Annotated in this window: 51 protein-coding genes, 1 tRNA gene, 1 other RNA gene and 1 pseudogene (1 of these 54 running past the window's edge); 26 read left to right on the top strand and 28 right to left on the bottom strand. The window is 47.0% G+C overall.

Annotated elements, in window-relative coordinates:
- From QSV34_RS10765 to QSV34_RS15200, 5 genes and pseudogenes are all read left to right on the top strand, one after another.
- Positions 1 to 887, top strand: partial view of a type IV secretory system conjugative DNA transfer family protein gene (locus QSV34_RS10765; RefSeq protein ID WP_289154612.1) — the 3' portion only. The gene continues 730 nt to the left of window position 1, outside the view; the window shows 887 of its 1,617 coding nt (coding positions 731–1,617); the start codon falls outside the window, past its left edge; its stop codon occupies positions 885 to 887.
- A gap of 10 nt (positions 888 to 897) precedes the next feature.
- Positions 898 to 1,443 (top strand): hypothetical protein, encoded by a 546-nt coding sequence (locus QSV34_RS10760; RefSeq protein WP_289154610.1) that lies wholly within the window; start codon positions 898 to 900, stop codon positions 1,441 to 1,443.
- A 27-nt stretch (positions 1,444 to 1,470) separates the two neighbouring features.
- Positions 1,471 to 1,794: a hypothetical protein gene (locus QSV34_RS10755; RefSeq protein ID WP_289154608.1), complete on the top strand. Its 324-nt coding sequence runs from the start codon at positions 1,471 to 1,473 to the stop codon at positions 1,792 to 1,794.
- A gap of 135 nt (positions 1,795 to 1,929) precedes the next feature.
- Positions 1,930 to 2,277 carry a hypothetical protein gene (locus tag QSV34_RS10750; protein WP_289154606.1) on the top strand — a complete coding sequence of 116 codons (348 nt, stop codon included), beginning with the start codon at positions 1,930 to 1,932 and terminating at the stop codon, positions 2,275 to 2,277.
- Positions 2,240 to 3,289: pseudogene (locus QSV34_RS15200) on the top strand (recombinase family protein); the annotation flags it as partial. The gene QSV34_RS10750 and the pseudogene QSV34_RS15200, both read left to right, overlap by 38 nt.
- A 493-nt stretch (positions 3,290 to 3,782) precedes the next feature.
- Here QSV34_RS15200 and QSV34_RS10745 read toward each other — a convergent pair.
- The 5 genes from QSV34_RS10745 to QSV34_RS10725 form a co-directional block, all read right to left on the bottom strand.
- A tRNA-Phe gene (locus QSV34_RS10745) sits at positions 3,783 to 3,858 on the bottom strand.
- An 88-nt stretch (positions 3,859 to 3,946) separates the two neighbouring features.
- Positions 3,947 to 4,219, bottom strand: coding sequence for an oxidative damage protection protein (locus QSV34_RS10740; protein WP_289154604.1), 273 nt, complete (start codon positions 4,217 to 4,219; stop codon positions 3,947 to 3,949).
- Positions 4,216 to 5,268, bottom strand: a complete 1,053-nt coding sequence (gene mutY / locus QSV34_RS10735) for an A/G-specific adenine glycosylase (RefSeq protein ID WP_289154602.1) — start codon at positions 5,266 to 5,268, stop codon at positions 4,216 to 4,218. The genes QSV34_RS10740 and mutY overlap by 4 nt, the downstream gene beginning before the upstream one ends.
- 98 nt (positions 5,269 to 5,366) lie before the next feature.
- A complete protein-coding gene (locus QSV34_RS10730; protein ID WP_289154600.1) occupies positions 5,367 to 7,457 on the bottom strand; it encodes an AsmA family protein in 2,091 nt (696 codons plus the stop codon).
- A gap of 296 nt (positions 7,458 to 7,753) precedes the next feature.
- Positions 7,754 to 9,805, bottom strand: a complete 2,052-nt coding sequence (locus QSV34_RS10725) for a TonB-dependent receptor (RefSeq protein ID WP_289154598.1) — start codon at positions 9,803 to 9,805, stop codon at positions 7,754 to 7,756.
- A gap of 276 nt (positions 9,806 to 10,081) precedes the next feature.
- On the opposite strand from QSV34_RS10725, the gene QSV34_RS10720 reads away from it, so the two are divergent.
- Positions 10,082 to 10,225, top strand: a complete 144-nt coding sequence (locus tag QSV34_RS10720) for a hypothetical protein (protein ID WP_289154596.1) — start codon at positions 10,082 to 10,084, stop codon at positions 10,223 to 10,225.
- Positions 10,226 to 10,459: 234 nt separating this feature from the next.
- Here the strand turns inward: QSV34_RS10720 and QSV34_RS10715 are convergent, their stop codons facing one another.
- A complete protein-coding gene (locus tag QSV34_RS10715; protein ID WP_289154595.1) occupies positions 10,460 to 11,371 on the bottom strand; it encodes a radical SAM protein in 912 nt (303 codons plus the stop codon).
- Positions 11,372 to 11,519: 148 nt separating this feature from the next.
- Here QSV34_RS10715 and QSV34_RS10710 point away from each other — a divergent pair, with 148 nt between their 5' ends.
- Positions 11,520 to 11,975, top strand: a complete 456-nt coding sequence (locus QSV34_RS10710) for a GNAT family N-acetyltransferase (protein WP_289154594.1) — start codon at positions 11,520 to 11,522, stop codon at positions 11,973 to 11,975.
- 141 nt (positions 11,976 to 12,116) lie between these two features.
- Here the strand turns inward: QSV34_RS10710 and QSV34_RS10705 are convergent, their stop codons facing one another.
- Positions 12,117 to 12,908: a universal stress protein gene (locus QSV34_RS10705; protein WP_289154593.1), complete on the bottom strand. Its 792-nt coding sequence runs from the start codon at positions 12,906 to 12,908 to the stop codon at positions 12,117 to 12,119.
- Positions 12,909 to 13,028: 120 nt separating this feature from the next.
- Positions 13,029 to 14,573, bottom strand: coding sequence for an AbgT family transporter (locus tag QSV34_RS10700; protein WP_289154591.1), 1,545 nt, complete (start codon positions 14,571 to 14,573; stop codon positions 13,029 to 13,031).
- A 292-nt stretch (positions 14,574 to 14,865) separates the two neighbouring features.
- Between QSV34_RS10700 and ssrA the strand changes: the two genes are divergently transcribed.
- From ssrA to QSV34_RS10675, 5 genes are all read left to right on the top strand, one after another.
- Positions 14,866 to 15,219: a transfer-messenger RNA gene (ssrA, locus tag QSV34_RS10695) on the top strand.
- Positions 15,220 to 15,401: 182 nt separating this feature from the next.
- Positions 15,402 to 16,613, top strand: coding sequence for a tyrosine-type recombinase/integrase (locus QSV34_RS10690; RefSeq protein WP_289154589.1), 1,212 nt, complete (start codon positions 15,402 to 15,404; stop codon positions 16,611 to 16,613).
- 2 nt (positions 16,614 to 16,615) lie between these two features.
- Entirely contained in the window at positions 16,616 to 16,957 is a 342-nt protein-coding gene (locus QSV34_RS10685; RefSeq protein WP_289154587.1) for a hypothetical protein, read from the top strand.
- 189 nt (positions 16,958 to 17,146) lie between these two features.
- Complete coding sequence (locus tag QSV34_RS10680) at positions 17,147 to 17,326, top strand: helix-turn-helix transcriptional regulator (protein WP_289154585.1); 180 nt, start codon at positions 17,147 to 17,149, stop codon at positions 17,324 to 17,326.
- Between the two features lie 316 nt (positions 17,327 to 17,642).
- Entirely contained in the window at positions 17,643 to 18,131 is a 489-nt protein-coding gene (locus QSV34_RS10675) for a hypothetical protein (protein ID WP_289154583.1), read from the top strand.
- 12 nt (positions 18,132 to 18,143) lie between these two features.
- On the opposite strand, the gene QSV34_RS10670 is transcribed toward QSV34_RS10675, so the two are convergent.
- From QSV34_RS10670 to QSV34_RS10660, 3 genes are all read right to left on the bottom strand, one after another.
- Entirely contained in the window at positions 18,144 to 18,806 is a 663-nt protein-coding gene (locus QSV34_RS10670; protein ID WP_289154581.1) for a hypothetical protein, read from the bottom strand.
- A gap of 148 nt (positions 18,807 to 18,954) precedes the next feature.
- Positions 18,955 to 20,028, bottom strand: coding sequence for a hypothetical protein (locus QSV34_RS10665; RefSeq protein WP_289154579.1), 1,074 nt, complete (start codon positions 20,026 to 20,028; stop codon positions 18,955 to 18,957).
- Positions 20,029 to 20,103: 75 nt separating this feature from the next.
- Complete coding sequence (locus tag QSV34_RS10660; protein ID WP_289154577.1) at positions 20,104 to 20,397, bottom strand: hypothetical protein; 294 nt, start codon at positions 20,395 to 20,397, stop codon at positions 20,104 to 20,106.
- Positions 20,398 to 20,497: 100 nt separating this feature from the next.
- Here QSV34_RS10660 and QSV34_RS10655 point away from each other — a divergent pair, with 100 nt between their 5' ends.
- The 4 genes from QSV34_RS10655 to QSV34_RS10640 all read left to right on the top strand — a co-directional run bounded on the left by QSV34_RS10655 (position 20,498) and on the right by QSV34_RS10640 (position 25,086).
- A complete protein-coding gene (locus tag QSV34_RS10655; protein WP_289154575.1) occupies positions 20,498 to 20,752 on the top strand; it encodes a helix-turn-helix domain-containing protein in 255 nt (84 codons plus the stop codon).
- Positions 20,753 to 20,900: 148 nt separating this feature from the next.
- Entirely contained in the window at positions 20,901 to 21,923 is a 1,023-nt protein-coding gene (locus tag QSV34_RS10650; RefSeq protein WP_289154573.1) for an AAA family ATPase, read from the top strand.
- Positions 21,924 to 21,955: 32 nt separating this feature from the next.
- Complete coding sequence (locus QSV34_RS10645) at positions 21,956 to 24,259, top strand: S8 family peptidase (RefSeq protein ID WP_289154572.1); 2,304 nt, start codon at positions 21,956 to 21,958, stop codon at positions 24,257 to 24,259.
- A gap of 32 nt (positions 24,260 to 24,291) precedes the next feature.
- Positions 24,292 to 25,086, top strand: a complete 795-nt coding sequence (locus tag QSV34_RS10640) for a hypothetical protein (protein WP_289154570.1) — start codon at positions 24,292 to 24,294, stop codon at positions 25,084 to 25,086.
- 96 nt (positions 25,087 to 25,182) lie between these two features.
- On the opposite strand, the gene QSV34_RS10635 is transcribed toward QSV34_RS10640, so the two are convergent.
- From QSV34_RS10635 to QSV34_RS10605, 7 genes are all read right to left on the bottom strand, one after another.
- Positions 25,183 to 26,721: a recombinase family protein gene (locus QSV34_RS10635; RefSeq protein ID WP_289154569.1), complete on the bottom strand. Its 1,539-nt coding sequence runs from the start codon at positions 26,719 to 26,721 to the stop codon at positions 25,183 to 25,185.
- Positions 26,708 to 27,016 (bottom strand): hypothetical protein, encoded by a 309-nt coding sequence (locus tag QSV34_RS10630; RefSeq protein ID WP_289154567.1) that lies wholly within the window; start codon positions 27,014 to 27,016, stop codon positions 26,708 to 26,710. Before QSV34_RS10630 ends, QSV34_RS10635 begins: the two co-directional genes overlap by 14 nt.
- Positions 27,017 to 27,103: 87 nt before the next feature.
- Positions 27,104 to 27,343: a hypothetical protein gene (locus QSV34_RS10625; protein ID WP_289154565.1), complete on the bottom strand. Its 240-nt coding sequence runs from the start codon at positions 27,341 to 27,343 to the stop codon at positions 27,104 to 27,106.
- Positions 27,344 to 27,527: 184 nt separating this feature from the next.
- Positions 27,528 to 29,291, bottom strand: a complete 1,764-nt coding sequence (locus QSV34_RS10620; RefSeq protein ID WP_289154563.1) for a type IV secretory system conjugative DNA transfer family protein — start codon at positions 29,289 to 29,291, stop codon at positions 27,528 to 27,530.
- A gap of 3 nt (positions 29,292 to 29,294) precedes the next feature.
- Entirely contained in the window at positions 29,295 to 29,495 is a 201-nt protein-coding gene (locus QSV34_RS10615; protein ID WP_289154561.1) for a hypothetical protein, read from the bottom strand.
- 43 nt (positions 29,496 to 29,538) lie between these two features.
- Entirely contained in the window at positions 29,539 to 31,905 is a 2,367-nt protein-coding gene (locus tag QSV34_RS10610; RefSeq protein WP_289154559.1) for a hypothetical protein, read from the bottom strand.
- Positions 31,906 to 32,018: 113 nt separating this feature from the next.
- Positions 32,019 to 32,390: a hypothetical protein gene (locus QSV34_RS10605; protein WP_289154557.1), complete on the bottom strand. Its 372-nt coding sequence runs from the start codon at positions 32,388 to 32,390 to the stop codon at positions 32,019 to 32,021.
- A gap of 254 nt (positions 32,391 to 32,644) precedes the next feature.
- On the opposite strand from QSV34_RS10605, the gene QSV34_RS10600 reads away from it, so the two are divergent.
- The 4 genes from QSV34_RS10600 (at position 32,645) to QSV34_RS10585 (ending at position 40,969) form a co-directional block, all read left to right on the top strand.
- Complete coding sequence (locus QSV34_RS10600; RefSeq protein ID WP_289154554.1) at positions 32,645 to 32,956, top strand: hypothetical protein; 312 nt, start codon at positions 32,645 to 32,647, stop codon at positions 32,954 to 32,956.
- 59 nt (positions 32,957 to 33,015) lie between these two features.
- Complete coding sequence (locus QSV34_RS10595) at positions 33,016 to 36,072, top strand: tetratricopeptide repeat protein (RefSeq protein WP_289154551.1); 3,057 nt, start codon at positions 33,016 to 33,018, stop codon at positions 36,070 to 36,072.
- A gap of 555 nt (positions 36,073 to 36,627) precedes the next feature.
- On the top strand, positions 36,628 to 36,867 hold the full coding sequence (locus QSV34_RS10590) for a hypothetical protein (protein WP_289154548.1): 240 nt from the start codon (positions 36,628 to 36,630) through the stop codon (positions 36,865 to 36,867).
- Between the two features lie 7 nt (positions 36,868 to 36,874).
- On the top strand, positions 36,875 to 40,969 hold the full coding sequence (locus QSV34_RS10585) for a HigA family addiction module antitoxin (RefSeq protein ID WP_289154546.1): 4,095 nt from the start codon (positions 36,875 to 36,877) through the stop codon (positions 40,967 to 40,969).
- Between the two features lie 261 nt (positions 40,970 to 41,230).
- Here QSV34_RS10585 and QSV34_RS10580 read toward each other — a convergent pair whose 3' ends face one another.
- On the bottom strand, positions 41,231 to 43,807 hold the full coding sequence (locus QSV34_RS10580; RefSeq protein ID WP_289154543.1) for an AAA family ATPase: 2,577 nt from the start codon (positions 43,805 to 43,807) through the stop codon (positions 41,231 to 41,233).
- Positions 43,808 to 44,271: 464 nt separating this feature from the next.
- Here QSV34_RS10580 and QSV34_RS10575 point away from each other — a divergent pair, with 464 nt between their 5' ends.
- Entirely contained in the window at positions 44,272 to 45,147 is an 876-nt protein-coding gene (locus tag QSV34_RS10575) for an ArdC family protein (protein WP_289154541.1), read from the top strand.
- Positions 45,148 to 45,165: 18 nt separating this feature from the next.
- Here the strand turns inward: QSV34_RS10575 and QSV34_RS10570 are convergent, their stop codons facing one another.
- Positions 45,166 to 45,756 (bottom strand): recombinase family protein, encoded by a 591-nt coding sequence (locus QSV34_RS10570; protein WP_289154538.1) that lies wholly within the window; start codon positions 45,754 to 45,756, stop codon positions 45,166 to 45,168.
- A 267-nt stretch (positions 45,757 to 46,023) separates the two neighbouring features.
- Between QSV34_RS10570 and QSV34_RS10565 the strand changes: the two genes are divergently transcribed.
- Positions 46,024 to 46,473, top strand: coding sequence for a hypothetical protein (locus QSV34_RS10565; RefSeq protein ID WP_289154535.1), 450 nt, complete (start codon positions 46,024 to 46,026; stop codon positions 46,471 to 46,473).
- Between the two features lies 1 nt (position 46,474).
- On the opposite strand, the gene QSV34_RS10560 is transcribed toward QSV34_RS10565, so the two are convergent.
- A complete protein-coding gene (locus QSV34_RS10560; protein WP_289154532.1) occupies positions 46,475 to 47,086 on the bottom strand; it encodes a hypothetical protein in 612 nt (203 codons plus the stop codon).
- A gap of 331 nt (positions 47,087 to 47,417) precedes the next feature.
- On the opposite strand from QSV34_RS10560, the gene QSV34_RS10555 reads away from it, so the two are divergent.
- The 4 genes from QSV34_RS10555 (at position 47,418) to QSV34_RS10540 (ending at position 53,143) form a co-directional block, all read left to right on the top strand.
- Positions 47,418 to 49,517, top strand: coding sequence for a DUF6531 domain-containing protein (locus QSV34_RS10555; RefSeq protein ID WP_289154529.1), 2,100 nt, complete (start codon positions 47,418 to 47,420; stop codon positions 49,515 to 49,517).
- A gap of 65 nt (positions 49,518 to 49,582) precedes the next feature.
- Complete coding sequence (locus tag QSV34_RS10550; RefSeq protein WP_289154526.1) at positions 49,583 to 52,477, top strand: RHS repeat-associated core domain-containing protein; 2,895 nt, start codon at positions 49,583 to 49,585, stop codon at positions 52,475 to 52,477.
- Positions 52,474 to 52,740 carry a hypothetical protein gene (locus QSV34_RS10545; RefSeq protein WP_289154523.1) on the top strand — a complete coding sequence of 89 codons (267 nt, stop codon included), beginning with the start codon at positions 52,474 to 52,476 and terminating at the stop codon, positions 52,738 to 52,740. The genes QSV34_RS10550 and QSV34_RS10545 overlap by 4 nt, the downstream gene beginning before the upstream one ends.
- Positions 52,712 to 53,143: a hypothetical protein gene (locus QSV34_RS10540; protein WP_289154520.1), complete on the top strand. Its 432-nt coding sequence runs from the start codon at positions 52,712 to 52,714 to the stop codon at positions 53,141 to 53,143. The genes QSV34_RS10545 and QSV34_RS10540 overlap by 29 nt, the downstream gene beginning before the upstream one ends.
- Positions 53,144 to 53,158: 15 nt before the next feature.
- Here the strand turns inward: QSV34_RS10540 and QSV34_RS10535 are convergent, their stop codons facing one another.
- The 7 genes from QSV34_RS10535 to QSV34_RS10505 form a co-directional block, all read right to left on the bottom strand.
- Positions 53,159 to 53,566 carry a hypothetical protein gene (locus QSV34_RS10535; protein WP_289154518.1) on the bottom strand — a complete coding sequence of 136 codons (408 nt, stop codon included), beginning with the start codon at positions 53,564 to 53,566 and terminating at the stop codon, positions 53,159 to 53,161.
- Between the two features lie 49 nt (positions 53,567 to 53,615).
- On the bottom strand, positions 53,616 to 54,002 hold the full coding sequence (locus tag QSV34_RS10530) for a hypothetical protein (protein WP_289154516.1): 387 nt from the start codon (positions 54,000 to 54,002) through the stop codon (positions 53,616 to 53,618).
- A gap of 66 nt (positions 54,003 to 54,068) precedes the next feature.
- Positions 54,069 to 54,575: a hypothetical protein gene (locus QSV34_RS10525; protein ID WP_289154513.1), complete on the bottom strand. Its 507-nt coding sequence runs from the start codon at positions 54,573 to 54,575 to the stop codon at positions 54,069 to 54,071.
- The gene (locus tag QSV34_RS10520; RefSeq protein WP_289154511.1) at positions 54,575 to 54,991 is read right to left on the bottom strand and encodes a hypothetical protein; all 417 of its coding nucleotides are present in this window, start codon (positions 54,989 to 54,991) and stop codon (positions 54,575 to 54,577) included. Before QSV34_RS10520 ends, QSV34_RS10525 begins: the two co-directional genes overlap by 1 nt.
- A gap of 1 nt (position 54,992) precedes the next feature.
- Positions 54,993 to 55,535, bottom strand: a complete 543-nt coding sequence (locus QSV34_RS10515; protein ID WP_289154507.1) for a hypothetical protein — start codon at positions 55,533 to 55,535, stop codon at positions 54,993 to 54,995.
- 81 nt (positions 55,536 to 55,616) lie between these two features.
- The gene (locus QSV34_RS10510; protein WP_289154505.1) at positions 55,617 to 56,867 is read right to left on the bottom strand and encodes a relaxase/mobilization nuclease domain-containing protein; all 1,251 of its coding nucleotides are present in this window, start codon (positions 56,865 to 56,867) and stop codon (positions 55,617 to 55,619) included.
- Positions 56,868 to 56,872: 5 nt separating this feature from the next.
- Positions 56,873 to 57,289: a hypothetical protein gene (locus tag QSV34_RS10505; protein WP_289154502.1), complete on the bottom strand. Its 417-nt coding sequence runs from the start codon at positions 57,287 to 57,289 to the stop codon at positions 56,873 to 56,875.
- Positions 57,290 to 57,671: the final 382 nt, after the last annotated feature.

Below are 57,671 nucleotides of genomic sequence, written 5' to 3'. Positions count from 1 at the left end.
ACGACCCACGCCTGCAATGGACGTTCGGCGGCTCTGATTTTTCCCTGCAATGGCTTACAGACGCTAATCGCAAGATTGGCGTATTTGTGGTCTGGCCTATCGAGTTTATTCAAACCCAAGCCCCGGCCATTCGGCAGGTTATGGGGTCTGCTATCCAGAATAAATTGCGTTGCCCCGGAGGGACACCAGTCAGCGTTCTTTGGGACGAAGCAGGTCAGTGTGGAAATGTGCCCTCGCTGCGTGAGCTTTTTACCTACGGACGCGGGGCTGGGCTAATAAATAACGTAGCAGCATGGCAGGAGACGTCGCAGATACGGGCTGCATTTGGCCCCCAAGCCGACGAAATTATCGGCTCCGCGCAGTTTCGCGTTTTTAAAGGCGTAAGAACCGAATCCAGCGCAAATATGGTGTCTCGCATGTCGGGCACTATGTCTTTGGAATATGACGCGCTGAAAGAGCAATCCGATGCCCGCAGGCTTAAACAACATGCGGCGCAGCGTATCTTGAGCGGCGGTAATTTCTTTGAAGCAGCGGCTGATCTTCGTCATTACACAGAAGCCGAAACCCATCGCAGCAAGCAACCGCGCGAAGTCCTCAAACCTGACGAGGTTTTGAATTTGCCTCCTAGCGCCATGGTGGCCTTTGCCTCTGGTTTAGTGGAAGGCCCGATTATGGGCCATTGGATCAACCACTACGAGCGCTTCGACTTTGCAGGCTTGTATCTAAACAACCCCTATCACGATGCCGAGCATGTGAGCATCAAAACCCGCCTTGGCTCACGGCGGGCGCGTGTTATTGAAGAGCGTGTGCCTAGTGTGCTGGCGCACCTTCCACAATATCAAGGCGGTTTCTGGCGGTATATTGAAGGCTGCCGCCCTAATGTTTGAGGACGAACCCATGACCATTACCAAAGACCAGTTAGAGCTATTGGAGCGCCCGCTGCAAAAGAATGAAGAGCTGCGCTATACGATTGGCGGCCCTGTAGAAGCGGCGGTGCATTCAAACCTTGAGAACGAACGCACTGGCAAGCTGAACCAAGGCCACAAGGCCATGAACGGCGCAGCCCATAGCCTTGAACAAAACATGGCGTTTAAGGCCCGCGAGGGATTTGCCAAGGCGCAGTTTCAGCAAAAAGCCGGTGAAATCCCTCCACAAGACCTTCCAATCGCTGAAAGCACATGGCGTCAAAACCATATTGAGGCTCACAGGGGTACTTTGAACAAAGCCAGCAATCGGCTGCGCTCCGATATTCAACAGGCCTCCCATAACCAAGCCCCACCAATCGACACTGACCTTGGCTATGGAGCCAGCGCCAGCCGTCCTTACGTCGATGCCTATATCAAACAGCATGGCCCCAAAGCCCGTCTCATCCGAAATGAACAGGTCAGAGTTTTTGCTGAGACCATGAAACAAGACCCGCAATCGCGCGACTTAGAGCGATAACCACCACCTAAAGCCGGAGTAAACACTATGAGTGACTATGCCAATCAATCCAACCCACAATATCAAAATAAAGGGCAGCACCAAAGCAAAGGTAATAAGCCCAAAGACACACTATGGGATGGCCCTCTCAAAATGGCGATTTTTGAAAACGCCCGCGAAAACGGTGTTTCCTACTCCACGGAACCGGGCCGGATTTATACCGATGCGCAAGGGCAAGTGAGAGAGTCCAAAAGCTTTTCTCATGGCGAAACGCTGCGTCTGTCCAAACTCTCTGACAAAGCCTATGACCGGATTAGTGAGTTTAAGCAGCAGATGAAAGCGCAAAACAGAGGCCAAGATCGAGATAGATAAATAGCTTCTGCTTCCCGAAATCTTCAAGCGCGCATTTTATGATTGTCAAATTCTAAATTCGGTGATAATTGTTTGTTCTTGTTTTGTTCTAAATGACAGAGGAGGAACAACTAACAGCTAACGAAAGGCAAACCAATGGAATACAAGCCGCCCATAGACCCTTCTACCGCTATAAACGATAGCGAAGAGGAATGTTCAGCCCTTGCCCCGCTCAAGATGAATCCCGAAGATTATCGGGAAATCTGGGCTGAGTATGAGATGAGTGAAGAGCAATACAATGAAATGCTCGGCGTCATTTGGGAGATTGCCAAAACTTTCGTTCTTATGGGCTATAACGAAGATATATCCCAAATAATGTTTGGAAACATGGTGAGTAAAGTTAGCCCCGATTCTGAAAAACTGCTAAATATAGAGTGTTCCAAAACAATTGAACACTGCGCAGGCAATGACGCAGAGAAAGAGAGTGCTGATGAAGGAGTCTAATCAAAAAGCACTGGCGTACTGTCGAGTGTCCAGTGCCAAGCAAACTACTGATGGCTCAGGCTTAACCAGTCAAGAGCACCGATGCCGTCAATATGCAGAGCAAAATCATTACGAGATAGAAGCTGTTTATACCGATGATGTCTCGGGAAGAGGTGACTATAAAAAGCGCCGTGGGATTGTCGCTCTGCTCAATCACCTCAAAGAAAACAAAGACTGCAATTACGTTGTTATTTTTGATGATCTAAAGCGGCTTTCAAGAGATTTTGAGCAATACCCCAAAGTTAAAAAAGCGATTAAGAGTTTCGGCGCTGTTATCGAAAGCCCCAACTATCGCTTTGACGATACTTTAGAGGGCTGGTTTTCCGAGAATGTTAATGTACTGGTGGGTGATATGGAGGCCCGTCAGATTGCCCGTCAAAACCTGCAAAAGAAAACCGCAAGATTAGAGGCGGGCTACCATGCCTTTAATGCACCGGTGGGTTTTAAGTTTGTGCAGACGAAAGAACACGGAAACTTACTATTTCGTGATGAGCCTATAGCAAGCATTATTACAGAGGCTTATGAGGGTTTTGCTTCCGGTCGATTCCAAACCAAAGAAGAGGTGCGTTACTTCTTGGAAGGCCATCCCCAATTTCCAAAGCAGGCAAGTGGAAAGATAGGCAATGGCCGTGTCGATAAGATTCTGACCAACCCGATCTATGCCGGATATGTTGGTTACAAGCCCTATGGTGTCGAGCTTCGCAAAGGCAAGCATGAGGGCTTGGTGAGCTACAAGCTGTTCCAGAGGGTGCAAGAGCGCTTGAAAGGGCGGGCCTATGCACCGACCAGAAAGAATCTCAATGAAGATTTTGTGCTTCGTGGGAGTGTGTGCTGTGAGGAGTGCGGCAATGCCTTTACCGGAGCATGGTCAAGAAGCTGCACAGGCAAGCGCTATGCGTATTATATGTGTCAGACCCGAAAATGTAGCTTGAAAGGTAAGTCTATCCGGCGTGAAGTGTTGGAGGGTGAGTTTGAAGAGCTATTAAAGCAGCGCACACCATCAAAAGAGCAGATCGATACGCTCTCAGTCATGTTTGAGAAACTCTGGAGCCATCAGGCTACTGTTGTGCAAGCGCGCCATAAGTTACTGAGCCGAGACATTGCCAGCATTGAGCGCAAAATTGAAAGCGCCGTTGATACGATGATGGATACGGATTCTCTGACGGCCAAGAAACGTATCGAAAGCCGGATTGAAAGTCTGGAAAGCGACAAGCTCTTGCTAGAGGAAAAAATAGCCAATTGTGGGCGTCCAATACGCCCCTTTGACGAGATGTATCGAACTGCGTTGCAGTTTATGGCGAAACCCTATGAAACATGGGCCTTCGGGCGATATGAGGAGCGAAAAGCGGTGGTTAAACTGGTGCTGACAGAGCGCATGACTTATGTGCGAAATCAGGGGTATCAAACTCCTGATTTTTCCTTACCATTCAAGATGTTAGATGGTTTTTGCGCACATAAAAATAAAATGGTGCCCAGAGACAGAATCGAACTGCCGACACGAGGATTTTCAATCCTCTGCTCTACCGACTGAGCTATCTGGGCGTAGGTAGATGACTCGCGTTGCGAGAAGGCGCGTATTAAACCCGCTCATCCTTCGGTCGTCAAGCGGCTGACCAAGAATTTTTTACCTCTATTCGGAGGGCGGTACATAGCCTTCGGCGGCGTCGTAATTTTGCCCGGACAGGAAGCGGTCGCGTTGTTCCGCCAGGTAGTTGCGGGACTCCTTGTCCATCATATTCAGGTGTTTTTCATTGATCAGCATGGTTTGGTGGTTGAGCCATTCCTGCCATGCCTGTTTGGAGACGTTGTCGAAAATATCCTGGCCCTTGGGGCCGGGGAAGGGCATGGCATCCAGCCCTTCCAGTTCCTGGTTGTGTTTGCGGCAGTGTACGGTGCGGGTCATGGTGCTACCTTTTCGAGTTCGTTCAATAACCGGGCGATGGGTGCTGCGGTGCCCAGTGTTAATTCTGTGCGAGGGTTATACCAGACCTGCCGCCCGGCTTCCATGGCTTGCCGTGTTGCGGAGACCTGTACGTGCACTGGGGTGTAGTCCAGGTGGTAGTGGCTGAAGGTGTGGCGGCGGGGTTCGTTGGCTTCCCAGTCCAAAGGCTGGCACTGGTAGCGCTGGCAAATGCGCTCGATATCAGCGGTGGTGTCGCATTCAGGAAAGGCCCACAGGCCGCCCCAGATACCGCTGGCCGGGCGTTTTTCCAAGAGGATGTCACCGTCGCTATTTTGCAAAATTAGCAAGCAGGTTTCCCGCACCGGTTTTTCTTTTTTGGCCTTGCGGTGTGGGTACTGGCTGGGGTCGCCGCTGGCGTGGCCCTGGCAATCGGTTTGCATGGGGCACAGCAGGCACGCGGGTTTACTGCGGGTGCAGAGGGTGGCGCCCAGATCCATAATCGCCTGGGTGTAATCCGCCACGCGCTTTTTCGGGGTGAGCTGTTCCGCCAGTTGCCACAATTGATTGGCAACCGCAGTGGTGCCGGGGTAACCGCCGATGGCCCGGTAGCGGGTGAGTACTCGTTTGACGTTGCCATCGAGAATCACCGCCCGTTTCTTAAAAGCAATGGAGCGAATGGCTCCGGCAGTGGAGCGACCAATGCCGGGCAGGGTGCTCAGCTGCTCCACGCTATCGGGGAATTCACCGTTGTGTTCCGCCATCACTTGCTGGGCCGCTTTGTGCAGGTTGCGGGCGCGGGCGTAGTAGCCGAGCCCCGTCCAGTGGTGCAGCACGTCGTCCTGTGGGGCTTCTGCCAGTGCCTGTACGCTGGGGAAGCGCGCCATAAATCGCTGGTAGTAGGGAATTACCGTGGTTACCTGAGTTTGCTGCAGCATGATTTCCGACACCCACACCCGGTAGGGGGTGATGTCTTGTTGCCAGGGCAGGTCGTGGCGGCCGTGCTGGTCAAACCAGGTGAGCAGGCGTTGGGCAAACGTAGTGGCGGTCATACTGGTCTGATATTTTTGTCATTCTGAGCGTAGCGAAGAATCCTGGATTGTATATCAGCAAAGAGATCCTTCGCTGCGCTCAGGATGACATACATCCATCATCGTTTCTTGAGTAGATCCTTCAACAAATCTTTCAACTGATCCTTGCTGTCTTTCGGGGGCGCATCTTCATTGGCTTGTTCCCCCTCCACCGGCTGCTCATCGGTGCCCAACAGTTTGTCCAGCAGGCGATTGGTTTTGCTTTCGATCAGGGTGCGCGCCATTAAGTCCACCAGGGCGTTGGTAACCACGCTATTGATGTCGGCAACCGGGCCTTTCAGATGCAGGGGGATGTCGCGATTCTGGATCGATTTGCTGCGCAGTACGCAGCCCTGCTCGCTGGATGTGGCGCCATTGATGTTGAACACCAGGCGCATGTCCATAAGCCCTTGCTGCATTTGCAGGTCGCCCTGACCGCGCAGTGCCACATTGCCAACGCCGCTGCTAACACTGTTCAGGGTGAGGGTGTCGCCGTTGAGGGCAAAGCGCCCGGCGGTGGTGTTGAGGCGAGTGCCCTTGGGCCAGCTCTCCGGTTGCTGGTCTTTGTCTCCCGCCACCGCGCACAGCTGTTGTTCGATATTGGTGGCGCTGTACAGGGCGTTGTTGAGAGCGAACTGGCCATTGCCACGCAGGTTGGCGCCTAGCGCCTCGCTGTTGTTACCTTGGGTGGTGCCGCTGAACTGCAGGTCGCCACGGCCACTGAGTTCACTGAAATCAGCCACCGTAGTGAGGGCAGCGCCCAGGTCAATGCCCTTGCTGTCTACGGCAAATGTCAGCTGCGGCTGTGGCTGAGACAGGTCGATGCGGGCGTTGGATTTGAGAGTGCCACCAAAGCCATTGGCAGAGGCGTTGGCCACTTCAAGTACCTGACCGTTGCCAAAGCTGTTGATCTGCACATTGTCCAATTCAACGCCTTGGGCAATCAGTTTTTCCAAGGTGATTTCTATCTGCCCACGGCCGCCTTGCAACAGTGCCAAGGGGGCAAGCAAAGGAGCGAATAATGCCTGGCTGTTTGTTTGTTCCGTACTGTCATCACCACTGGTGTAGTTGTCCAGATTGAGTGTAGTGCCTTTGAATAAACCCTTTATATGACGCTGTTGTGAGAGTGTGGCCGACAAGCTGCCCGAAAGCGCGAAGTCGTCCAGGGTCAGGGCAAGATTGTCCAACTGGTATTGCTCTGCGGTAACACTGAAATCGCCTTTTAATCCCAGACGTTCGATGTTTGGTGCAGAGCTTTCGGTGCTCAGGCTGGCCAACAATGGGGCTGGGTTGAACGGCGGCAGATCGATGGTGCCTGTTACCTTGGGTGTTTGACTCAGTTGGTCAATCACCGCGGACAGCGACAGGGGAATACCGTCTAACTGCAGGTTTACATTGGGCAGGGAAAGCTGATCTTTGCTGAGGTCGAGCTGGGCACTTATCTGCCCGTTAATCTGGTGGTCGCCATAGGTCTGACTGGTGATATTCAGGTTGATGTTGCCATCATTGAGTGCCACCTGTTGCAGATTGTTGTTGCTCACCTGGCCGCTGAGTTGTAGCTGCACATTTTCCGCCACCCCTGGCAAGCCGGTGGTAAAAGCCATATCGATGGGGAAGGGCGTGTTGTTCAGGTTGATACTCTGGCCAGCAATATTGAGATTGCCAATGCGTTGCTGCAGTACACCGTTCTCCAACAACTCAAGGGTGCCATTGTTAATGTGTAAGCTGTGGATGGCAAAAGGGCTGCCGGGTTCGCTGTTGCCCGCTGTGGCGATGGGGGCAGCGGCGATGGCACCGGCTTGCTGACTGGCATTGCTGTCGGTGAGTTCAAGGCGAATCAGCGGCTGGTCGATAGTGACTTTTTGCACCACCAGTTCGCCTTTGATCAGGCTGGCCAGTTCCAGTGCCAAGTCCGCGCGGGCTACCTGAATATCTGGCAAGTTGGCACCGCTAACGCGGGTGTCGGCGGCGCTGATGGCTACATCTGGCCACAGTTGCCAGCTCAGGTCGCCGTCAATAGCAAGGTTTATCTGGTTGTCTTTGGCCAGTTGTTGCAGTTGCGGTTTGTATTGGTTGGGGTCTACCACAAACAGCAGTATTGCTGCGGCGATCAGTGCCAGGGCAACAGCGCCCAGAGCGAGGCCAAGTGTCCATTTTAAAAGCGCTTTCACAGAGGTCTCCAATCAGTGGCGTGAGTGTAACCAATTGAGGATAGAAAAAAACCGTCATCCCCGCGCAGGCGGCGATTCATTGGCTTTTACTTAGACGCTTTAAGCGCTATAGATTCCCGCCTGCGCGGGAATGACGGAGGAGAGTATTTGCAGGGTGAAAGTGCTTGCGCGGCGATTTCCAATACTCTGGAGATCGCCGCGCTGCGGTGACTTGCACCATCCATGGTGCTCGGTCTGCGACCGCCTGCGGCGCCCAAATCGGCTATCCTGCCGATTTGTCGCGATGACGGGGCTTGTTAGAAGGTGACACGAACTCCCAGTTCGAAACTGCGGCCGGCCTGGGGGGCGAACTCCCGCAGGAATGAGGTGGCGTCGCGAATATCTTCATTCAGCAAATTACTGCCGCGCAGAAACAAGGTGTAATCGGCGTTGTTACCGTCGATTTGGTAGCTCAGACTGGTATCCACGCGGCTGTAGCCTTCAGTGGGTTCCTCTTCATCGCCGGGGCGATCCTGGTCCTGTACTTCGGTCCAGCGCAATTTGGCGCTCCACTCGCCAGCGCCGTATTCCAGCTCTGTACCAAATCGGGCTGGTGTGATTCGGGGTACATCGCTGCCGTCGTTCAACTCGGCGCGCACGTAATCGCCAAACAGGTTCAGGGTCAATTCCTCGTTAAGAGCGATATTCAACTCGGCTTCGGCGCCCTGGAAGGTGGCGTCTTGCTGAACGTAGTCGAATACCGGCAGCTCTTCCATTTCGGTGCCGCGGCCAAGCTCGTAGATAAAATCACTGATATCGTTATAGAAAACAAAGGCTTGTAAGGTCACTGCTTCGCTGTGATAGTGGTAGCCCAGTTCATAGTTCAGGCTGGTCTCTTCGTCCAGAGCGCTATTGCCAAAGATAAACTGGTTGGTGGCCAAGTGAGCACCTTCGGAAAACAGCTCTTCCACTGTGGGCGCGCGTTCGGCATTGGTGAGGCTAAAGCTCAGGTGTTGGTTGTCAGCAAACAACCACTGGGCGGCACCAGACAACGTTGTAGTGGTATGGGATACCTCAGCACCATTTATCGGGTCTATCTGTTGACGTTCGGCGCGCACACCAAGTTCGATGTGCCAGTCATCTATGTTCATGTCTTCCAGCCAGAATACCCCGTAGTTGCTAATGTCGGCAGGGGCTACAAAAGCCTCTTCGCCAACAGCGGCAAAGTCAGCCATTTGCAGTTGCAGACCAAAGGCGCCTTTCCAGTTGCCCCACTGTTCGTGCACCAGTTCCAGGCGGGATTCCCATGCATCGTTGGTAAACACAGTGCCTTGCTCTGCGCCTTCCAACTCCACATGGCGATAGTCGTTATAAGCAAGCCCGAAACTCAGTTGTTCAATGCCTTCCCAGGGATTGTTGAGTCCGGCTCTGAAGTCGTAGCGGGTTTGTTCCAGGTCGATGCGGATGATTTCTTCTTCCTCTTCTCCTTCTTCACCTTCTTCCTCTTCGTGGCCGTGGGCACCGGGGGGAATGCCGTAGTTGTTTTCCAGACGACTAACGCTAAAGCCCACAAAACGGTCTTCACCGACCCAGGACAGGCCGCCGGTAAGGCTGTTGGTGTTGGCGTCGGTGTTGTCTACAAAGCCGATGGTGGTTTCTTCCTCTTCGTGCTCCTCCTCGCCTTCGTGTTCCTCTTCTTCGTGCTCAAGCATGGCAGGGCCGTCGATTTGGATATTGTTGCTACTGCGATACAAACCATCCAGGTGCCAAGCGATATTGCCCTCGCCACCGTCCACCTTAAATACTAGGTTGTCACCACTGTTGGCGCTGTTGTGGCGTACTTCGACGGCGGACTCTACAGACTCGGGTACCGATTCCGGGATGCGATTGTCGATCACATTGACCACACCGCCGATGGCACCGTTGCCAAAGCGCAGAGTGGATGGGCCGCGCAACACTTCGATGCGCTCTGCCAGTAGTGATTCGGTACCACTGGCGTGATCCGGGCTGGTGTCGGAGGCGTCCAGGGTATCGAGGCTATTTTGCAGTACCTTGACCCGGTTGGCGCTCTGGCCGCGAATAACTGGTAAGCCAACGCCAGGGCCAAAGGAAGAGGAGCTGATGCCTAGTTCCCCTTGCAGGGTTTCACCCAAGGTGGCGGCGGCCTGCTCGCGCAACTCGTCGCCGCTGAGTATGGAAATGCCCTGAATGACTTTGTCTTTATCGCCGTGTACCGGAGATGCGGTAATGATGACTTCTTCGTCAATGCTGGTTTGTGGCTGTTGAGTGTTTTGTGCGTATGCCTGGGCGGAGATGGTACCCACTGCCAGAGCCAGCAATGATTTGCTGGCAAGAATGTTCTGTTTCATGGTGCTGCCTTGATAGTGTGTTGTGTGACTTGGCCTTAAAGGCGCAAGTGTGTAGCGGCTTTGGCCGCTAAATTGACAAAATCAGGCGAAGTGGGGAGGCCCTCTGGCTTGGGCACTGTGTAGAGACGGGCTGAGTAGCCTGACTTTAAAGGATTGTTGTGCTGGATTGTATGCCGGACTGTGGAGCTGGAAACCAGCTAAGCCCAAATAGAGCTTGCCAATATCCGCCATCTGGCACAGATAACAGTGATCGTCACTGGAGTGAGAGTGATCTGCTTGCTGCTTATCTTGTGGATCAGCGCAGCGATGGTCGTGCTGGTGGCTTGCGCACTGGTGTTCGTTGGGCCCGTGGATATGACTGACAGCAGCAACACAATTGACCGTGAACACGGCCACGAGCAGCAGCAGGGCGCATTGTGATGTCACGCGGGTGCGTTTGCAAAAATGCTGAAAGTAAGTAGTCACGGCCGTTTGATCAGTTTTGGCGTAAGGGTTCCAGGCTATTGACGCTGTTCCATCCGGTTTCAGAGAACGTTTGTGTGAATAAGCTGGCGATGTTGCACAACAGTATTATTTCTACGATGTTATATCGTAACACGAATAAAAGTGCGTTTTAAAAGGAAATTGCCAAGTGACTGGATGAGCTGGCTCTGATCAACCTGATGTTATTAACGAAGGTTGTGTTGGTCGAAAGAACGATGTATCCAGCACTGGCAAACCGCCATGGCTCAGGCCGAGCTTCTGGCAACACAACTGGAAGCGCTGTTGAACCATACGGGCGAATTCCTGGGCGCTGCTGCTGAGGTTGGCTTGGCTGAGGTGGAAAATGCGCTCTGCCTGCTCTGGGTAATGGCGCTGTAGCCACAGATCAAACTCTCCCGCCAAATCTGTGGGCAGGTTGAGGTATTCGTAGCCAGCGGCGATGGCGCCAGCTTGTTGGGCTGCGGTGAGCAGCGCCTCCATCTCGGCGTCGTTGACCACGGGAATCAGCGGCGCAACCATGGCGGCTACGGGGATATCGGCGCCAGACAGTCGGCTGATGGTTTTCAGGCGCGCCGCTGGCGATGAGGTGCGCGGCTCAATTTTGCGGCTCAGGTGGCTATCCATGGTGTGCAGGCACAGCTCAACGGTGCACAAACGTTGTTTTGCCAGCTGAGTGAGAATATCTAGATCTTTTACAATCAGATGGCTCTTGGTGATGATGTGTACCGGGTGTTTGTGAGCCAGTAGCAGTTCAAGTATTTGCCGGGTAGTGGCCAGCTGTTTGTCGTTTACCCGGTAAGGGTCACTCTTTACACCCAGGGTAATGGGAGTTGGGTGGTAGCCGGGGCGGTTCAGCTCACGGGCCAGGCGCTGTAGTGGTTGGCTTTTGTCCAGCAAGGCATTCACCGGGTTGTGGCAGTGGCGGCGCACCGGCTTTTTGATTTGAGGGGCATCACAGAGCTGGGCTTGCTGCTGAAGCCGGGGAGAGGTGAACGACTGTGCCATGGTGGGTGTGCTGGTGGGGCCAAACAACTGACGCAGAAATCCGCTGTGTTTGTTGGTACTCCGATGGCTGATAAACATGGCGTGCTCTCCTGACTTTCTGTTGCTGCCTTTAAAGGCAGTTAATACTGTATTTGCGTACAGTTAATGTGTACTGTATATGAATACAGTTTAAAGGTAAACCCCGGATTGACCTTGATTAGCAAAGACGGCGAGCAGAGAAAGCGAAATGAACATAAAGGCGATGATTGGCCATTGTTATTCTGTTAAACACGGCAGTGAGGCCTACGACAACGCGGTGCAGCTGCGTTACGAGGTGCTGCGCAAGCCCCAGGGTTTGAGCTTTAGCGATGCCGAGCTTGAGGCTGAAGCGGATTCAGGCCACCTGGTTTGTGAGTTGGGCGGCAAGATTGCGGGCTGTTTGGTACTGGCGCCCTGGCAGCAGGATGGCGTCAAGTTGAGGCAAATGGCAGTGGCGCCCGAATATCGCGGCTGCACCATTGGCAGTCAGCTAGTTCAGGCCGCTGAGAAGTGGGCCGGTGAGCATGGCTGCAGTAAAATTGTGTTGCACGCCCGCACCAGCGCCGAGGGTTTTTATAAAAAACTGGGGTTTAGTGCTTCGGGCGAAGTTTTTATGGAAGTTGGCCTGCCGCATCGGGTGATGCGGAAAGCTCTGAATGGCTAAAAAAGCTGTCATCGCGAGCGCAGCGCGGCGATCCAGAGTCTTGGCTTTGCAAGTCGCTGGATTGCCACAGTCGCTTCGCTCCTTCGCAATGACTAATGCTAGGGCAGCCAGCCGCAAGAGGCTCGCTGCCCGCAGCCGTCTTTACACCAACATCATCACGTCCTGAGGCAGGCCGCGAATAATCTTCTCAATGGTGTTGCCGCGCAACGCACCTTTAAGTCCGGTACGACGTTGGGTGCCTACCAGAATCATATCGGCGTCGATGTCCTTGGCTACGCGGGGGATCACCTGATCCGGGTCGCCTTGCTGTACGTGAATGCGCTCGTTGGGCACATCCGCCAGACGGGCAATGGCGCTGCGGTCGGGGAAGTTCATGGAATCGCTGTAGCAGTTTACCAGGTGCAAGTCGGCGTTGTAGCGCTGCGCCGCCCACTGGCCGCGGGATGCCACGGTTTGGTTAAGCTGCTGGTATTTGCTGTCTTGCACTTTAATGGCTGCCAGCAGTTTTTTGCGGGGGCGGTTGTTTTCCGGGCGAATCAACAGCACCGGGGTTTGGGCGTTGCGCAGGAAATTCCAGCGGTCGTCATTCAGTACTTTGTCGTTGCCGTTTTTGTATAGCGGCAACATCACCAGATTGGCTTGGTACTTTTCCACGGCGTTGTGCAGCACCTGTGGCAGGGAGGCTCCCCAGCCCAATTCCAGCTGGTATTCCACCTTGTCCTGAAACGCCATGGACATCAAACCGCTGAGCCAGGCCTGACCCTTGATGACCGGAGTTTTGGCCAGGTCATCGGTATCCGGGGTAACCAGAATCACCAGCCGGGAACGCTCTTCCGGCTTACGGATTTTGGCGTTGGCAATGGCGCGATCCATCGCCGGGTGAGTGTCTTGTTGAGGGTCTACAACGACCAGTACAGTTTCTTGGGTGGACATGGTTGTCACTCCAGTGGTTAAGCAGTGGTTAATAAAATCGGCGCCATTATAGGAAGCGCCAAACCACCGAAACTGATCTGGATCAGTTAAACCACTGGAGTTTTTGTGACCTTCTATACATTACGGGTAGGTATAGCTGGCTCCAAAGCCCAGTGGAATACCAACCCCCCAGTACGCCATAAGGAACAGCGACCAACACACCAGGAACACCAGCGAGTAGGGCAGCATCATCGACACCAGATTGCCGATACCGGTTTGCTTCACGTAGCGCTGGCAATACACCACCACCAGCGGAAAGTAAGGCATCAGCGGAGTGATAATATTGGTGGAGGAATCTCCCACCCGATAGGCCGCCTGGGTGAGCTCTGGTGAGAAACCCAGCTGCATCAGCATGGGCACAAAGATGGGGGCCAACAGTGCCCACTTGGCGGAGGCAGAGCCCACAAAGATATTCACAAAGCCCACCAGCAAAATAATGCCAAACAGGGTAACGCCGCCGGGCAGGGCAAGTGCCTTCAATACCTCGGCGCCTTTTACCGCCAGCAGTGCGCCGATGTTGGAATCCGCGAAGGCTTTGACAAACAGGGCGCAGAAGAATGCCATCACAATGTAGTAACCCATGCCAGACATGGATTTGCTCATGGCGTCGATCACGGCTTTGCCATTTTCAAAGGTACCGGCAATGCGGCCGTAAACCACACCGGGGATTAAAAACAGCAGCAAAATCAGCGGCACGATGGACTGCATAATCGGCGCCTGGAACGAGTTCAGCGAGCCTTCGGCATCCCGGAAAGGGGAGTCGGCGGGCAGCAATACCAGCACCAGCAAGGCCAGGCCGGCAAACATGGTCAGGGCGGCGGCCACAAAGGCCTTTTTCTCTCGAGGGGCGACGGTGCTTAAATCTTCTGCAGGTTCGATATCGTCGTTCAGTGCGGCGGTTTTTTGCAGACGCGGCTCTATCACCTTATCGGTCAAAAACCAGCCAAGGGCGATTACCAACACGCTGGAAACCGCGGTAAAGAAGTAATTGCCCAGCGGATTGACCTCAATGTTGGGGTCAATAATCTGCGCGGCGGGTTGGGTAAAACCTTGCAGTAATGGGTCCAGCGCCGAGGGTGCCGGGTTGGCGCTAAAGCCACCGGATACGCCGGCAAAGGCCGCCGCAATACCCGCCAACGGATGGCGGCCAGCGGCGTAAAAGATAATGCCCCCCAGGGGGATCACCAGCACATAGCCGGCGTCGATGGCGCTGTGGCTGAGCAGGCCAATCAAAATCACCATGGGCGTCAGCAGGAAAGTTGGCGTGCGGCGCAGCATCAACTTCAGGCCGGTATTGATGAACTTGGACTCATCCGCAACCCCCACGCCCAACATGGCCACCAGCACAACCCCCAGCGGCGCAAAGCCTGTAAAGGTCTTCACCATATTGGATAGGAAGCTGGCCAACTCCGTGCCGGTGAGCAAATTGACCACCTCAAGGGGGGCGCCGGTTTTGGGGTGGTTAATGCCAAAATCCACACCGGACAACAGCCACGACAACAACCAGACAATGAGCAGCGCGTACAAAAACAAAATGGCCGGGTCGGGCAGTTTATTGCCCACCACCTCAACCTTGTTGAGCACGCGGTTCATCAGGGTAGGGGAAGCATCGGTTGCGTTTGTCATTATTCTCGCCTCTGCAAATAGTTGGCTTATTTAAGCCGAAGGGCTGTGGCGAGGCAAATCTCTGCTACAATCGCCCACGTTCGTGGATGACACCCGCCCAGAGATAAGCGCCTGGCGCCGGGAAAACATGCGAACACCGTGGAGCACTCCGTTTTGGTTTTTTTTATTAATCAGAACGCCAGGCGGAGATTGTTGAGTGAAATGCAAGGCGAGAGGTGAGGAGCATACATACAGTATGTGACGATCATCGAGACCGCCGGGCAACGCAGCAGTTCGCCAACAAGCTCCGCCTGGGGGCGTTTTGGATTCGACGCCGGTGACAAAACCCAAGGTGCATGTCGTGATGACGACCAATCACGTAAATCCAAAGTCGTATTTTATTAGTTGCCAACGACGACAACTACGCTCTGGCGGCATAAGCCCGCTAGCAGAAGCCACTGGATGCCAGTAAACGGGAAGCTTCTGTCAAATAGAACTGGACCGCAGTGAGGTTGGCTTAGGACACCACTGTTAAACTTTACTAAGATCGCCGACCTCGTCCTGCCTATCGGGCTGAGTGACGCTAAATTAATTGATAGGGTCTAAGCATGTAGAGCCGAGGGCGGAGTGCTGACGGACGCGGGTTCAACTCCCGCCGCCTCCACCAAATAGTAGTTTAAAGAAGTCCGAGAAAGCCCTGTAGATACTGATCTATGGGGCTTTTTTGTATATACTGTGTCTGTGATTGTCTGAAGGGGTTTGATGGAAGCCCCAACAAGTTGATGGGTTTTGAGTTGGGTTTCGAGTGTTTCTCTCATCTAAACCCCAACAAAATTGAAGGGCGTACAAATGGCTCTCACTGATACAAAAATTCGCTCGCTTAAACCTCGGGATAAGAAGGTGAAGGTGTCTGATGGCAGGGGGTTGCAGTTACACGTTATGCCTAATGGTGGTAAGTATTGGAAATACGCTTACCGCTTCGCAGGCAAGCAGAAAGAGTTAGCCCTGGGGGTATACCCGGATGTCTCACTAAAGGATGCTCGCAATAGAAGAGATGAGGCCCGGAAGCAGGTTGCTAAGGGGGTAAACCCGCAAGATGTTAGGCGCGCAATGCGCCACGCTGGGATAGAGGCTAATGCGAACTCGTTTAAAGTAGTTGCGCTGGAGTGGTTTGACAAGAAAATGTCAGACAAATCTAAAAGCCACAGAGACCGTACGCTTAGGGCGCTTCAAAAGGACATATTCCCATACATAGGGCATCGCCCCATTTCGCAAGTAAGCTCTTCGGAGCTGCTTCGTGTACTACGTAAAATAGAAAATCGTGGTGCCATAGAAACTGCTAAACGAGCAAGGCAAACCTGTGGGCAAATATTTCGGTATGCAATTATCACTGACCGAGCTGAGAATGACCCCGCTGCTCCGCTGGTAGATGCTCTTTTGCCAGCTCAAAAAAGGCACCTTGCAGCCATCACTGAGCCTGATGAAGTCGGTAAGCTCTTATTGGCCATAGATGGTTTTCAGGGTACTTCCACAGTAAAGGCGGCCTTAAGGTTGTCGCCGTTGTTGTTTTGCCGCCCCGGTGAGCTTCGTCATATGGAGTGGGTGGAAATTAACTTTAATGATGCTATTTGGGAAATTCCGGCTGAAAAAATGAAGATGAAGGAGCCCCATATTGTCCCCCTTAGCAATCAATCGCTGGAGATTATAGAAGAGCAGAAGCTACTTAACTGCCGTGGGCGCTATGTGTTTCCGAGTGCTAGAGGTGCCAGCCGCCCGCTAAGTGAAAATGGCGTCAGAACGGCTCTTCGTACGATGGGCTATGACAATAATACTATGACTCCCCATGGGTTTCGGGCAATGGCTCGTACGCTGCTGGATGAGGTGTTGGAAGAAAGAGTTGACTGGATTGAACACCAGCTTTCGCATGCTGTTAAGGATAGTTTGGGGCGGGCCTATAACCGGACTACCCACTTGAAGCAGAGAAAAAAAATGATGCAGAAATGGGCCAACTACCTTGATTCACTGAAGGTGGCTGCTGCTAATTCGAAAATAGGGAAGTAAAAATGCCTAAATTTCTGATGGATAACGATGAGTTCAAGAAAGCAGTTGGTGAAATGGGCAATAAACAAAAAAAGGCCGGGTTAGAGCCATTGGAGGTAAAAAAATACAAAGAAGCGACGGAATTATTGCGCTGGCAGTCTGATTTTTTAACGCATCGCGAACGCTATGAGCAGTATTTAGAAATATATAATGAAAAATACGACCTTTACATCAAAGATGGGGTGGAAAAATCTTCAGCAGAATTTAAGGCAGGAGTTTTTGCCATAAAAGAATCCAGCGTAAAGTGTGGAGTAGGTGAAACCCAAATGCGTCGTATTAGAAGGATATTTGAACCAAAAAGTTAATCTGACCCATTTTCTTCCCCTCAATCAAGAAGTCTTAATCTTGCTTTAAATTTCAAATTTCCTAGAGAGGTTTGTTTTACTCCTAGGGAGGTTCATTTAGCTATTCCTAGGGAAGTTCTTTCTCCCAGAAATCAATCGCCTGATAGTGGTTTACTCGGCCTCATGTGATCTGAGGCTGTGGAGGTTGTTATGCGATTACTGAGAATAAAAGAAGTGTGTTCAGCTACGGGATTGCCCCGGTCAAGTGTCTACGAGGCAATCAAAAAGGGGGCCTTCCCTAAACCAGTCCAACTGACTCAGCGCTCTGTTGCTTGGCGTAGTAATGAAGTGCAAGAGTGGATCGAGTCTAGGCCTTTGGCGAGTAAATGACAAGTGTTGTTTCTTTGGGCTTGTTCGTTGCTGTGAAATTTATAGTGTAGGTGCCTCTTTGAGGATTCCGGCAGGCACTTTAAACAACTGCTGACTCCAAGTTTGGAGGGTTTGTGGAATCGACTGTCGATGGTCGCCACCGCGAGAGCGTTACATCGGTGTGGTTCTGTCGCCATGTACGGCAGACTTGCCCCAAATAGGATGGGGTTTGGGGTCAGGTGTCAAATCCAGTTTGGAGAAGAAGGGATTACAACACTATTACAAGGGGGCAGGGGCCCCCGCCAAAAAGATATAACTAACCAAGAGGCAACTAAATATGAGTGATAAGTTAGATGAGCGGGATTACGCGAACAAACGTAAACGGCTGAGGTTTCGGCTGACCAGAGAAGCAAAGTACATAGTAGACCAGGTTTTTAAGAGCACAGGCTACCAATACAACCACTCAGCATTGGAGCTTATCAGTGCAGACTTTCAAACATTCCAGCCTGTTTTCAAGCTTGTTAAACCTGTAGAGGGCAAAGAGCGGCTGATTGTTAAGTTGTACCCGGGGCAAGTTGAGTCGGTGAAGAGTGCTTTCGAACTGGCCAAAGATGGGTATACCACGACCTATGCAGGTGCTTTGGTTTACCTCTGCTTGTATCAGGCCTACCTTGGAAGGTTTATGAATCCGGAGTTATGGGAAAAAGCCAAGACGTTTACCGGCCCACTTAAAAAGTCAAAACGATCAAAAGTGAATTTAAATTCACAATCTTTCTTAAGAAAGTCTGGTAAACCTGACGGTAATAGTGATGATAATGACTGGTAAACCTGAACTAAACTAAACATATAGGCGCTTATAGCGTCGCTTTCCAGAGCTATTAATTGTGATCTTGATGCGCCCTGTAAGGAAACTGTCAATGTCGATGCCACTGGATGATAGTTGAGATTTTTCTTTCTGGGTTAGCAGCTCTAGTTGGTCACCATAAAGAGTCCAGTCGGGAACTTCAGTCTTATTTCCTGTGGCATGGTCAATAACTAGTAGTGTGGCCACCTTGGGTTTTCCGGAGTACTCATGGTCTGGCAGCCCTGTAAGGTACTCAGGGGCGTTTTGGGGCATGGGGACATACCCAATGTCCTCCCGGCACTTAAAACGCTTGAGCATCGGTGCTATACCGTTAGACAGTGGAAATACACTGTCGTCAATTGCCCGGTTAGTCATCTGGTAAAGGTACAATTTCCAGAGGTTGGGGGTGATGAACCGGACGTGTAGCATCGCATGGCAGCGGTGACACATGGGTACACAAGATGCCCAGTAATCTTCAAGGGTTGGGCCGTACTCTTCGGAGTGGTAAGGAATGCGGTCTGGGGGTAGATCAACTTGGCAACCAATACATGTTGGTTTCTGGGGTAAGATTTTGCGTTTTTGGGCGTGGTAGTAATGATTGTCTCTACCATGGCGAACAAGCTCACTCCAGCCGTTGTAGGGTAAACCTTTGTTCAATACATTCTCCTATTAATATGTTTCCTATATTCAGCTAGGAAGTTCGGAGAATCAATACAAGTTTTTGACCAAAAGCCCGGCCTATAGGGCTTTGCGTACCGTATGAGTAAATTTCCGAATGTCAGGGAAACTTCTATAAGGAAAAATGCTATGTTTCTTCAGATATAGATGCTTCTATCAGCCTGGAGCCTTCAAATAAACAGCGGACTCTATATTTCAGCTTCAGGTTGAAGCCGTTTTTAGCAGTGAATGTCGAGATCATTTGGGCTCTACCAGACGGGTGCTGAATGTATACAGCATCTAAAATTTTAGAGAAGTCTACTGTAGAGGGATAATTGGCCACTGATTTGGCGTAAGCCTCACAAGCATTTAATGCTGATGCCCGTCCAATATGGTTTACCCCAGAAAAATCGTTAGAGTTATTTGCATCTGATGGTTTGAACCACACATTGAATGGCTTTCCGTTACTCACACAAGTAACAAAGAAAACAGGGTCATTAGGTTTACTTCTCGACCCTGATTTCATAACTGTGCCGGTGTCAATTTCTGAGCAGTTTTTATTCTCACTCGAAATTTTATTTATGATTTGAACAATATCAGCCTTATAGAGCGTTGTGTCATTGTCCCAAAAGAAGTCACTTTCTGAGTAGAGTCTTTTGCCCTTAGAGTTTCGTACAATCTCTTTCAGTGACGAATTATCAACCCAGCCGATTACGTGTGATAACCACTCAGGTGACGTAATTTGCACCTCAGTCCAGTGTTTTTGCACACAAAGTCTTTTGACGGTCACTGATGGGTCAATCGTATGATAACGGTTAGTGCCAAGAGCTTTTGATAGCTTGAGATTTTTTACCCTTTGAGAACTTTTGGAGGCTGCGGAATATAGGTTGCTCTTTTGGGTGACGGCAACAACATCATTTAGTCTGATACCACCCTCTCCGCATGAGTCAGGAATGTCATTGGATAGGTTTGCGTTTGATGATATGGCTGACTTACTCTCTTCGACTTTGGTGCTTTCATCATCTGCAAGCTTTTCACTAGGCAATTCACTGGGGCCATTAACACCCCCATAAATGCTCGCCAACACGAATGAAACCACGAAGGCTCCCAAGGCGTGACGCCTTTTCTTGAATGGCTTGATTGGGTAAATTAGGCTGGTAACGCATAAGGCCAGCCAAACTAAAATTATTAGTGCAAAAACACCCTTTATTATCTCAAGCACATCTAATCTCCGTTGCCGAAACGTATTTTTTAGTCCTTAGGGCTTAACCTGATAGTTAGTCAAAGCATTCAAAGCCTATTTGGACATATACCAGCCCTTCCAGTGGGTGCCTAGAGTGCCGGAAGTAACCTTTTTGCAACTAAAGTGCTCGCCGTTTGAGAGCTTGCCGGAGACAATGTCGGGTTTGTCGCGAATTATTTTTAGGTTTTGGCCGGAGCTTTTCTTAATGCCTTCCATGCACTCGGACAACGAAAAAAAGGTAGCGTTATTCGCATAGGATTGTTTGCCGCATGATGTCAGCGCCAGCATTAGTAAAAGCGGAATGAAAAGGTATAAAGGAGTAGTGGTAGAGGAGGTGAGACCTTTCATTAGTTTTGCTCCATGAGCTTCCATATGTATTGAGTAGTCTGTAGATTAGTAGTCTACATGAAAGTGCAATAGTCGAAAACCTATATTTGGGCCAGTAGACTTGAGTGCAGAGCAACAACAAAGCAAGTACAAGCCATGTAGTCCTGAGCTACTGGCTACACTTGCCACTAATATCAAGAGACTGCGGAAAGAACAGGGGCTTTCTCAGGAGAAGCTAGCTGAGAGAGCTGGATTGCATCGAACTTTTATCAGTTTGATAGAGCGTAGTGGTAGAAATGCCACTTTGGGTGTGATTGAAGCGATAGCTAATGCACTAGAGGTTAGTGTGTATGCATTGCTGAAGCCCAGCCCTTAATGGCCTTCTGCTTTGCTTTGGCTGTGGAGAGAGAGATGACCAAATGATAAACTTTGTCCTAATGGAAGGGATTCGTGTAATTTCTAATCTCAATTTAGTGTATAAAATTATTTATAATCAATAAGTTAAATTGTCGAATGGTGTTGGGATGGCTAGTGGGAAATTACTAAGGCAGTTGATACGTTCTGGTGTAGATGGAGATGAAGGCGGATTTCGGCGGATTTCGGAAGCTCTGATTGCCGAAGAGCGTCAGAAGCACCATAACCTTTTGGCAAATGACCTTGAAAAGATTCTCTACGGCTCTGATTCCTTTAGTGGCCATAAACAAGTTACCCAACTGAACCTGAAGCAGAGTATTCCCGTTGATAAAGAACGAGGTTTGCCTCTACTTGAATTGAAAGAGCCCGTAAGAGGCCTCACAGAGGTTGTGTTGGGGAATACCAACAGAGCCGCCATTAAGCGTATTCTCAAAGAGTATAACCGTGAAGAAGTTTTACGTAGCTGGGGTATGCGCCCTGTAGAGAGAGTTTTGTTTTGCGGCCCCCCTGGCTGTGGCAAGACCATCAGTGCTGAAGCGTTAGCTTTTGAGCTAAATAGGCCGTTGTGCATTATTCGACTTGATAGTGTTGTTTCTTCATATTTAGGTGAAACGTCTGCGAACCTCAGAAAGGTTTTTGATTATATTAAGTCTTCTCCTGTTGTAGCATTGTTTGATGAATTTGATGCTCTAGGTAAAGAGCGCGCAGATAGTGCTGAACACGGTGAGTTGAAGCGTGTAGTAAATACATTCTTACAAATGTTAGATGGCTTTAGTGGTCAGAGCTTGATTATTGCTGCTACTAATCATGAAAATATTTTAGATTCTGCTATTTGGCGTCGCTTTGAAGATGTATTGGCGTTTGAGTATCCAACAGTTGTTCAGATTAAAAATTTGCTAAATATTAAGCTGCGTGGTGTGCGCAGAGAGTTTGAATATACTAAGCAAGTTACAGATTTATTTAAGAATACATCTCATGCTGATATTGAGCGCATTCTGAAACGTGCGATCAAGGATATGTTGCTGGATGGCGAAGAGTTTCTGAAGTTGGAGCATGTTCAAACTGCTTTGAATAATGAAAAATCTAGAAAGAAAAGCCTAACTAAATCTATTCGAAAGCCTGCTACTAAATAGTAAAGTTGGCCATAACGAAGGGAGTCAATATTGTGGCTAGAGACCACTTTACCTTTAATCGTGAAAACCCTGTAACAGCCAAACGTCCAAAGCGTCCTCCTCCAAGCAAGCCAAGAGGAGATTTAGCTGGTCATGGCCAAAGTATGCTTGCTTCTTTTTCTGCTGCGAAACAGAGTGCTAAAACTCAGGATCAGGGATTTGATGGCCGTTTATTATTCAAAATAGAGATAAGCGACTTCGAGGGAGCAAACCTTGAGGCTATTCCTGGCGTTGAATTAATTAGTCAGGAAGATAAAGGTGTCTTTTTAGTTTTTAGCTCTGAACAGGCACTCGAAGAGTTCGAAGCACGGCTTACAACCCTTGCAGAAGGTGGCACCCCCACTCGTAAGTCTATTTTTGAAGCATTAGATGGTTTTGATGCTTTTACTGCCGAGGATAGAACAGGGTGGGCACTTGGATATTATGGTGCTCCTGAAGCTAATCAGTTCAATGTAGATGTTGAGTTGTGGCCCCTTGGTAAAGCTGCTGACAGAGAGGCTTTGGTAAATGCGTTTGAAGAGTGGCTACCAGAGAATGGTATTACGAAGAAAGATCGTGTCTTCAATCAGTCGATTGTTCTATATCGCTTGGAAGTAAATACCCGCCAACTTGAACAGCTTCTTAACCATCGAGATGTACGTTTAGTCGACCTGCCTCCAAAGTTCAGGCTTGATGTGTCTTTGCTTCAAAGAGATATTCAGGATATTCCAGTAGTGCCTGCACCCGCTGATGATGCTCCTGCTGTTGTGGTGCTGGATAGTGGCCTCGCGACAGGGCATCCATTGTTGAGTTCAGCAGTCGGAGACTCACAGAGCTTCATAGATGGTAAAGGTAGTGATGATGAGAATGGTCACGGCACAATGGTTGCCGGAAAAGCCCTATACGGCGATGTGGCAGCTAAATTGGAGAGTGGTCAATTCATACCGGAGTTGAGGCTTTTTAGTGGTCGTATATTAGATGAGAATTGCGAGTCTGATGATAAGCTGATAGAGCATCAGGTTGAAAAAGCTGTCAGGTATTTCGTAGAAAACTATACTTGCAAGATATTTAATCTTTCCTACGGTGATAGCAATAAGCCCTACTCTGGTGGCAGAATTCGAGGCTTAGCAGTGGTTCTTGATACTCTGGCTAGTGAGCTAGGGGTGCTGTTTGTTGTGCCTACAGGGAATTATCGTTCTGATGATAGTCCTACAGCTTGGAAAGAATCGTACCCTGACTCATTAGTTGATCGCAGGCTGCTTGATCCAGCCCCATCTATCAATAGCATTACTGTTGGGTCACTTGCTCGGTATGATCAGACTATGAGTTCTATGCGTCATCCTAGTGATCCGGCTGAGCAAAGCTTTGCAGCTATCAATCAGCCGTCGCCATTTTCTAGAAGTGGCCCTGGTATTAAGAAATCAATTAAGCCTGAGTTTGTTGCATATGGTGGTAATTATGCAGTCAATACCAGAGTAGATAGCTTAATTCATAATCTTTTAGGGGAAGTGTCACTATGTAAGGATTTTACTGCTGGTCGACTAGTTGCTGAGGATGTGGGTACTTCATTTTCGGCCCCCTTTATTGCACATTTGGCTGCGCGGATTTTGGTTGTTTATCCTGATGCTACGCTAGATCAAGTTAGAGCTCTGTTGGCATCACATGCCAGCATGCCGACTGAAGTGGTGAATCTATTCGGTAAAGGAAAAGATAAGGCATTATTTACAACAGGATATGGTGTTGTTGACGAAGAAGCGCTGTTTCGTTCTCTAGATGATGACTTGTCAATTTTTGCACAAGACTCCTTGAGGAATAAGAGTCATCACTTCTATGAAATACCAATTCCTAATGAATTTTGGGCTGGCAGTAAGAGGCTAAGGCAGATCGCAGTTTCCTTGGCTCATACCCCGCAAGTTAGAACAACTCGTGTGGATTACAAAACTACGCGAATGAGTTTCAAGCTAATTAGGGCTGCGTCTCTGGATGAGGTATCAAAGCGTTTCAATCATGCTGTTCCAATAGAAGAAACTAATAAGTTTGAAGAGTATAAGAATAAACGACAGGTTACAGAAATGTGGAGAAACCACGGGACTCTCCAATGTTCGACATGGAATTTTAAGCAGGTGAGTGCTCGTGAACGATTAAAAAAATTCTTTGTTGTAGTGACAAGGCATGACTACCCCTGGGCTGAGAGTTTTCTACCAGATTTAGAATCATACTCTTTGGTTGTAAACCTTCGAGATAAGGAGAACGAAAGAGCTGAGTTGCTACAGCAAGTTGAGGCCATTCTACAGAGTAGAGTAAGAGCTCAGGTGTAGACGCTAATCTGGGCTGGTCTGGAGATATACGGGTGATTAAGACGGGGGCAAGAAAGCCACGTTCATATACAATTCATATGGATCCTCGAAATTATTTTGAATTTGAGGCTTTGGTGATGGATTTCAAGACCCAGAAAATTATGGGTTTGAAGCATGGTAGACACCACCCTTTGATTGGTAAGTCTCGCTTGGAATTTAAGAGGGATCGTGAGTATAAAGAGCCCAAAATTCTCCACGCCAGTAACAGTGCAACAGGAGATGTTTGGTTTAACACTAATGAGCAGCTTTTTTCATATGACCATTTGATTGCCGTTGATACCAACACAAATCAAGTTAATGGTGCATCGGTATCAATTACTGCTGCATACCATATTATCCCTAGGTGCCGTAATAGTAAAAATGTGTTTTGCCATGCTAGAGTGCTTGCCCTCGTAGAGCTTTGGAATGTGATGGTAAAGCCTGAAAATTTGGGGTGGTGGCAGATTCTACAAGCCATTGAAAAGCATCCCGAGGAGTATTCGGGGAAGATTGGCCTTATTGTAGATTCTGATTTAGGCAATCATTGTGCATTTAATGAGCGCCAGACTCCTATAGTTGCTGACTATTATTTGCCCGACAACGTAACTATTATTTATGGTAGTGATAAGGGAGGGGGTGAGCATCTGTCTACAAAGGCCATCAAATATTGTCATGACTTGGCTTCAGACCTGTATCGAAATAAAAATCTAATAATGAATGTGAAAGGCCTTGCATTAGGGTTGGAGGGTCTATACACGCATATTAGACAGTGGGATGTAGAATCCAACGATTTGAGGCCGTTTTGTTAGAAAAAATGGTGTTACTGAAGTCTGATGTTGGGTTTTTTGTTGGGTTGTATGCTTTGGGCTTAATAGATAAATAAATATTTCAAGTGTTTATATTGTCTATTCAACTCCCGCCGCCTCCACCAAACAGGATTTTGGGTCGCAAAAATCACCTAACTTATTGAAAGGTAAGGTGGTTATTGCGGTTCGAAACCCCTCATTCCGTACATAAGCCAACCGTTCCGAAAACACCAGTTTTAACACCGCGCGCTTGTCCTCTAATCGCTTGGAGGCCCAGAGTTTATAGGGATTTGAGAGGAAATCTAAAGCGGTTCGAAGTGTTTGGCTTTGGTCTTTTACTGGTTTGCCAATATTGGCTATTTTTTCAGCAATCACAATCTTCTCATCCTCCAGGCTTTTAATTTTTTTCTCATAGGCTTTGACGACACTCGGCAATTCAGCGTCGAGGATTTGATCCAGCAGCTTATTTGTTTGTTGGTCAATGCGTTTAAGTTCACTCTTTAACGATTGTGCATGTGATGCTTGTAGTTGTTCTTTATCCTTCCAGAGCTTATTGAACATTCTGGTAGCTACTTTTATGAGCTTGTCTGACGGTTTTAATGACTTCACAAGATCTCCAAACGCACCTTCCATATCATCGCGGCGTATAGACTTTCCGTAGCTACTACAGCCCTTGTTTTTACAGTTGTAATAGGCGTGATAACGATTGCGGCCTTTACTCCAACCCCCAGTAACAGGTTTTTCGCAATCACCACACAAAACGAAACCACGCAGGGGGAAATCGGCATTGATGTTTTTTCGCGCGGGAGCATAAGCCACGCCTAATAAGCGTTCTTGGTTCTTCTTAAAGGTTTCAAAAGAAATCAGGGGTTTGTGATGGCCTTTACGAAAGCTGATGTTCCAGGGCTTATATTCATAGTAGCCTGTGTAAACTATATTGCTGATGAGATCATGGACTCTTTGATCTCGAATATTGCCGTTACTGTCGCGAGGATACTGAGGGAAACTATCCAGAAAATACTTAACCTCTGCCTTAGTCTGGAAGCGACCTGATGCAAACCCTTCCAGAGCCTCTGTAACCATGCTTGCAAAAGGCTCTTTTGGTGAAAGAATTTTGCCGCCTGTTTTGCTTCTGATGTATTCGTAACCAACAGGCGCAGAGAATAGCCAATAACCATTTTCGAGCCTTGCTTTCATTTTTTGGATAACTTGGCGGCGATTTTGCTTGCGCTCCAACTGGCCTTGTGCGGCAAAGATTGTCTCCATAAATTCACCTTCTGGTGTATCCTCGAAGGTATAGTTCAGACATTCTAATTCTGCTTCATAGCCCATTAAGGTATGGCGGAGCTGGAAATGTGCCAGAGTATCTCTGGCTAACCTCTTTAAATCATCGAAAATAACAATATACGAAGTGTGGTCGTTTCTATTCAAGTAGCGTATTAACGACTTCATGCCGGGGCGCTTCATAAAGTCCCCTGCGCCAGTTACATCATCAGGAAAGACTTTTTCGACTTCATAGCCCTTTTCGGCAGCATACAGGCGGCAACGGTGTTCCTGACTATCCAGTCCTCCACCAGTAGTCTTTTGTTTTTTTGAAGACACACGGCAATATATGAGTGCTTTTTTAACTTCCTGCATCAACTCCATCCTTTCCAATGTCATTTTCTATAGTATGTTCTTTAACAATTGCTGATTCTCGGTTAAAGAGGTCGGGAATCATTAGTTGTACGTTGTCCACACCCCAGCCAATATCTACCATCGTTGCCATGATCTGCCACAGTGTTGATAAAAGCTCTATTTCTTGCTCTGGCGTCAATTCGAAATTGGCTAAATCCTCCCGATAGTCGTCAATATCCAGTTTTGCAACTGTGTATTCCTCACTATCACGGGTGATAGGAGGCGACGTAGTAATTCCATGCATATCTATGCTCATGCTGTCTCCTATGGGTTTATGTTGTTATTCGGTACGCAATAAAAGACCCAGTGCAGGGCATAAGCTCCGCACTAGGTTAGACGTGATTTATGGCTGGATAGTTGGCGCGTGTTTTGGCTGCTCAGGTTGAGCCTGCTTTTCTTCACGCATCTTCTTCAGCATGTCGATGTCACGAACATATTCGCGGCCATCAACTGAGTGGCTGGATTTAACGGTATTTACACCACCGAAATCATTGCGCCAGCCGACACCGATCCGGTTTCCCTTGCCATCAAATACATGATGGGTTGGTTTTCTTGAAGTGCTTGGAGAGGTTTCTTCACTCATGGTTTTTTCCTTTGAGTTAGGGTTAAAAAATAACCTTTCTCCAAAATCCCTATAGAACAAATAGAGAACATTTGTTTCAGAGTCAACAAAAAAATGACAGTCTCTAAAAAAATATTTCAACAGTTCCGAAATTAAGGAGGTAAGCGTTCACAGGATAACGCTTACCTCTTCCGAATTTGGGAAACTAACTTTCTTTGTTTGCTTTTCGGCCAAAGAGTTTTCGGGTGATATTTCTTGGAAAAGCATCTCCATAGGCTGGGTCAGGACTGTATCTTCTGACGGATAGCCCTTTAAAGTATTTATCAATTGAAAGCCGTAATGGGCGTTTGCCAGGGCGGGTCAAAATTATATTGCCATTCTTGGCATCCAGATAACGGCGCACCTGATCCGAGTCCATTACATCAACTGTCCGATACGTCTTGGTTCGATTCTTCTTTTCTAGCACGGTCTTTTCCCCTAAAAACTTTGCAATGTGATCTGAGGTTTTCATGTGACCTATTCCCATATACATCACAAAGTCTACTTCAGAGAGAAACGTTTCCCACTCATCCTGATAAATACGGATCATTTGCCCAAGATTTTGAGCAATACCGAAAAACAAGAGCCCATGCTTTCTGCCAGCGGCAAATATAGTTATGAAAGTGTTGTTAAAACCCTGACTGGGAACCTCATCAACTAGCATCAGGCATGGTTTACTATGATCTAGTGTCATTGAAAACGTATCGTAGATCATATCGGTTAATAACTTAGCAAGTGGTGCTAACCCATCACGGATGGATTGAAGAGGGGCTACAAATGACAGCACCTTATCTTTTTTTGTTTGAAGTTCTTCAAGTGGCAATGTGGTCTTGGTTAGTATTTTTGCGACTTGCGGATTGTCTAACCAACCAGTGGCATTAGATAAAGTGCTCCAAACATTGCCAGCAGTCTCACCTGCCGCCTGCTCAAGGGCTGCGACACCGCCCTGTATTGCTGTACCGTAGTTGGTGTTTTCACTCATGGAAAAAAGTAGCATTTCACTGCGTTCTTTTTTGGGGATTTCTACGATTTTCTCATCCTCATCTTCGCAATACCGAATACCCTCAACAATCAATCTCCTTACCGTTGGTAAATTCCAATAAGATTCATCGTAGTTGGAGAAGACATGCAAAATTAGCGCTTTTAAAAAATCGCGTGCTACCTCGTAGAAATATGGCTGTTTAGCTCCACTCGGTAATATAACCAAAGCATTGGCAATCCGTTCAGCCCAGACCACGACACCGGGGCCAGATGTGCGTTTTGAGGCAGCCACAAGGCAATCAAAGACATTGAAATGGGCACTTTCAAATCCAGAGATGTTATAAGGATCAAGGATTACCCAGTTTCTTTTGTCATCGATTGCCAGTCTTTCGCTAATACTTGCATCAGGGTCAATTAGAAACGCCGAGTGTGCCCACTCCGAAAGCATGGTGATAGCATGGGTACTTTTACCAGAGCCGGAAGATGCCACACAAAAGCAGTGCTTCTCTAAATGTGATCCAATGGCTTGTGGCAGTGACCAAAGGCCGAACAGCGTTGCTCGGCCTAAATACAACATACCGGGCCTGTAAAGGTAGGTAAGCGTTTCCAGTAGCCCAGCAAACCCACCTGTATGACCTCGCTTGCCAATCAGAAAAAGCTTTTCATACCAACTTTTAGGAGCGAGCCAAAAGGTTCGGTAAAACCAGCGCCAAGGCAATCGCGGCCAGTAGTGATATTGGGAAGGTGAATACAAGCCCAGCCAGCGCTGCGTGGAAATGGTGAAGAACCGCACTATCCAGTAACAGGCCAGTACCAATAATGCCTCGTCAATAGAATGAAGTGCGAACTGGATAAAGGGGTGTAATTCTGAGAAGTTGGGAAGAAAAGCCAGAAGTGAGCGGAATATTTCCTCCAGATCAGGAATGGGAGGGAGCGTTATGTCTTCCATTACTCACCGCCCAAACCCTGTCATACGCTTAATTAGGGTAGTAACTATGCCAATTGCCTTTACCCAAAAGAGCAGTGATGTGATTATCGCAATCACCCAATACAACACCGGATCGGCTTGCTCAATGGGAATAGCCAACAGACCAGAAATAACAAACTGTGAGGCCAGATGGCCGGGAACCAGGAAAATGTCTTGAATGCTCATGGGCGAGTACCTCCGCCCATGAGCATAACAATGGGAATGTCTGTTATTGGGAAACGCGGATTACCTTTAACGGATCAATGACAGCAATATGATCGGCCCGTGCTTTGTTTTCGGCAAAGCTCTCTTTAACCATATTTGCCTTGTTTCCTTTTGAAGCTGGGATATTGAAACGGTGGGCATAGGTTTTATCACCAATGCCAATGCGTAGTTCCCCCTGAACACCACCGGGGGCGTTGCCTGAGTAGAAGCCTACAACAATTTGAAGCTGTGTCAGGTCAACGCCCTTTGAAAAGACGATGGTTTCCATACCTTGTTCACTGGTGGCCTGGTTGGCTGGTAGCTTTCCCTGCACATCTTGGTAATAGCGCCCCTCAGTGGTCTTATGCTTTGCGAATGACAAAATATCCGCCCCCGCATGAGGGCGGGCAAACAAATCCAGATCACAAGCGCATTGCCACGACAGGCCGATGGTCACATTTTCCGCATGTGTGACACTGGACTGGGCAATTGGCGTAACCGTTAAAGGCCGTTCCTGTATTGGCAGTGCGTTTGTCTGATCGTCTACATAGAGGTGGATCATCTGCAAACGCTCAGTGTCTTCCGGCACATGATTGTGAGGGGGTGCTTTAGCCCCCGACAGGGCACGATCCACGGCTGGAGCTATATCTCGTGTAAAGGTAGAAAATACCCCACCCATTGCCTCCACATAGAGTACCCACCAGCGTTCAACGGCAAATTCCACCCGATCCGAGGGGTAGTTGAACCCTTTGCCGTAAACCTGATGCACCCGCCATCCACGCAGTAGTTCGGGGAAGTCGGCAGCGCCATAGACGCTGACTGCTCTCGATGCCTTCAAGTGCCCATCCCCCGGCACAGTGGCTGCCGCCATACTAAACACCTCGTCTTCCGGCACATCATAGTAGGGGCTGCCGAGGATCAGAATATCACCACCCTTTTCATCCATAGCGCCTGCATGGTTTAAGGCTATATAACGGAGAAACTGGGGAAGCTTGACTGCTCCCGGTGTTTGGGGGCGCTTCACGGCGGCAGGTACGGTTTTAGGCCAGTTAATCAATGCCTTTGCCACTCGCGCATTGTATTTAAGGCGCGCTTTGGCACTACGGTAGGCAGATTTATTCGGGAGCGAGTAGCGACCAATCACTTGAAGCTGGTACGCATCAATAAATACCGCTTCATCGCCCAGTTCCATTTTCTCAGTCAATGCCAGCAGCAGCTCTTTAGACTGGACCTGATATGTCGCCTCATTCATATAAGGTGAGACACCAACCACCAGTGTCTTAGCGTCTGCATTGTCTGACAGGCTCATACCCAGCAGCAGCGCCAAAATGACGATAAGGCCATTTTTAATGAGGTCAACAATCGAAATAGAGCGCCGAACAACCCCGAACCCGCCCTGGAGGGCATTAAATTCGGTGACTTCTTCAATCAACTGTTTATCGCGCTTGTTCCGCAGTTCAGCCAGTTCACCCAGATAGTTGGCGTGTTTCTCAAGGGCTTCTGCCAGCTCTTTTTCACAGGCTGCTAGTTCTTTTGCAAGGTCGTCATAATCCTTGTTGGCGATTTCGGTATCTTTGTCGTACTTGTTGTACAAATCCTCCGCCGCCATCGCAAGAGCAGCCGCTACGAGTACCTCTGTGGCAAGCTGGATAAAGACCAGCAAATTAGAGCCTTTGCCGCCGCTATCGCCATCCAGATCGTCAAGTGATACACCTTCTGTGATGCCGCCGAACTCCATTGAAAACACCACGGCCCAAGCGAGGACAAAGATCACCGTTAGAATATAAAGACCAAGGCTGTAGCGTTTCTTGGAGCGGGGGTCATGGAAAATATTGCCAAAGAACTTGATCGCCATTGACGAACCCATCACCACCATTGCCAGTAGCACAGCAAGCATTGGGTTATCGACGATTACAGGTTCGGCACTGGCCATAATGGCCACATAGGCATTGGTTACTCCGGTGACTAACATCACTACAAGGGCAGATAGCAGCGACACAATGGCGATCTTGTCACTGGTTCTCCATGAACGAAATTTACGCCTTGCAGACGACCCGTCGGGTTGAGCTGTATTGTGACTGACCTTTTTAGGGGTGGCTTTCAGACGGTTTTTCAAGTCTTTGATTTTGGCTTTTAATGCTGAAATCTTTTCACCCAATATTGGAATTATTGACTCCAAAATAGTCATTCTCTTGATACAGGGATCATTCGCGGTTTTTAGCGCCCGCTCTTGGGCATTCTCCGCAGCCTCCACCGGATCAAACGCATGCAGCGATTGACGGTGAAACAGTGTTGTATCGTCAACTTCAACGCGGCGAGAAAGGTGCAACCCCTTTTTAGGGGAGCGCGGCGGGGAAGTTGCTGATGTCGTCTTAACAGGTCGTTTAGTCATTGGTGAAGCCTCTATTCGCTGGTACGCTGACGCTACAGGCGTTTTGATAGCATTTTGGGAAACATCAAGTTCATGTGGCAAATAAGGGAGTAAGCACATCCATGTGCGGTGAGCTAAATTTCTTCATCCTTGTCTAGGCCTTCCATGTCACGCAACTGGTGCCATATGTCGATCAATTGAAGTCGTTTAAAATTGAGGCATTTTCGTAAAGGGCTGCCATTTACTTTTACCTTACGAAATTCCCAGTACCACTTATTCTCTAAATCGAACTCATGGATGATTGACTCTGGTAATTTGTATTGACTTCTCTTTGGGTCGGGCCAAACAATTTTTCCTTTAAAAGCTTTTATCGCCCTCTCGATTTCCAGTGGCACAAGCCGCCGTGGTAAATTGATCCGTAAATTTCGTTGCTGAACCTTGTAATAGGTGCTGGTTTTTTCAAGTTGCTTGGGAGTCTTAACTACTATGCATTCTTTGCTTTTCATACTCTCACCTTGTTCAGTGGTGAAAGTACCGGTACTCTCAGTTAAATCAGCAGTGGCCAGTTACTGATGCCAGCGGGGAATCCGCCAACAGGTTCAGTAAAACAGTTTTGGTTAATGCGCACCGGACACACTTGTCCGGCAGGTAAGAGCTGCCGTAGGGGACAGGTTTGGCTAGGGTAGTTATTGGAAAATTCGTCTATTTTTAATGGGTTTTTGTTGACTTAAAGGCTTTGGCCTGTTAGCTAGATTTGAAAATGGATTTAGCAAAGCAAGCAAAAAAGATCATGGAAGATCGCGAAGAAATGACACTGAGTGTTTTCATTGGTGATGACGATTGCTTTATTAAAAGTTCAATTCTGCTGTTGGATGCACTGATTACCAATTATATGACAAAACACAAAGTATCGGATAAAGAGGCTTTGAGTCATATTCTTGATGCCGCCATATATGAAGAGGCGGTCAATGAGCTTGGGCTAGAATGCGTTGATCGTATTGTGCGAGATTTTGCCCAAGGGAGTGATCTCCCAAAAGAGTGGGATTCAATCAAAACTTTGACGCCGAAGTAGAATATACCATTTCTATGACATAACGCTCCCTCACCTTTGATGAGGGCTGGACTCGACATATGACTTCAAAATTTGAAGGTGAAATCGCAGAAGCACTTGCACAAGAGCTTGGCGCGCCTTGTACCCGCCTGAGCTTGAAGGATGATCCTGAATATTTAGAGGTGTTTGATCGTCTCGTAGATTATGTTGGATTAAAGGATGACGACACAGGGCAGTTTGGAATTTCTGTTGACCCGTCAAATCCCAATAGCTTCTGCGACGATTACTATTGCCGACGATTCATGGGCATCAGTAGAAGGCTTAAAACGCCATACCTGCAATTTAGCGAACTTTTATTAAAATTTGATTCACAGTTAGAACTTAATTTTTGGAGACGTGTTGGTGTACACAAGAAGTTTACAAAGTATCAGGCCGAAGTATTTATTTGTTGTTCTGCATTTTCCCAAAGTGACGGACGAACATTAAAACAACACTTGGCACACTTTTTTAAATCCTGTCAAACAGAAAGAGTTAATCTAAATACCGTTCGGGGATGCGAAGAGGCTGTTTCCAACTTAATAAAAGATATGCTTCCAGATGATCTGAGCGCAAATATCAACTTTACTATTCGTAAAGGGCGCGTCAGATTTGAAAATCGCCCGTATACGCACCGCCCATTCATACCCGATAACCGAGAAAATCAACGCTATGACCAGCCATCTAGCCTACTGCGATGGGATGCTGCTGTCACTCCTTTCTTTGGTAGAGCGTATGAGCTAAATCTATTACAGGCATGGTGGAGAGAGTCGAAAAATTTAGGAGTAAGTTGTCAGCTTATCGTTGGTGAGGGTGGCGTTGGCAAGACAAGACTAGCCGCCGAATTTGCCAAAAGTGTCCGAAGTGAAAACTGGGCCGTGGGGTTTATGAAGCTTGGCGATGACGACTATTATGGCACATGGGAATGTGGTGAAACCGGCATTCTAATTATTCTGGACTACCCCGAAGAGCGCCCGCATGAACTGAAAGATTTGATGTCTAAGCTAGTTTCCATCGACACCCAGGGAAAAAAGCTACGATTGTTGATCGCTGGCCGAAGCAAAGAGTTGGTTCAATCTCTGAGTTTCGATGGGCAAAGTCTATTTGCTCGCTCAATCTGCCTTCAAGGATTCCGCAAGGATAGTAACTCAGGCTGGGACGTTTTCAAAAGTGCATTAGACGCTTTTACGGAAATTAAGCTTAACGCTAAGGCTTCAAAAAATTTCGTCAAGGTGCCTTTGAGTCGTGAAGATTTTAATGAATGGCATAACGAAGGTGTTCACTCACGACCCATTTTTGTTTTAGCTCTTGCATTTTATTTGATAGATGAAAATAGAGAGCAATGGCTAGTGATGTCCGACCTTAGAAGTGATGTTCTTATTCGGTATCTTAGTAACCGAGAGGCTCGTTTGATTGAAAGGCAAGTGCAGGGTGTAAATAAAAAAATAGATGCGAACAGCCGGAAAATAGATGTAAGAATAGCGGTCTTAATCCAAGCGGTAGCCGCAATACCTGGCACGCTCGATATGCTTAGTCTTGATTGTTTTTACGAAGATCTGGCTGATTTTTTAATGGGCTATACGATTGAAGATGTGAAGGCGGTATCAAAAATCAGTTTCGCTTTTACAGGAAAAATTACTAGCCTTGAGCCTGACATTCTTGCAGCAGATTTCTTGGTATATGCGTTGGATAAGTATGCATTTCATGAAGACTCGGGCTGGATTTTAGCCGGACTTGGATTGAGGCACGCCAGCAAGCTGGCGACAGAGAGCGTTGTTAGCAGGTTCCATCGACTTGGAAGATTGGTGCACGATAGTGAATTATTGACATCTACATCCCAAAAGAAATGCATCTGGGAAGGTCGAATGGATCAAGTAAGCAAGCATCTGCAAGATAGGCCGGAGAGTTGTTATTTCATTGCAGATTACTGTCTTGCCAACCGTGTTTCTGTTCATTTGGGGGCACTCGCAGTTTCTGCTCTTGAATATACTTCTAAAAATACATCTTCCCAAAATCAAAGACTCTACTATTTGACGAGTATTGGCATAACTTACTCAGCTTTAGGTCAGTACGAGAAGGCGATGGATGCTTTTCAATATGTTGCAGATAGATATTCATATCTTGCCAACGATGATCCAGAAAAGTATGAGGCTAGCTTGGCGAGAAGCCTACATGACTTAACCGACTGTTTGCTTCAGCAGGGATATTCAGAAAATATTCAAGAAGCCATTCAGAAGTCACTTGATATCCATGAGCACTTAGCGAAGATCAACCCACAAGAGTTTGAACCTTATTGGGCCAGAAGCTTACATAATTTATCGGTATGTTTATCTTCTCTTGGTTATGTAGATGACGCCATTAAGGCGATTGAAAAAGCGGTTCATGTTCATGAACGACTTTGTCAAAAAAATCCTGGCCAATATGAGCCAGGCTTGGCTGACAGCCTTCACTGCTTGGCAAGTCGGTTAAACCAGAAAGGAAAAATCAATGAGGCACTTTCTGTAATTGGAAACGCTGTTAAAACCTACAGACACTTGGCTTTCAAGAATCCTGAAATATACGAAATATTATTGGCGGGAAGTTTAAATAACCAGTCTAACTATTTACTCGCAAGCGGATTTCTTGATGAGTCGATTAAGTCCTTACGGGAAGCTCTCGATATCTATGAGCCGTTTGCTCGAATATACCCTGAGAAGTTTGAAATAAGTTATGCTGGTGGACTTTATAACTTGTGTAGGCTTCTCATTAGAAAGGGAGAGTTTCAAAGCGCGCTCGATAATATTCAAACTGCTATTTCTGTGTTTGAAAATCTTACGATTTCTAATGCCAGCAGATATGAACCTATCTTGATAGGCTCACGGAATTATTTGGGTTTTTGTTTAGCAAATACGAGTGAAGTAGAGGAGTCAATCAAAACATTTGAATATATCTATCATCGGTACTATGACACCAACTACAAAGATGAATTTGCGATTTACATGGAGAATAGCCAGCAAATGCTAGTTGAGATCATGGCTCGCTTTAAAACGAATTTAGATGATGGTCAAATATCGAGAATTCAGGTGTTGATTAACCGGACAAGTAATCCTAATAAAGAATAAATCTTATATAAGGCGAAGTTTTTAGCTTTTGCCACTAACTGATGCAATACGCTGATGGTGTGGTGATCCCGCGATGCGCAAGCTGTGCAGTGTAATACAATATCCGACCAAAATAGTCGGAAATTATATTGCTGTTCTGATTTTTCAAATCAGAACATACACTGCGCTTGTCAAGGAAACCCGCTGCGCGTTTCCGTTGAATCCTTCCGGCATGATGCAGCTCTGGCATTGAGTCAGAGCCGCACCAGCAAACGTATCACCGTTTGATCCCTCGCAGGACTTGGGGGTATCTGCCCCCCACCTGCACCGAGCCACAGACAATTCCATTGAGGCCAATCGCCGCCGATTGGATGCCGTGAGCCTTTCGATGCTCAACCCCGCCCACCGTTTCGCCAGTGGATGACGACCAAGGTAGCTCCTTGGATGGCTTATGGTGCTTTTCACCGATGCCCATGAGGGTTCGTGTGGGTATATTGCTTAAGTGTATTGCGTGACGCTACACAATACGATAGTGTGGTCAAATATTAACCAGCTTGAAGTTTGAACCATAGCAATATGACTGAAAATGATAGGCAAAGTGACTGGCCTCAACACAAGATGCTTGTGATGGATCGGCTAGAAAGGCTTGAGCACCAGCAGCAAAATACTCAGCAGCAGGTTCAGTCTTTAAGCCAAGATACATTGGCGCTTCAGTATGAAGCCGCTATGTACGGCACTTTTGCAGGGCTTGTACCTACTCTCGTCTTTCTTGTGATTGCTTACCTCAAATTTCACAACAAAATAAAAGATAATTGAGTCCGACATGACACAGCCTAGAGCCTTGCCTCCAATCCATCCCGGTATATACGCCAAAGAAAAAATTCTCCCGGAAGGGCTATCAGTCAAAGACGCTGCCGAAATCCTAGATATTGGCAGGCCTGCATTATCAAATTTTCTCAATGCAAACTCTTCTCTTTCAGCAGATATGGCTATTCGTCTTGAAAAAGCCTTTGGTGCTGACAAAGTTAAGCTCTTAGAACTCCAATCACAGTACGATCAGTACGAAATGACTATTCGTGAGAAATCTATTGCAGTGCGTGCTTATACGCCGAGCTTTCTTGATATTCATGCAAGGCAGATTGAGGCATGGGCCGACGGTAATTTGGAAGCTCGCTCAACTTTGGCTGTTTTGATACGCAAGCTCGTCAGTACAACGGGCATAGAGCTTAGAAAAGTGGACTTTCCTGCTTACGATAACTCGCAAAAGCCGGGATGGGATGGATATGTCGAAGCGGAAAGTGTTACACCCTGGATACCCATTGGTGCATCTGGCTGGGAGTTTGGCACCAATAAAGATATTAACGCCAAGGCAAACTCAGATTATAAAAGCAGAACTGATAGTCTTTCGGAAGCTGAAAGAAAAGGACTCACATTTATATTCGTCACGCCTAGGAACTGGCTGGGAAAGAATGATTGGCTGGACACCAAGAACAAGAAAGGTGAGTGGAAAGAAGTCAGAGCTTACGATGCAAATGACCTTGAGCAGTGGTTAGAGCAGTCTGTCCCTGCAAAAAACTGGCTTTTTGAGCAAATTGGCCAAAGTGCCGACGGCGTGTGTTCGTTAGAAAGTTCATGGAATAGATGGGCCTCTATTGCAGAGCTATCGCTCAATGAAATCTTGTTTCGAGATTCAGTGGGCGCACACTCTACAAAGCTCAAAAATTGGTTAGGTAGTGAGCAGTCTAATCCTATTATTGTCTCATCAGATTCGGTCGATGAAAGCATTGCTTTTTTGGTATGCGCATTAAAGTCAATAGATAAAGAAGGCTCGAATTACCTTGACCGTATGTTGTGTATATCTGATGCAGAGGCACTCAGATTGTCAACGAAGGGAAATACAAAGTTTGTTCCTGTTATCACCTCAAACGAAGCTGAAATGGCACTTGCGGATACACAAGGCTGTAATAAAGCAATCGTTCTGAGGCATAAAAATTCAGTGATCGGAGAGCCTGACATAAACTTGGAGCCACCAAGCTATAAAACCTTTAAAGAATCGCTAATCTCTATGGGGATAGGCGACCAGGAAGTAGATCGCTATGCAAGTGAATCTGGTCTTTCTCCTACAATACTAAGGCGGCGACTTTCAAAAATACAAGCGATCAAATTCCCGGAGTGGTCACAAGATAATCAGACTGTTAGAGAATTGACACCCATTATATTTGCTGGTGTTTGGAATTCAGGGAACGACGCGGATAAAGAAGTTTTGATGTATTTATCCGATAAAGACAACTACGAAGATATTGAGCATACTTTTTCAAATATTTTAAGGTTAGAAGACCCCATTCTCTGGTCTATTTCCAGTTACAGAGGAATCATATCAAAAGCTGACTCCCTATTTCTTGCACATAATCTAATCACAGAGGCTGACTTAGATCGGCTCTTTGATGTTGCTGAACTTGTACTTAGCGAAGATGATCCAGCTTTAGACCTTCCAGAAGACAAGCGTTGGATGGCCTCTGTTTACGAAAAAACCAGATCGCATTCATCTATCCTCAGGGACTCTATCTGTGAAACATTAGTTTTAATGTCTGTTCATGGAAACAACCTGTTCGAAAAACGTCTAGGTTTAAATATAGAAGGTAGAGTAAATAATGTTATCAGCAGCCTTTTAAGGCCTCTCAGCCAGAGAACTTGGCTATCTCAAAAAGATGATCTCCCAAGATATGCGGAAGCTGCACCTGATGTATTTTTGGAAATACTGCAAGAAGATATTAAGAGCGCCTCACCTAAAGTACATGCACTACTCGCCCCATCTGATAGTGGTGTTCTTGGAGGTGGGTGTGCTAGAGCTGGACTTTTATGGGCGCTGGAATGTTTAGCCTGGAAGCCCGAACGTCTTGCCGCCTCTACATTATTACTTGCCAGCCTTGCCGAAATAAGCATTGATGATAACTGGTCAAACAAGCCAATAAACAGTTTGTTGAGTATATTCCGGTCATGGATGCCTCAGACATCGGCATCCCTTGAGCAGCGAATAGTTGTTTTAGAGAAAATCACCAAACAAAACCCAAAAATCGGGTGGAAAATTTGTATTGACCAAATTGATCCATTGTCTCGGCACGGGACTTACAACCAAAGGCCGAAATGGAGAAATGATGCTGTTGGCTCAGGGGACGTTACATATAACATCGAGTCTGATAGTTTCAGGAGAAAGGCTTTAGAAATAATTTTGAACTGGCCCAATCATACAGAGTCCACCCTTGCAGATATTCTGCCTTGCTTAAAACATATACCAGAAGAAAGCTCTCAAAGGGTATGGGAACTCATAAGTGAGTGGAACAGTAGTTCACCCAGTGACGCTCAAAAAGCAGCTTTAAGAGAAAGAATACGGCAGTATGCTTTCACAAGGCGCGGCAGTAAGAATGTAAAAGGAGAAAATAGAGACTTTGCCCGTGACGCTTATAACTTATTGACCCCGACTGACTTGCTTCTTAAGCATTTATGGCTTTTTGAAAATCAATGGGTTGATGAATCTTCTGACGAACTTGAAGACGATGACTTTGACTATAAAAAGCGGGATGAACGTATTTCAAAATTAAGAACTGAAGCTCTCACTGAAATATTTGAAGATTCAGGGCTTAAAGGTGTACTAAATCTCCTAAAGTCTAGTGGTGCAGCCTATACCATTGGACGATTATTGGTGAAGAACATCGTTTCTGATGATGTTGAAAGTTTACTGCTACAAATAGTTACCAATTCATCGTTTGAGCAAGAAAAAATACTAAGAGATTTTATCTTAGGATTTATTGGTGCCATAGAACCAAAGAAGCTATTTCCTACGGTGGAGCGCACTCTTTCAAAACTGATCGAAAGTAAAGATCAGTCCAATGTTGTTCGATTGCTTTTGTCCAGCCCTTTCGAGCAAGAGATATGGGATATAGTTGATAAGCTGTCAAATGAACTAAAAGAACTTTACTGGACTTCTGTATACCCAGAATGGCGTAATGAAGAATCTGGCTTTATCAACAGACTAATAGATAGTCTGCTTAAATATGATAGACCAAGAGCTGCGTTTTCCATTGCGCACTTATCAATAAAAAAGCTGACATCAGAGAAAATTGTATACCTTCTCAAAGAAGTCGCTAGAAATGATAGTGAACCTTCAGGCCAATTCCCGTTCAGAGAGTATGAAATCAAGAAGGCTTTCGATACCCTGCAAAGCAGGGGGGACATATCAGAAGATGTGTTAGCTAATCTTGAGTTTTTGTATATCAGGGCTTTACGTCATAGTGACTTTTCAATCCCGAACCTTGAAAAGCTTATAGAAAAATCCCCTATTGCCTTTGTTCAGGCTTTGGCAATGGCCTACAAAAGAAGTGATAACGGGAAAGATCCCGAGGCATGGTTTGAAAACGGCAATAAAGAGGACTTAGCTGTAGCTGGTTATTCTTTACTCGACAATATCAAGAGAATACCTGGCGCTAAAGGCGAGTCTGGCGAAATTGACAAATCGGTTCTCAAGGCTTGGATAGACGATGTCCGCATACTATGTGAGGAATACGCTAGAAAAGATATTGGCGATCACATAATCGGTAAAGTTTTGTCATCATGCCCTAAAGGTAAGGACGGAATTTGGCCTTGTGAACCTATAAGGAAAGTTATCGAAGATATTGCTTCACCAGAAATAGCCAAAGGCATGTCAATTGGGCTATATAACCGTAGAGGTGTAACCAGCAGGAGTATTGGCAGTGGCGGAGATCAGGAGCGAGAACAAGCTCAAAAATATCGAAACTGGGCTGGTGAACTCTCTTTTGAATACCCTTATGTTTCAAGACTCTTGGAACAAATTGCTCGCTCTTATGATCGAGACGCCGATCATTGGGATACGGATAAAGTAATCAATATGAGGACAAGGTAATCCTTTCTTAGATGTAGATTTTTATTTAGGGAGCGCCCGGCATGCCGGGCCAAGCTCTACTCGGACATTTAGCCCTCCCCAAGCCCTATTCAGGTCTTGGCCATTCGGTAACGATCTCTCGCTCATTCCAGGGGTTTTTGATCCCCTCTAAATCAAGAAAAATGACGGTTTCTACCTGCTTCTGCTTCGCAGGGCAGACACTCCGCAATTTTTCTGAATTTCTCACGTCCGCGCCTAGTCAACCTCTATAAGTAACTCTATTCATACTCTCCTAGCTTCTAGAGCCCCCTTAATGCTGAGTATTTCCTGATACCAAGTTTGAAATTGAACCTTTGAAATACCAGTATAGAAGTTACGAATATCGTCATGTTCTGATGGGCTCAAATCGGAGTACAGGTCGCCTAGCTTATCTGCTTCTGGGATGGATAAGGGGACAATTTTCGTGAATTTTCTAAATTCAGAAACTGCTAGCCTTTTAATTTTGTATTGATGTCTTTGTTCATTGAATACAAACTGATTTGTAAGGCGCTCTATCAATCGCCTCATAAGGCCAGATAAGTGTTCTTTGTCTGCGGGTGAAGGTTCGTTTTGAGCATTCAAGTATTGGCCGATTTCTGAACAAAGATCATCCCACTTCTCTTTATACTCTTTTGCCGTTGCACAATTTTCAAGAACTTGTACTGAGACACTCTGACTTAAGTGGGCTTTATTGAGAACGGATTGCAAATTTACAAAAAAGTCCCAATTATGAGTCAGGATAATTATCTGAGTGGTAAGATTTGATTTGTGATAATCACGGATTCTTTTGCAGAAATTTGATACATAGTTGTAGTCAAAGCTAGTTACCGGATCATCAAATACAAGAATCTGATTAGGTGATGCTTCTGCTTCACACATAAAAACTGCAAGAGAATGAACTTTTTGCTCGCCTTCGCTCAATACACGATGCACCGGACTTCTGCCGATTTTTGGAGTTACGATCACATCTTGCCGATTTCCGCGACTGTCGAGTTGAACTCCCATTTGCTCCATAGATGCCCCACAGAGGGCGATATATTCTCGATCAAGTTGCTCTTGGAAAGAGTCCAAGACCAACTCATTATAGGCCTTTTTCCCTTTCGAACTCATATTCCGTAACATTGTTGAAAAATTTATCCCATTACACTTAATTGAGACTGGTACAAATTTTTCTATCTCTGCACATATGGCAAGCATTTCTTGCTTGTGATCGGATATAGTCTTATGAGCCCTCAAATTCCCAATTTTATCTTGAAGCTGCTTAATTGCGCTGCTCAGTGACTGTTCGTTTTCGGCAGATGCTTTAATAGCAGTTTCTATCTGTGATTTTGTCTCTTCGATAACTTGAACATAGATGCTTAACTGTGAATGTTTAGAGAATTCTTCAGTGTTAAAACTTGAAAAATCACCACCTTCTGGAGGCACTGAGTTCAATATCGCTTCTACCACTTGACTTAAATTTTGAAAGCAATTAACGGGGAGTTGATTTTGGCAGGCGAGATATTCATTTAGATTAAACTTACGAATCTCACTCAAAACACCGATAGCAGTACTTCTCTTGAGGTTCAGGTCTTTTATTTCATTTCGAATTTGATTATTTGTGTATTCATGATAAGCCTTAAAAAGGCTTTCAGCATTTCTAGAAAGCTTTTGGCGACATAGAGGGCAATCGGTAGAATTTGCCTTAGCATTGGAAAAGTCTGTTAATTCCGACGCATGATTTACCATCATCTGAAAGCGAATAGGGTCTATATTATCACTAGATAGTCTTGCAGATAGTTCATTCAATGTTGATTGTTTTTGTTCTATCGAGACATCTGCCGCTTGAATAAAAGAAACTGGAGATGTTCTACATTTTTGCTCAAATGATGATAATTTCGTTTTAAGTTGTTTAATCAAGGCTAATTGGGCTTGCAAGCCTTTTAGACCTTCCTTGCTGGAGGCCATCATATGCTGTTCCAGGCTTTTTGAGAGACTAGCAAGCTCTTGATCTTTATTACCAAACTCTATAATCCCATCTAGCCATGATTTCATTGGTGCAGGATTTATCGAAGACCAGCTTAAAAATGGCTCCACATTCGTATTTACAGTGGCGTTAATTTTGGATTTAAGATTCTCAATTAAAGTGGTTAGTCTTGTATTCTCTGATTGTACTTTGCTGCCTGTATAGCTCTGGAAAGATTCTAACAGTGATCTCGCATATTCAAAGAGCTCCAATCTAAATACAGAAACTTCTACGGAGTTTTTAGGATTCAGACTGTCTTCAACATTTCTCAATGCAACAGATGAATCGAAATATTTGATAAACTCATTTAATGACCCAAAGCCAGATTGTGGAGACCACTGCCTTTCCTGAGTATCACCCTCAAAAGAATAAGAAAAACTTGGTGAGTTTTGACCGCTACTATGTACATTATGGAGGGGGGAGTCCGGGTCTTCTGGGTTCGATAAAACCTTTATAGCTTGGCACAGACTTGACTTACCTGACCCATTCATCCCAAATATGAGACTTATCTTTTTCCCAGGCTCTATCTTGAGGTTTGGGGATAGCTTTTTAAAAGAACTAAAGTTGTGAATACTTGTTAGGCAGGCAGAACCAGAAGTATTTTGAGCAGTTGAAAATGCAGCAGCTGTTGGAAGCGCTGAACGCTCATAGCTTTCTAATCCGTGCAAGTATGTCCATAAAGCTTCTAACCTTTCTTGAGTTGGAATGGTGCCATCTGAGTTCAGTGCCATATCACACAACGCATCAAACCAAGGCTCATTGACGCTATCGCGTAGCTCTACTAGATATCCAACAGCATTTTGAAAGCGAGGCATGGGAAATTCACGTCCTTGATCAATTATTAGACAGTTCTGTACTGAATCAGCATCCAGAGGCGCTAAATTATACCTAAATCGTTCAATTTAAAAGAGGTTAGCAGTTACCTATCGGGCCGAGTTGATCTAAAACAAGATTCGACGGGAGGCAACCCCACTCTTTGAGATTCAAACACTGGCGCGCCCGGTAAACCGGGTCGAGCTCTACTCGGGCCTACAGCCCTCCCCAAGCCCTGTTCAGGTCTTGGCCAAAAGGTAACGATCTCTCGCGTATTCTAGGGGGTCTTGTTCCCCTCTAAATCAAGAAAAATGACGGTTTCTGCCTGTTCTGCTTCGCAGGGCAGACACTCCGCAATTTTTCTGGATTTCTCACGTCCGCCTAGTCGGCCTAGTCGCCAGAGGTTCATGCACGGCGCTGTTAGCGCTTCGCGAAGAACCTCAAAAGCGATTTAGGAGAAAAGGCCATGAAAACTGACATCTATCAAACCGTGACAAACAACATTGTTGAGGCGCTGGAGCAAGTAAGCCTAGACGACTACAAAGCCCCCTTTGCACGACTGACAGGCCAGAAAATGCCAATCAATCCAGTGACAGCTAACCAATACCACGGAATCAACACCTTAGTTTTATGGCTGGAACAGCAGGTCAAAGGCTATAGCTGCAACGAGTGGGGAACCTTCAAACAGTGGAAAGACAAAGGCGCACAAGTCAAAAAGGGGGAGAAAAGCAGCCTCATCATCTTTTATAAGCGGGTCGAGAAGAAGGACACTGACGGCAATGATCCAGAGTATTACAACATGCTTAAATCTTACCGCGTATTCAACGCCGACCAGGTCGAAGGCTATGAATCCAAATTAGAGCTGGAAGAGGGTCAACTCAGCACAGTAGAACGCATTGAACAGATTGAGCAATTTGTTACTGCGACAAGCGCAGACATTCACACAGAAAAGAACAAGGCTTGTTTTTGCCCCTCTACCGATCATATCGAAATGCCTTGTAAAGATCGGTTCTTTGATACCGACCAAAGCGCCACAGAGAACTACTACGCAGTATTGCTCCACGAGTTAACTCACTGGACAGGCGGCAAGAAGCGCCTAGACCGTGAGCAAGTAGGCTATGGCAGCAACAAAGAAAGCTATGCTTTTGAAGAGCTAATTGCCGAGCTGGGCAGCGCGTTCCTTTGTTCTCAGTTTGGCATTATGCAGCAAGGCCGTGACGACCATGCCATCTATATCAAATCCTGGCTGCAAGCCCTCAAAAATGACAAGAAGTTAATTTTCAAGGCATCGGCACAGGCTCAGAAAGCTGTAGATTTTTTAAACAACTTACAGGGAGGTTAATATGGCAGGCTCTACAGTTCAAATTAAACCAGTATGAGCTATTTTAAGCGACCTATTCAGGGTTTTTGTCGAAATATCCAGTGTTTTAGCAACACTGGATAGTGTCACAGGCGGTGTGCTGGACAGTTGCGCCTTTGCCCACTCAACTTGCTGTCTGGTCAACTTCTTGGGGCGGCCTATGTGTTTGCCGCGCTTGCGCGCAGCCTCCATTCCTGCTTTTGTTCGCTCAGAAATCAAATTTCGCTCCAGCTCGGCAAATACATTACGGATTTGATACATGCACTTTCCCATAGGGGTAGTGGTATCGATCTGATCTGTTAGAGAGCGAAACTGTATATCTCTGTTTTCTAGTTGCTCCAGCACGTCCAGGGCATGACGCAGTGAGCGAAACGCTCTGTCCATCTTCCAGATTACGAAAACATCACCCGACTGTAATTCAGAAAGTGCTTTTTCAAATCCCTGCCGATTTTTGGCAACCGCTGACACCCCCTGATCTGAATAAACTTTTAGGCACCCTGCGGCTTCCAGAGCGTCAATCTGTAAATCCAGATTTTGTTCATCCGTGGAAACCCTTGCATAGCCAATGGCTCGACCAGATAAATTGCTCATAAGCTTATGATTCCAAAGCATATATTTCTTCACTCCCTATGATAGACAAAAGGGAACCCTTTTGTCCCTTGGCCAGACCATCCCTGCAATACGCTCTGAACAGATCACGAATCCACCGATTCCAAGGAGTATCAATCTCAGTGATAGATACCCAAAAATCTTATGAAAATACTACCAAAAGGGTTCCCTTATGACCCATATGTAGCGTTCTCTGAATAGTGAATCAATAGCGAATCTCTCATATCGAAAATTGTAGGGAGCTTTCCCATGAGACGCTTATTCAAGAATGTGGTCTTTGGCTTACTGATGATAATTGTCGCTGTACCAGCAATGGCAGGAAAAGACTTCATCAAAAAAGACATGCGCGAAAAAACTACGGAGTTTGTCCAAGCTGTTGGTGCCCGATTATCAGAAGATAAGCTGACTTTTGTTGTTCACGGTGGGAATAAGAAAATGATGATGGCCGCCTACCGTGTCGCTCAGCGCTTGGATGATGAAGGAATACCAGTGGCTTTCCTGCTATCCCCTGATAGAGACAATATCGACATTACCATGTATGTGGATTATTGGGCTAAGGGCAGCTCCAAATACTGGGTTGCCGCTTACGACAACGATAAAAATACGATAGAAGAGACAGAGCAGGGATTGTATGACCAAGCGGTGGCCGCTTATGAACACGGTTTTGGCAAAAAATCGGACTCATCAGAAGAAAATTAGTTTACATATCGAGAATAAACGGCGCTTGCGCGCCGTCAGTATGTACATACTGGTCAGCAGAGCTGTCAAGCTCTGCTGCGACTTCGCCGGTTTCCAACGAAGTCGATGCGGTTTCTTTTTGTGATAAGGCGTTTTCCCGCTCACCCTTCTTTAGCTCTAAATGACTGCTTATCGCTCTCGCTACAACAGGATCATCTTGTGCTAGTTCTATCAAATAGGCTTCTCTTTCTTCTGGGGTCATCTCAGCCATGACCAGCGCATAATATTCAACGCGATCTGCCTCACCATCGGTTAATCCGTGCTTGGCGGCAAATGCATCTTTATCTTTAATAATGTCATTGATAGTCGCTTCAAGGTCAGCGTCTGTGTACTGAACACCATTGAGTTCACGCATTTTTTCTTGAAGCTCTTCCCTCTGGCGATCCAGTAGATCAATACCTTCCCGGAGGGTATCGACAGCATGTTCGTTATCGTCTTTATCGTTTGCGGCATAGGTGTTACTTGCAGTCGCCATTTTTTCTTGGCGGAAGTCTCCCTCATGCCCCTTGATCATGAAGTTTGAGAAAGCTTCATAATCGGCAGACTTTAAAAACGCTAAGGTCAGTATGCCCATTCAATATCCTTACAATTGATTCCTTTCAATTATAGAGTGAAGACCTTAACAACTGGTAAACGATGTTTTTAAAGCTAAGGTTGAAAGAAGCAGGACAGAGAAGTACTCTTTGTGCTTCACCTCGAAATGGATACATGGATGCTTGCTATGGTCGGCATTTCCCAAGCTTTATTGACAAACCACTATTTCAATTGGTTTGAGAACCCCTTTCTCACAATATTATTACTCCGGTCGGAAGACAGAGGAAATTTCTCCATTTCTATAGCTTTAGCAAAAGGTCTGGCTTTGTTGCTAGCCAAACTACAACCTTCAGTTTATGAGGAGTTAGACATTGAAGAATAATACATGGAAGGCAGGACTTTTGGTGCTGTTATTCGTTACAGCAAGCATCGTATATGCCGAATGTGGTGTAAAGTACCGTTGGAATGGTAGTTTATTTGGGCCAGGCTATGCAGCTTCGTCTGCTGAGGCGATCCAAGTCTCTTGCGCAAATGCAATGCAAAGTGCGATTGGCTCTGGAGATTGGACTAATTGTGGAGGACTTACTTGTTCTTCAACAGGTAGTTCGATATCTCCTAAAACCTATCGAATTTCAGGTAAGAATTACGCGGGTTTTACGGCCTCTGTTTCCGGTGAAGCCGAGTTTTCCTGTGATCATGTTGCCACCGGTGATACTGGCATTCAATTAACCTACTTGGTAGGGGTCGGATCGGATTTAGCAGGTCTTGATTGTAGAGACGATGATCATGCGGGCCCATCATGCGACAGTGTAGGTAATCCTATTAATTTCGCTGGTGGCAATAAGTTTCAGGAAGAGGTTGATTTTTCGTGGAACGCGCTTCAGATAGCGCGCTACTATAATAGTGCCTATGGCGAATGGTCTCACAAGAATTTCTCAAGGCTAGAGCATAGCCTTGAAGCAGGAGTTGGGGCTAGTGGCTATTTTGTAGCCAAGGTGGTTGACGAAACTGGGCGTATTCATCGATTTTATAGAAAAAGTGTTTCCGATAATTTCACCCAGATATGGGGGTATAGCGGAACACTGACAGAAAACAGCGACAACACCTATACATATACGGACTTGAATGGCAACGTAAAAACCTTTTCGGTAGAAGGAAAAATTATCTCTTTCAAAAACCGGGGAGGGGCGATTGATCTGTCGTACAGTTACCTGGCTAACTCCACAGTGATTTCTGATCAGTACGGAAACAATTGGACATATAATCTGAATAATGAACTGGTGAGCTCTGTCGATTTCAATGGGGCTAATGTGGTGTCTTACAGTCACGATGCAAATGGCCGGCTGGTATCTGTAACATATCCTGGTAATAACACCACTCGTACTTATCACTACGAAGATGCTAATTACCCGGATGCTTTGACTGGCATCACTGATGAAAACAATGTTCGGTTTGCTACTTGGGGGTATGACTCAGAGGGGCGTGCAATAAGCTCTGAGCACCATGGCAGTGCTGAAAAGGTTACGCTGGATTACGCCTATATGGATCACCCATCTGATCCACGTGTGACAACGACAAACGCCCTTGGCAAACAGACAGCCTATCACTTCACCACAATTGGTGGTGTCCGTAAGGTGGCTCAAGTGGAAGGGCATCAGTCAACACACTGCGCGGCTGCAAACCAATCCTATACTTATGACTCCAGAGGGTTTCTGCTAACTACTACAGATTGGTCAGGTAATTTGAGCCTGTATATACGCAATAGCAAAGGGCAGGTTATTTCACATACAGATGCGTTGAACACACCTGAACAGATTACGGTAAATACCGACTGGCATTCTACTTTTAATCTACCGACAGCCATCCATCAGTCCTATCGTCAGACCGATTTTACTTACGACACAAATGGTAGCTTGGAAAACAAGCAAATCACTATTACGAGTACGCAAATTGACCCTTTTCAGAAGTACACAGAGTCCATGTTGATTGTGGATGCTGATGCAGAAAGCCTTGCCGGTTGGAATCCTGAAGTGGGCACATTTCAATTGTGGGATTATGGATGGGGGCAGACATTATCCCATACAGGCAAATCAATAGGTCCCAATTCGCCGGGGGCTTCCCGTCTGTCTCAGCAAATTGATGTACTGGCAGATGGAGTCCCTGTAGCTGAAATCGATTCTGGAAGAGTCACAGCTAAACTGACATGGTGGCATCGTAGCTGGGATGGCGTAAATAATGACCCGGCACGCACCTGGTTTCGTTTTCTAGGTGCATCACAAAACTTGATATCTGAAACTATCCCAGCGTTTACTACCGCCCCAAATCAAATGACGATGACAGAGATAGAAGATCCGATGCCTGCCAATACTCGGTTTATCGAAATCGTGATAGAGGGGCAACATGTTGCAGGCTCAGGTGTGAGCTATTGGGTAGATGATTTTGAGGGCTCTTATGAGTGGTATGCGGAGTAAGAGGCAAACCTTCCAATACCCAAGATACCAAAATGGATATTAAGAATAGCAATGAGGACAGCAGGATGAACAACGTGAAAAAACAACTGAGCATAGCTGTTACTGCAAGTATGCTGGCGCTGGGTTTATCAAGTATCAGTCACGCCAGCCAAACCTGGAATTACACTTACAACAGCAATGGCCAAGTACTGACCAAAGATGGCCCCCGCACCGATGTTAGCGATGTAACCACCTACACTTACGATGCCTCTGGCAATCTATCCACCATCACGAACGCCTTGGGCCATGTTACCCAATTAACGGATTACAACGGTCGAGGTCAGCCAGAGAAAACCATTGATTCCAATGGTGTAGAAACCCTTTTTACCTATCATGCTCGCGGCTGGCTACTAACCAGTACCCTCAAAGACCCCGGTGGTAATTCAGCTAATGATGCAGTGACGACCTATGGCTACGACAATGTAGGGCAAATCACCAGCATCACTTTAGCCAATGGCGCGGTGATGAATTACGAGTACGATGGTGCTCGTCGCTTAACAGCCGTCAGTAACAATCTGGGTGAGAGGATTGAGTACACCGTTGATCTGGCAGGTAACGTAACTCAAGAAGTCATCAAAGACGGTGGTAGCACCATCGTCAAGTCCATGACCCAAACTTACGATGAGCTAAGTCGCTTGCTCACCAGTGTTGGGGCCAGCAATCAGACTACCAGCTATGGCTATGATGTTAACGGCAATGTGACTTCCATTACCGATGGCAATAACAACCAAACCACCCAATCCTTCGATGCGCTAGATCGTCTCAAAGATGAATTAAAGCCGCTGAATCAAGACATCAGTTACGGTTACGACGCTCAAGGTAATATGAATACCGTTACCGATCCCAAAGGCTTGGTGACGACCTACAATTACAATGGCTTGGGTAATCTAACCAGCTTGGTTAGCCCAGATACAGGCACCACCAGTTACACGCATGATGAAGCGGATAACCGCCTCACCAAAACCGATGCAAAAGGCGTCACTGCCAGCTACAGCTACGATGCGCTCAATCGCCTGACGGCCGTTGACTACCCCGGAACGACTCTTGATATTACTTATGGTTACGATGCCGGAGCCTATGGCAAAGGTCGTTTAACCAGTATCACTGATGCCAGTGGCACTCGAACCTTTACTTACGACTACTTTGGCAACCTGGCCAGTATTAGTGCTACAGGCAGTGCCAGCTACACCCTGAGTTATGGCTACACCACAGCGGGGCAGCTCAACAAAATCACGTATCCCAGTGGCCGTACGGTAGATTACACCTACAACAACCAGGGGGAAGTTAACGGGGCTACCACAACCTATAACGCTCAGACTCAAACGCTGGCCAGCAATTTTACCTACCAGCCCTTTGGGCCAATCAAGCAGTTTGACTATGGCAATGGCATTCAGCTAGACCGTAGCTTCGACCAAGATTATCGTTTGACCTCCCAAAGTCATGGCACAGTCAAAGCCAATAGCTACAGCTACGACAATGTCGATAACATCACGGCGGTAGACGATACGCTGGATGGCAGCCGCGACCAGTCGTTTACCTATGATGCGCTGGATCGGCTCACTAACGCTACGGGTGTATACGGCACTCTCAGCTATACCTACGATGCGACCGGAAACCGCCAGACCATTACCGATAACACCGGGACGGATAGCTACACTTATGATGCCAATAGCCACCGACTGTTAAGCACGAACAACTGGACATACCAGTATGACGCTAATGGCAATCAGGTTAGCAAGCTGGATAGTAGCGGTAATGGCTTGCTGTACGGTTACGATGACCGCAACCGTTTAGTGACTGTAACCGAGCGAGATACCAGCGCCAACCCTAACCCTCAAGACACCCTAAAAGCCACCTATACCTACAACGCCAGAGGCGAACGGGTTAAAAAGGTAACCCCCACTGCCACCACTCACTATTTGTACACCAGTGCAGGTGAGTTGTTGGCTGAACTGGATGGCAGTGGTGCTGCCGTTCGGGAATATATCTACCTTGCCAAGCAGCCACTGGCGATTGCTCAGTACAGTGCGCCAAGTTCATCAACGCTTTACTACAGCCACAATGACCACCTTGGTACACCACAAGTCATTACAAATGGTATTCAGCAAGTCGTTTGGTCATCAGACCGCAAGCCGTTTGGTGAAACTACGGTTACGACCACCACTATCGCCAACAACCTGCGGTTTACTGGACAGCACTACGATGAAGAGTCTGGGCTGCACCATAACTATTTCAGGGATTATGACCCGGAAACTGGTCGATATATTCAATCTGATCCGATAGGGTTGGGTGGAGGCATTAGCACTTACGGCTATGTAAGTGGAAACCCTGTTAAATACACAGACCCTCTTGGGCTGTTCGTTGACAGCGTAACCGCAACATGCCGGGTCAATCCTGCCTTTTGCCGCGCAGTCGGTTTGCTAGGTGGAGCTTCTGTAGTTGGACAGGTAGCTGTACAAAATGTTAATCAAAGTGCAAGCTGCCCCCCAGGATTTGGCAGCTCTACATTCCCAGACTTTTCAAGCTCTTCATCTTCGCCTTGGTCACAAGCAAATGAGTCAAGTGATGGCGAATCGGGGGCTAAGCAGACTCCTGTACCAAATGCTGCTGCTAGTAGTCCGGCAAATAGTAGTCCACCTGACCCTGAAGAAGATCCAGACGATAATGAGGGTGAAGATGGAGATACAGAACATGGTAAGCAACGAAAGCAAGAGGGTCGATCTGACCCTAACCGATCAGGTAGCGCTGTAGATCGTGTGATTAGAGAAGGGAAGCGTTACACAGATACAGAAACTGGCAATACTGTTTACGTGAAGGGCAATCAAGTTGTAATTTTAAGGCCTAATGGTCAATTTCATACTAGATTTAAAAACCCTAGATCAAATACATTGAATAGAATCAGATCAGGGCGTTGGCAATGAATGTTTTATATAAGAAAATTTCAGTATGGAAGCGTGAAGATGAAAGGACTGCCATAAAATACAACTGTTTTGAGCTTATAAAGCTAAAAAAATACTGTGTTCAGAGTGCAGACTACTACTCTATTCCTATAGACTCAAAAGATATTGCCGACTTAAGTCGGCAATATCTTGACTTATTTCTTGAGGAAGCTCCAGAAAATAGAGGCGAACTTTATGATTCCCTAGAAGAGGCTATTGAAAAATTTGATAGTGACTTCGATTGATCTAGGGGTGCCGGAGGAATGGTCTAATGCCCTCCCAACCAATATCCAGAAGATAGATAAAGGTATTGGTAGTTTTTTAACTATTGATACCGCTTTAGTTAGCTTATGGGTGTATCTTTGTGACTGGAGTTTTACGATAAATGGCTCTGAAATTTTGTCCAGTGATGTGCAAGATGAGGAAGTTTTCGAAAAGATATTGACTCCCCTTTCAGAAGAATACCTCGCCTCAATCAAAATAAGCGGTGAAAATTCCATAGTTCTTTCCTTTAGCCAAGGCTATGAGTTATCTATATTTGCTAATTTTGAGGAGTATGACGGCGAGGATGACTTGCTTATCGCTTTTTTTAAGAAAGGCGAGCCGTTGGCATATTCACCTGAGAGGGGCTGGTATCGCGGCAATTGATATGAATATCGGCAATCAAAACGGCAAGTCATCATCACGGTCAGAGCTGACCCATATGGAGGAATTTATAAACTCGCACTCTTTGCGCTGCGAGCTGTATTGACCGTGACAGAAATAATGCAGCCTATCACTCATTTCGTTGTAGATTAACTCGGTAAAGAAATTGCGAACTTTCGCTCTGATATTCTTATTGCCGCGCATAAATTCCCGTTCAAGATAATCCCAGTGTTCGACTGGTATTCCCCGCTGGCGGTGCTGCGTGTCCATGTAATAGGCAAGATAGGTAAACGCCTTTGGAATATCTAACACCACCCGCTGCGTTTCATAGGTGCCGTTCAGTTGACCAAGGCCGTCATCTCCGTCAAGGAGCTTATGAACAACTTCGGAGATGTATTCAGTTTGTTTTTGCAGTTCTCGATCCATACTTTTGGCTCCATCTGTAACCTACAGTTGGTTATCTGATCTTTCATGCTTAGTATTCACCAAATGGCCGCTCTGCTTGGGCAAAGCCCTCTGATAGCTTGTTGGATGGTTTTACCTGGAATAAAGCATCTGCCTTGGCCTGATCTTCCTCAGACAGTGGCGGTGTGAAGGAATGTATATAGTAGTCCAAGGGTGTCAGAGGGCGCGTTGTATAGCGAGCTATTGCGACCTTCAAAACGTGTTCCTTGGCCGCCTCTACATCCGTCCACCGCAGAGCGGATAGTTCGGGTACTGCACCACAGATACGATCAAGTGCGCCCCATAGCTTGCCCTCGTCATCGGCACGGAACAGGTAATACACAACCAGATCATCCATAATCAGTTCCCAGGTGTCGTATTCGTTACTAAAATTCCAGTAAAATTCTCTTTCTATCATTTGTACTTTCCTTGTTGTTATTCACCAAGATAGCGCGCCGAGATTCCGACGCGCAAACAAAGCCCGTTAAATGCTTTGTTTAAAGGCAGTTACCAGACTGTGTTTTTGTTCCTGTTTGATAATTTCACGTTTACGCATCACCTGGCTTTTCTCCACGACCTGACCTTGCATACTCAGTGAAATACGCTTGACCTGATTTAAGCGCTTATCGCGTTCTTGATGGATATTGCGTTTTGCCTGACTTCGATAATGCTTTTCGAGTGAGCGACCACTGTGAGGTGGCCCGTATCTCAGGTGTGTTTGCAGGGTCGAAGACGTTAGGCGGTGATACTCTCTATCCACCAGATTTTTTTCGTGGGTTTTGTAATAGCGGGAAATTTTGCGCTGCAAATCGTGAGCGCGTTCCTGTGTGTTGGTAACTTCACTTTTACCCACGCCCTCATAAGAAGACCGTTTACGAACGGTTTTCGTGAAAATTCTATCCGGCTTAATTTCATTGCTTGAGTCCGGTCTTGCTGCTTCATTGAAGCTGCCCGCCATCCCTGGCGTAGACGGGGGGCTATGACTGCTCATTACTCATCCACCATGTCAGCGTAGTAACGACCTGTGATTGGACGGCTTCTATTGTTAGCGTCATTGATTGCTTGTTGTGTGGCTTTTTTCAATTCTTTTAAAGTTGGCCTAAAACCACTCATTACGGTATCGCTTGTGAGGCACTTAGACGTAACGTTTAAGGTGCTAATAAACCATGCAATCAAAGGCACTACCGTAAACATGGCAATACATACCCAATGCTCATAGTCATACAGGTATAAACCGTAAAATTGACGTAGATGGTAGAAAGCCACTGCCAATGGCACCGAAAACCAAAAAAGAGGTCTTCTTAGATAGATTTTTTCAATATTTTCAATGCAATATGCTTTTCGCGCTGTTTGCAATTGATAGATCGTTACTTTGGTTTCACCCTTTTTGTAGTAAACCTGTTCCATCTTAAAGTCCCTCCTGCATCAAGCGGAGAAGTGCGCCCAGTGGGTCTTGTGGAACATCACGCAGAAATTGCTCCTGTTTCCTTCGGGCCAGCTCCTTTGCACGTTCGGCAGCAAGCCGGGCTTTTTCTCTGGCTTCCTCATCCAGCCGCTTGGCTTCGGCTATAAGGGCCATTTTCCGGCGCTGTTCTGCTTCAAGCGCCAAGCGTTCCCGTGTCTGGGTAATCCCGCATTTCTGATCGAGATTGGCTTCTACGGTTTTAAGAGACTTTAGGTAAGGCTGGGCTACATACTGGAAGCTGGCGGTGTAAATCGCAGCATCGAAGCGCCCAACCGAGAGTGTTTCAGGAACAAGGTTGTCCAGAAAGCAGGCTCTAACATCTTCTGGCAGTGGGTCTTTGGCATCGAAGCCCTGATATTGCACGGGCAAATCGGCCATCAGAATACGAGGGGTGAATACTGCGTAGTGAATTGCGCCCCACAGAACTAAGGCAATCGCAGCAGGCACCAAGTATTCCGAGGTCTTTTCAAAAAACGACTGATACATAGACTGTCTCCTATTACGGGAGATTTCAGCCTAACAAGGGTTTACCTTGATCTTGGGAAACAGGCTTTCTTGTCTGCTCAATCACTCGATTTTGGGGTGTAATACCAGCTTGTCCCGCTTGCCCTCTACCATTTCACGGTATTGGTTAATATCTTTTTCGATCACTTGATAACGGTTACGCTTAAATTCTTGCAGTCGTTGATGACGGCGTTCAATACGGTTTCGTTCTTGCAGTTGCTTGAAAACCAGACCGTCATATTCAAGTCGATCCCGGCTGACTGCCTTTGCAGCCTCGCTTTCGTGCTGGCGGATCAGCTTCTTACGCTGGCCAGTTATACGGTCAAACAGCCCTCGCAATCCTTTTCTGAACTGGCTTTGACGAGCAAGAAGTTCTTCCCGCTGACGGTTTTGGTGATACTCACTGAGTTCCTGGCGTTGGGCCTTATGTTGTACGAGTAGAGCGTTTTCCAGTTTATCAATGGATTCCAGCCGTTCCTCAATCTTGGAATCCTGTTTTGCTTGGAGATCGACAAGCCTCTGGCTCATATCGGCTGCAATCGTCTGTTTTGTCTCAGAGACAGACGAGAGCGGGGCTTCACTGCCAAGCTTGGCTTTAACGTCCTTCGTCTTAACGCCTACCCATTTAGCTACTGCAAAGACTTCGCATCGGTGATCGAGAGCAACAAAGCCGCGCCGATCCCCTTTGGCCAGCGTATAGCCTCTTTCTTTCAGGGCATGGGCAAAGCTTTTCTGGTCATCGCTTACCGCCCAGCTATCTTGAAAGGCCTGTTTGATGGCTTTGGGGTCTTTGCCAATCCGCTTGGCTTGCTGCCACTGGGCTAGGGTGAAATTTCGCGGGTCGCGACGGTCAGAATTGATAAACCCTTCGGGCATATCCCAACCATGCTCTATATAAAGGTCGCGTGACAGCGCCATGAGCTTGCGTTTGGTATGGGGCAAGGGAACCGCTGTCATGGTGCTGGTATCGGTTCTCGACCAGACGGCGTGTGCGTGGCGGCGGCCCTTCTTCTCATGGAAGACAATGGCGCGGGGTTGACCGACCAGCCCCAGCGTCTTTTCTGCCCGGTTAATGGCATCTTCAAACGCTTCTGTGGTGACATTTTCCCCAGAGGGCGGGTTCACACTCAGGGAATACAGAAATTGCTTGGCCTTGGTGCCTTTGCTGATGGCATGGGCTTCTTTAAAAGCGCCAGCCAGATCATCCGCTACGAACCCCCTAAGCTCATAGACTTCGACATGCTCATTCTCGTCTTTGAGCAGGTGCCGCGCGAGATCGCCAGCGCCGCCCCGTTGATTGCCCTGTAGGATCATTCGGATTATCCGTTATGGCCCAATGCCGACAACAGCAGTTCTCGCATAGTAACCACCGCTTGGCAGGCTTCGAGCAGTTCTTGCTCAACGATAGGGGTCATATCCAAAGTCCCGATATTGGCATGTTTAGCCAGTTGATTGAGATTTTGGGACAGACGCGAGTCTCCCAAGGCAGAAAGCACCACGGCCAGCTTACGATCATTGAGCTGTGGCTTTCTTAAAGTACGGCGCTTACTGGCGTTTTCACCGAATACCTGGGAGCGGATATAGGCACCCCAAGACTGGGAACCAGCCAATCGGCCAAGTTCGGTGCGCTCCTCGTCACTCAGACGCAGGGTGAACGGGCGAGCCACCTTACTTCTTGTTGGCGCGAGTTCGACATCTTGAGCCGCTGTATTGAAAGAATTAAAGAGGCTACTCATAGCGTTGGCCCCTTCATCTTTGGAGACAGGGGATTTTGCTCAGTAGAATCCTGATCGTTAGTGTTTGCTAACTTTTCGCGGTAGTAGGGAGTATCTTTTTCAAGGTATTCGCTCCATTGAGCCAAAGTGGTGATTAAGGCATCCGCTTCGAGAATTTTGTCAGTTGATTGTGGTACATTTAGGTTCGATGTCGGACTTTCTAGGCCCACCAATTGAAAAGCCTCATCCGCCAGGGTGGGGCTTTTTATTTAGGGCTGTCCCGTCCTGAATAACGTTGACACTTTTCAATCACCAAATTGGAAAGTGATATGAAATCAACAGCTAAGCGCACTCAGCGTGATTATTCGTTAGCCTTTAAATTGTCCGTTGTTGACCAGGTTGA

It is taken from the genome of Porticoccus sp. W117, assembly GCF_030341905.1.
Classification (GTDB): domain Bacteria; phylum Pseudomonadota; class Gammaproteobacteria; order Pseudomonadales; family Porticoccaceae; genus SCSIO-12696.
This window is presented reverse-complemented; position numbering and strand designations above follow the sequence as displayed.

What these genes read in the sequence shown, in the direction of transcription:
- mutY (WP_289154602.1), bottom strand. Translation starts at nt 5,268, where the DNA reads ATGACCGCCACTACGTTTGCCCAACGCCTGCTCACCTGGTTTGACCAG.
- QSV34_RS10550 (WP_289154526.1), top strand. Translation starts at nt 49,583, where the DNA reads ATGAACAACGTGAAAAAACAACTGAGCATAGCTGTTACTGCAAGTATG.
- QSV34_RS10520 (WP_289154511.1), bottom strand. Translation starts at nt 54,991, where the DNA reads ATGGAACAGGTTTACTACAAAAAGGGTGAAACCAAAGTAACGATCTAT.
- QSV34_RS10590 (WP_289154548.1), top strand. Translation starts at nt 36,628, where the DNA reads ATGACTGAAAATGATAGGCAAAGTGACTGGCCTCAACACAAGATGCTT.
- QSV34_RS10635 (WP_289154569.1), bottom strand. Translation starts at nt 26,721, where the DNA reads ATGCAGGAAGTTAAAAAAGCACTCATATATTGCCGTGTGTCTTCAAAA.
- QSV34_RS10575 (WP_289154541.1), top strand. Translation starts at nt 44,272, where the DNA reads ATGAAAACTGACATCTATCAAACCGTGACAAACAACATTGTTGAGGCG.
- QSV34_RS10595 (WP_289154551.1), top strand. Translation starts at nt 33,016, where the DNA reads ATGACTTCAAAATTTGAAGGTGAAATCGCAGAAGCACTTGCACAAGAG.
- QSV34_RS10560 (WP_289154532.1), bottom strand. Translation starts at nt 47,086, where the DNA reads ATGGGCATACTGACCTTAGCGTTTTTAAAGTCTGCCGATTATGAAGCT.
- QSV34_RS10710 (WP_289154594.1), top strand. Translation starts at nt 11,520, where the DNA reads ATGAACATAAAGGCGATGATTGGCCATTGTTATTCTGTTAAACACGGC.
- QSV34_RS10700 (WP_289154591.1), bottom strand. Translation starts at nt 14,573, where the DNA reads ATGACAAACGCAACCGATGCTTCCCCTACCCTGATGAACCGCGTGCTC.
- QSV34_RS10570 (WP_289154538.1), bottom strand. Translation starts at nt 45,756, where the DNA reads ATGAGCAATTTATCTGGTCGAGCCATTGGCTATGCAAGGGTTTCCACG.
- QSV34_RS10530 (WP_289154516.1), bottom strand. Translation starts at nt 54,002, where the DNA reads ATGATAGAAAGAGAATTTTACTGGAATTTTAGTAACGAATACGACACC.
- QSV34_RS10565 (WP_289154535.1), top strand. Translation starts at nt 46,024, where the DNA reads ATGAGACGCTTATTCAAGAATGTGGTCTTTGGCTTACTGATGATAATT.
- QSV34_RS10740 (WP_289154604.1), bottom strand. Translation starts at nt 4,219, where the DNA reads ATGACCCGCACCGTACACTGCCGCAAACACAACCAGGAACTGGAAGGG.
- QSV34_RS10610 (WP_289154559.1), bottom strand. Translation starts at nt 31,905, where the DNA reads ATGACTAAACGACCTGTTAAGACGACATCAGCAACTTCCCCGCCGCGC.
- QSV34_RS10680 (WP_289154585.1), top strand. Translation starts at nt 17,147, where the DNA reads ATGCGATTACTGAGAATAAAAGAAGTGTGTTCAGCTACGGGATTGCCC.
- QSV34_RS10605 (WP_289154557.1), bottom strand. Translation starts at nt 32,390, where the DNA reads ATGAAAAGCAAAGAATGCATAGTAGTTAAGACTCCCAAGCAACTTGAA.
- QSV34_RS10755 (WP_289154608.1), top strand. Translation starts at nt 1,471, where the DNA reads ATGAGTGACTATGCCAATCAATCCAACCCACAATATCAAAATAAAGGG.
- QSV34_RS10630 (WP_289154567.1), bottom strand. Translation starts at nt 27,016, where the DNA reads ATGAGCATAGATATGCATGGAATTACTACGTCGCCTCCTATCACCCGT.
- QSV34_RS10535 (WP_289154518.1), bottom strand. Translation starts at nt 53,566, where the DNA reads ATGGATCGAGAACTGCAAAAACAAACTGAATACATCTCCGAAGTTGTT.
- QSV34_RS10675 (WP_289154583.1), top strand. Translation starts at nt 17,643, where the DNA reads ATGAGTGATAAGTTAGATGAGCGGGATTACGCGAACAAACGTAAACGG.
- QSV34_RS10750 (WP_289154606.1), top strand. Translation starts at nt 1,930, where the DNA reads ATGGAATACAAGCCGCCCATAGACCCTTCTACCGCTATAAACGATAGC.
- QSV34_RS10510 (WP_289154505.1), bottom strand. Translation starts at nt 56,867, where the DNA reads ATGATCCTACAGGGCAATCAACGGGGCGGCGCTGGCGATCTCGCGCGG.
- QSV34_RS10505 (WP_289154502.1), bottom strand. Translation starts at nt 57,289, where the DNA reads ATGAGTAGCCTCTTTAATTCTTTCAATACAGCGGCTCAAGATGTCGAA.
- QSV34_RS10600 (WP_289154554.1), top strand. Translation starts at nt 32,645, where the DNA reads ATGGATTTAGCAAAGCAAGCAAAAAAGATCATGGAAGATCGCGAAGAA.
- QSV34_RS10760 (WP_289154610.1), top strand. Translation starts at nt 898, where the DNA reads ATGACCATTACCAAAGACCAGTTAGAGCTATTGGAGCGCCCGCTGCAA.
- QSV34_RS10725 (WP_289154598.1), bottom strand. Translation starts at nt 9,805, where the DNA reads ATGAAACAGAACATTCTTGCCAGCAAATCATTGCTGGCTCTGGCAGTG.
- QSV34_RS10580 (WP_289154543.1), bottom strand. Translation starts at nt 43,807, where the DNA reads ATGCCTCGCTTTCAAAATGCTGTTGGATATCTAGTAGAGCTACGCGAT.
- QSV34_RS10620 (WP_289154563.1), bottom strand. Translation starts at nt 29,291, where the DNA reads ATGGAAGACATAACGCTCCCTCCCATTCCTGATCTGGAGGAAATATTC.
- QSV34_RS10685 (WP_289154587.1), top strand. Translation starts at nt 16,616, where the DNA reads ATGCCTAAATTTCTGATGGATAACGATGAGTTCAAGAAAGCAGTTGGT.
- QSV34_RS10615 (WP_289154561.1), bottom strand. Translation starts at nt 29,495, where the DNA reads ATGAGCATTCAAGACATTTTCCTGGTTCCCGGCCATCTGGCCTCACAG.
- QSV34_RS10625 (WP_289154565.1), bottom strand. Translation starts at nt 27,343, where the DNA reads ATGAGTGAAGAAACCTCTCCAAGCACTTCAAGAAAACCAACCCATCAT.
- QSV34_RS10660 (WP_289154577.1), bottom strand. Translation starts at nt 20,397, where the DNA reads ATGAAAGGTCTCACCTCCTCTACCACTACTCCTTTATACCTTTTCATT.
- QSV34_RS10515 (WP_289154507.1), bottom strand. Translation starts at nt 55,535, where the DNA reads ATGTATCAGTCGTTTTTTGAAAAGACCTCGGAATACTTGGTGCCTGCT.
- QSV34_RS10545 (WP_289154523.1), top strand. Translation starts at nt 52,474, where the DNA reads ATGAATGTTTTATATAAGAAAATTTCAGTATGGAAGCGTGAAGATGAA.
- QSV34_RS10690 (WP_289154589.1), top strand. Translation starts at nt 15,402, where the DNA reads ATGGCTCTCACTGATACAAAAATTCGCTCGCTTAAACCTCGGGATAAG.
- QSV34_RS10650 (WP_289154573.1), top strand. Translation starts at nt 20,901, where the DNA reads ATGGCTAGTGGGAAATTACTAAGGCAGTTGATACGTTCTGGTGTAGAT.
- QSV34_RS10525 (WP_289154513.1), bottom strand. Translation starts at nt 54,575, where the DNA reads ATGAGCAGTCATAGCCCCCCGTCTACGCCAGGGATGGCGGGCAGCTTC.
- QSV34_RS10585 (WP_289154546.1), top strand. Translation starts at nt 36,875, where the DNA reads ATGACACAGCCTAGAGCCTTGCCTCCAATCCATCCCGGTATATACGCC.
- QSV34_RS10705 (WP_289154593.1), bottom strand. Translation starts at nt 12,908, where the DNA reads ATGTCCACCCAAGAAACTGTACTGGTCGTTGTAGACCCTCAACAAGAC.
- QSV34_RS10715 (WP_289154595.1), bottom strand. Translation starts at nt 11,371, where the DNA reads ATGTTTATCAGCCATCGGAGTACCAACAAACACAGCGGATTTCTGCGT.